Origin of the sequence: Vibrio sinensis, from assembly GCF_003605645.1 — a bacterium.
In the GTDB taxonomy this organism is placed as follows: Bacteria; Pseudomonadota; Gammaproteobacteria; order Enterobacterales; family Vibrionaceae; genus Vibrio; species Vibrio sinensis.
The window spans coordinates 57,672-115,342 of sequence record NZ_QVMU01000013.1; the positions used below are offsets into that span (position 1 = coordinate 57,672).

General features: G+C 42.0%; 54 protein-coding genes, 1 tRNA gene and 1 pseudogene (2 of these 56 cut by a window edge). 28 read left to right on the forward strand and 28 right to left on the reverse strand.

The annotated features are described in order from the left end of the window. Window positions 1-787: the 5' portion of a LacI family DNA-binding transcriptional regulator gene (locus DZ860_RS14105; RefSeq protein WP_120032343.1), read on the reverse strand. It extends 215 nt beyond the left edge of the window; the window shows 787 of its 1,002 coding nt (coding positions 1-787); its start codon is at window positions 785-787; the stop codon falls past the left edge of the window. A 253-nt stretch (window positions 788-1,040) separates the two neighbouring features. On the opposite strand from DZ860_RS14105, the gene cscK reads away from it, so the two are divergent. Further along, complete coding sequence (gene cscK, locus DZ860_RS14110; protein WP_120032345.1) at window positions 1,041-1,958, forward strand: fructokinase; 918 nt, start codon at window positions 1,041-1,043, stop codon at window positions 1,956-1,958. A gap of 61 nt (window positions 1,959-2,019) precedes the next feature. Here the strand turns inward: cscK and DZ860_RS14115 are convergent, their stop codons facing one another. From DZ860_RS14115 to cspE, 3 genes are all read right to left on the reverse strand, one after another. After that, on the reverse strand, window positions 2,020-3,567 hold the full coding sequence (locus tag DZ860_RS14115) for a sensor domain-containing diguanylate cyclase (RefSeq protein ID WP_120032347.1): 1,548 nt from the start codon (window positions 3,565-3,567) through the stop codon (window positions 2,020-2,022). Next, window positions 3,564-4,400 carry a leucine-rich repeat domain-containing protein gene (locus tag DZ860_RS14120; protein WP_120032349.1) on the reverse strand — a complete coding sequence of 279 codons (837 nt, stop codon included), beginning with the start codon at window positions 4,398-4,400 and terminating at the stop codon, window positions 3,564-3,566. Before DZ860_RS14120 ends, DZ860_RS14115 begins: the two co-directional genes overlap by 4 nt. A gap of 498 nt (window positions 4,401-4,898) precedes the next feature. Next, window positions 4,899-5,108: a transcription antiterminator/RNA stability regulator CspE gene (gene cspE / locus DZ860_RS14125; RefSeq protein WP_120032350.1), complete on the reverse strand. Its 210-nt coding sequence runs from the start codon at window positions 5,106-5,108 to the stop codon at window positions 4,899-4,901. A gap of 624 nt (window positions 5,109-5,732) precedes the next feature. Here cspE and DZ860_RS14130 point away from each other — a divergent pair. The 7 genes from DZ860_RS14130 (at window position 5,733) to DZ860_RS14160 (ending at window position 11,934) form a co-directional block, all read left to right on the forward strand. Next, entirely contained in the window at window positions 5,733-6,809 is a 1,077-nt protein-coding gene (locus tag DZ860_RS14130) for an ABC transporter substrate-binding protein (RefSeq protein ID WP_120032352.1), read from the forward strand. 51 nt (window positions 6,810-6,860) lie between these two features. Then, entirely contained in the window at window positions 6,861-7,685 is an 825-nt protein-coding gene (locus DZ860_RS14135) for an alkaline phosphatase family protein (RefSeq protein ID WP_120032354.1), read from the forward strand. Continuing rightward, on the forward strand, window positions 7,682-8,593 hold the full coding sequence (locus DZ860_RS14140) for an ABC transporter permease (RefSeq protein ID WP_120032356.1): 912 nt from the start codon (window positions 7,682-7,684) through the stop codon (window positions 8,591-8,593). The genes DZ860_RS14135 and DZ860_RS14140 overlap by 4 nt, the downstream gene beginning before the upstream one ends. Then, entirely contained in the window at window positions 8,580-9,365 is a 786-nt protein-coding gene (locus DZ860_RS14145; protein WP_120032358.1) for an ABC transporter permease, read from the forward strand. Before DZ860_RS14140 ends, DZ860_RS14145 begins: the two co-directional genes overlap by 14 nt. After that, the gene (locus DZ860_RS14150) at window positions 9,365-10,384 is read left to right on the forward strand and encodes an ABC transporter ATP-binding protein (protein ID WP_120032360.1); all 1,020 of its coding nucleotides are present in this window, start codon (window positions 9,365-9,367) and stop codon (window positions 10,382-10,384) included. Before DZ860_RS14145 ends, DZ860_RS14150 begins: the two co-directional genes overlap by 1 nt. Before the next feature lies 1 nt (window position 10,385). Then, window positions 10,386-11,045: an HAD family hydrolase gene (locus DZ860_RS14155; RefSeq protein ID WP_120032362.1), complete on the forward strand. Its 660-nt coding sequence runs from the start codon at window positions 10,386-10,388 to the stop codon at window positions 11,043-11,045. A gap of 241 nt (window positions 11,046-11,286) precedes the next feature. After that, the gene (locus DZ860_RS14160) at window positions 11,287-11,934 is read left to right on the forward strand and encodes a cytochrome b/b6 domain-containing protein (protein WP_341537394.1); all 648 of its coding nucleotides are present in this window, start codon (window positions 11,287-11,289) and stop codon (window positions 11,932-11,934) included. Window positions 11,935-12,072: 138 nt separating this feature from the next. Here the strand turns inward: DZ860_RS14160 and DZ860_RS14165 are convergent, their stop codons facing one another. After that, complete coding sequence (locus DZ860_RS14165; RefSeq protein WP_165862903.1) at window positions 12,073-12,357, reverse strand: cation diffusion facilitator family transporter; 285 nt, start codon at window positions 12,355-12,357, stop codon at window positions 12,073-12,075. 675 nt (window positions 12,358-13,032) lie between these two features. On the opposite strand from DZ860_RS14165, the gene DZ860_RS14170 reads away from it, so the two are divergent. The 9 genes from DZ860_RS14170 to DZ860_RS14210 all read left to right on the forward strand — a co-directional run bounded on the left by DZ860_RS14170 (window position 13,033) and on the right by DZ860_RS14210 (window position 24,550). Continuing rightward, window positions 13,033-13,683, forward strand: a complete 651-nt coding sequence (locus DZ860_RS14170; protein WP_120032366.1) for a hypothetical protein — start codon at window positions 13,033-13,035, stop codon at window positions 13,681-13,683. 12 nt (window positions 13,684-13,695) lie between these two features. Further along, complete coding sequence (locus tag DZ860_RS14175) at window positions 13,696-16,572, forward strand: FtsK/SpoIIIE domain-containing protein (protein ID WP_120032368.1); 2,877 nt, start codon at window positions 13,696-13,698, stop codon at window positions 16,570-16,572. 3 nt (window positions 16,573-16,575) lie between these two features. Next, window positions 16,576-16,845 carry a hypothetical protein gene (locus tag DZ860_RS14180; RefSeq protein WP_120032370.1) on the forward strand — a complete coding sequence of 90 codons (270 nt, stop codon included), beginning with the start codon at window positions 16,576-16,578 and terminating at the stop codon, window positions 16,843-16,845. Beyond that, window positions 16,838-17,116, forward strand: a complete 279-nt coding sequence (locus DZ860_RS14185) for a hypothetical protein (RefSeq protein ID WP_120032372.1) — start codon at window positions 16,838-16,840, stop codon at window positions 17,114-17,116. Before DZ860_RS14180 ends, DZ860_RS14185 begins: the two co-directional genes overlap by 8 nt. Beyond that, complete coding sequence (locus DZ860_RS14190) at window positions 17,098-18,123, forward strand: hypothetical protein (protein WP_120032374.1); 1,026 nt, start codon at window positions 17,098-17,100, stop codon at window positions 18,121-18,123. The genes DZ860_RS14185 and DZ860_RS14190 overlap by 19 nt, the downstream gene beginning before the upstream one ends. Window positions 18,124-18,141: 18 nt before the next feature. After that, on the forward strand, window positions 18,142-18,588 hold the full coding sequence (locus DZ860_RS14195) for a hypothetical protein (RefSeq protein ID WP_120032375.1): 447 nt from the start codon (window positions 18,142-18,144) through the stop codon (window positions 18,586-18,588). Window positions 18,589-18,597: 9 nt separating this feature from the next. Continuing rightward, a complete protein-coding gene (locus tag DZ860_RS14200; protein ID WP_120032377.1) occupies window positions 18,598-20,046 on the forward strand; it encodes a glycerophosphodiester phosphodiesterase in 1,449 nt (482 codons plus the stop codon). Between the two features lie 8 nt (window positions 20,047-20,054). Next, window positions 20,055-22,454, forward strand: coding sequence for a peptidase associated/transthyretin-like domain-containing protein (locus tag DZ860_RS14205; RefSeq protein ID WP_120032379.1), 2,400 nt, complete (start codon window positions 20,055-20,057; stop codon window positions 22,452-22,454). Window positions 22,455-22,768: 314 nt separating this feature from the next. Next, window positions 22,769-24,550: a helix-turn-helix domain-containing protein gene (locus DZ860_RS14210; protein WP_120032381.1), complete on the forward strand. Its 1,782-nt coding sequence runs from the start codon at window positions 22,769-22,771 to the stop codon at window positions 24,548-24,550. On the opposite strand, the gene DZ860_RS14215 is transcribed toward DZ860_RS14210, so the two are convergent. The 4 genes from DZ860_RS14215 to DZ860_RS14230 form a co-directional block, all read right to left on the reverse strand. Next, window positions 24,501-25,550 carry a M42 family metallopeptidase gene (locus DZ860_RS14215; protein WP_120032382.1) on the reverse strand — a complete coding sequence of 350 codons (1,050 nt, stop codon included), beginning with the start codon at window positions 25,548-25,550 and terminating at the stop codon, window positions 24,501-24,503. The genes DZ860_RS14210 and DZ860_RS14215 overlap by 50 nt on opposite strands. Window positions 25,551-25,579: 29 nt before the next feature. Then, complete coding sequence (locus DZ860_RS14220) at window positions 25,580-26,644, reverse strand: M24 family metallopeptidase (RefSeq protein WP_120032384.1); 1,065 nt, start codon at window positions 26,642-26,644, stop codon at window positions 25,580-25,582. Between the two features lie 164 nt (window positions 26,645-26,808). Further along, the gene (locus tag DZ860_RS14225; protein ID WP_120032386.1) at window positions 26,809-28,152 is read right to left on the reverse strand and encodes a PTS sugar transporter subunit IIC; all 1,344 of its coding nucleotides are present in this window, start codon (window positions 28,150-28,152) and stop codon (window positions 26,809-26,811) included. Between the two features lie 102 nt (window positions 28,153-28,254). Further along, window positions 28,255-28,593 carry a PTS sugar transporter subunit IIB gene (locus DZ860_RS14230; protein WP_120032387.1) on the reverse strand — a complete coding sequence of 113 codons (339 nt, stop codon included), beginning with the start codon at window positions 28,591-28,593 and terminating at the stop codon, window positions 28,255-28,257. A gap of 176 nt (window positions 28,594-28,769) precedes the next feature. Between DZ860_RS14230 and DZ860_RS14235 the strand changes: the two genes are divergently transcribed. Continuing rightward, window positions 28,770-29,126, forward strand: coding sequence for a PTS lactose/cellobiose transporter subunit IIA (locus DZ860_RS14235; RefSeq protein ID WP_120032389.1), 357 nt, complete (start codon window positions 28,770-28,772; stop codon window positions 29,124-29,126). 94 nt (window positions 29,127-29,220) lie between these two features. Then, window positions 29,221-30,405, forward strand: a complete 1,185-nt coding sequence (locus tag DZ860_RS14240; protein WP_120032391.1) for a MalY/PatB family protein — start codon at window positions 29,221-29,223, stop codon at window positions 30,403-30,405. Between the two features lie 112 nt (window positions 30,406-30,517). Here the strand turns inward: DZ860_RS14240 and ppsR are convergent, their stop codons facing one another. Next, window positions 30,518-31,351, reverse strand: coding sequence for a posphoenolpyruvate synthetase regulatory kinase/phosphorylase PpsR (ppsR, locus tag DZ860_RS14245; protein WP_120032393.1), 834 nt, complete (start codon window positions 31,349-31,351; stop codon window positions 30,518-30,520). Between the two features lie 166 nt (window positions 31,352-31,517). Here ppsR and ppsA point away from each other — a divergent pair, with 166 nt between their 5' ends. Beyond that, window positions 31,518-33,893 carry a phosphoenolpyruvate synthase gene (ppsA, locus tag DZ860_RS14250; RefSeq protein WP_120032395.1) on the forward strand — a complete coding sequence of 792 codons (2,376 nt, stop codon included), beginning with the start codon at window positions 31,518-31,520 and terminating at the stop codon, window positions 33,891-33,893. A gap of 72 nt (window positions 33,894-33,965) precedes the next feature. Here the strand turns inward: ppsA and DZ860_RS14255 are convergent, their stop codons facing one another. The 9 genes from DZ860_RS14255 to srlA (DZ860_RS14295) all read right to left on the reverse strand — a co-directional run bounded on the left by DZ860_RS14255 (window position 33,966) and on the right by srlA (DZ860_RS14295) (window position 40,358). Then, entirely contained in the window at window positions 33,966-34,325 is a 360-nt protein-coding gene (locus tag DZ860_RS14255) for a PTS glucitol/sorbitol transporter subunit IIA (RefSeq protein ID WP_207890637.1), read from the reverse strand. 7 nt (window positions 34,326-34,332) lie between these two features. Continuing rightward, entirely contained in the window at window positions 34,333-35,343 is a 1,011-nt protein-coding gene (srlE, locus tag DZ860_RS14260; RefSeq protein WP_120032397.1) for a PTS glucitol/sorbitol transporter subunit IIB, read from the reverse strand. Then, the gene (gene srlA / locus DZ860_RS14265) at window positions 35,340-35,906 is read right to left on the reverse strand and encodes a PTS glucitol/sorbitol transporter subunit IIC (protein ID WP_120032399.1); all 567 of its coding nucleotides are present in this window, start codon (window positions 35,904-35,906) and stop codon (window positions 35,340-35,342) included. Before srlA (DZ860_RS14265) ends, srlE (DZ860_RS14260) begins: the two co-directional genes overlap by 4 nt. Window positions 35,907-36,039: 133 nt before the next feature. Further along, window positions 36,040-36,819, reverse strand: a complete 780-nt coding sequence (gene srlR / locus DZ860_RS14270; protein WP_120032401.1) for a glucitol operon DNA-binding transcriptional repressor SrlR — start codon at window positions 36,817-36,819, stop codon at window positions 36,040-36,042. 73 nt (window positions 36,820-36,892) lie between these two features. Beyond that, complete coding sequence (locus tag DZ860_RS14275; RefSeq protein ID WP_120032403.1) at window positions 36,893-37,252, reverse strand: transcriptional regulator GutM; 360 nt, start codon at window positions 37,250-37,252, stop codon at window positions 36,893-36,895. A gap of 329 nt (window positions 37,253-37,581) precedes the next feature. Continuing rightward, on the reverse strand, window positions 37,582-38,358 hold the full coding sequence (gene srlD / locus DZ860_RS14280; protein WP_120032405.1) for a sorbitol-6-phosphate dehydrogenase: 777 nt from the start codon (window positions 38,356-38,358) through the stop codon (window positions 37,582-37,584). A gap of 51 nt (window positions 38,359-38,409) precedes the next feature. Then, entirely contained in the window at window positions 38,410-38,766 is a 357-nt protein-coding gene (locus DZ860_RS14285) for a PTS glucitol/sorbitol transporter subunit IIA (protein ID WP_120032407.1), read from the reverse strand. A 10-nt stretch (window positions 38,767-38,776) separates the two neighbouring features. Beyond that, window positions 38,777-39,796 carry a PTS glucitol/sorbitol transporter subunit IIB gene (gene srlE, locus DZ860_RS14290; protein WP_120032409.1) on the reverse strand — a complete coding sequence of 340 codons (1,020 nt, stop codon included), beginning with the start codon at window positions 39,794-39,796 and terminating at the stop codon, window positions 38,777-38,779. 13 nt (window positions 39,797-39,809) lie between these two features. After that, complete coding sequence (gene srlA / locus DZ860_RS14295; protein WP_120032411.1) at window positions 39,810-40,358, reverse strand: PTS glucitol/sorbitol transporter subunit IIC; 549 nt, start codon at window positions 40,356-40,358, stop codon at window positions 39,810-39,812. Window positions 40,359-40,664: 306 nt separating this feature from the next. Between srlA (DZ860_RS14295) and DZ860_RS14300 the strand changes: the two genes are divergently transcribed. Further along, entirely contained in the window at window positions 40,665-41,645 is a 981-nt protein-coding gene (locus tag DZ860_RS14300; RefSeq protein WP_120032413.1) for a KpsF/GutQ family sugar-phosphate isomerase, read from the forward strand. A 238-nt stretch (window positions 41,646-41,883) separates the two neighbouring features. Continuing rightward, complete coding sequence (locus DZ860_RS14305) at window positions 41,884-42,546, forward strand: transaldolase family protein (RefSeq protein ID WP_120032415.1); 663 nt, start codon at window positions 41,884-41,886, stop codon at window positions 42,544-42,546. Window positions 42,547-42,919: 373 nt separating this feature from the next. Here the strand turns inward: DZ860_RS14305 and DZ860_RS14310 are convergent, their stop codons facing one another. Beyond that, window positions 42,920-43,393, reverse strand: coding sequence for an Lrp/AsnC family transcriptional regulator (locus DZ860_RS14310; protein ID WP_120032417.1), 474 nt, complete (start codon window positions 43,391-43,393; stop codon window positions 42,920-42,922). A gap of 295 nt (window positions 43,394-43,688) precedes the next feature. Here DZ860_RS14310 and DZ860_RS14315 point away from each other — a divergent pair, with 295 nt between their 5' ends. Continuing rightward, a complete protein-coding gene (locus tag DZ860_RS14315; RefSeq protein WP_120032419.1) occupies window positions 43,689-44,984 on the forward strand; it encodes an L-cysteine desulfidase family protein in 1,296 nt (431 codons plus the stop codon). 1,046 nt (window positions 44,985-46,030) lie between these two features. After that, entirely contained in the window at window positions 46,031-47,290 is a 1,260-nt protein-coding gene (locus DZ860_RS14320) for an SLC5/6 family protein (protein ID WP_439333138.1), read from the forward strand. 112 nt (window positions 47,291-47,402) lie between these two features. Here the strand turns inward: DZ860_RS14320 and DZ860_RS14325 are convergent, their stop codons facing one another. The 3 genes from DZ860_RS14325 to DZ860_RS14335 form a co-directional block, all read right to left on the reverse strand. Beyond that, complete coding sequence (locus tag DZ860_RS14325) at window positions 47,403-48,284, reverse strand: radical SAM protein (RefSeq protein ID WP_120032423.1); 882 nt, start codon at window positions 48,282-48,284, stop codon at window positions 47,403-47,405. A gap of 104 nt (window positions 48,285-48,388) precedes the next feature. Beyond that, entirely contained in the window at window positions 48,389-49,201 is an 813-nt protein-coding gene (locus tag DZ860_RS14330; protein WP_120032425.1) for an enoyl-CoA hydratase/isomerase family protein, read from the reverse strand. A gap of 560 nt (window positions 49,202-49,761) precedes the next feature. After that, window positions 49,762-49,838, reverse strand: a tRNA-Arg gene (locus tag DZ860_RS14335). Window positions 49,839-50,040: 202 nt separating this feature from the next. Between DZ860_RS14335 and folD the strand changes: the two genes are divergently transcribed. After that, window positions 50,041-50,901 carry a bifunctional methylenetetrahydrofolate dehydrogenase/methenyltetrahydrofolate cyclohydrolase FolD gene (gene folD / locus DZ860_RS14340; RefSeq protein ID WP_120032427.1) on the forward strand — a complete coding sequence of 287 codons (861 nt, stop codon included), beginning with the start codon at window positions 50,041-50,043 and terminating at the stop codon, window positions 50,899-50,901. A 361-nt stretch (window positions 50,902-51,262) separates the two neighbouring features. Here folD and DZ860_RS14345 read toward each other — a convergent pair whose 3' ends face one another. The 4 genes from DZ860_RS14345 to DZ860_RS14360 form a co-directional block, all read right to left on the reverse strand. Then, entirely contained in the window at window positions 51,263-52,462 is a 1,200-nt protein-coding gene (locus DZ860_RS14345) for a NupC/NupG family nucleoside CNT transporter (protein WP_120032429.1), read from the reverse strand. A 226-nt stretch (window positions 52,463-52,688) separates the two neighbouring features. Then, a complete protein-coding gene (locus DZ860_RS14350) occupies window positions 52,689-53,630 on the reverse strand; it encodes a LysR family transcriptional regulator (protein ID WP_120032431.1) in 942 nt (313 codons plus the stop codon). Between the two features lie 110 nt (window positions 53,631-53,740). Further along, the gene (locus DZ860_RS14355) at window positions 53,741-54,715 is read right to left on the reverse strand and encodes a lytic murein transglycosylase (protein WP_120032433.1); all 975 of its coding nucleotides are present in this window, start codon (window positions 54,713-54,715) and stop codon (window positions 53,741-53,743) included. A gap of 44 nt (window positions 54,716-54,759) precedes the next feature. Then, entirely contained in the window at window positions 54,760-55,041 is a 282-nt protein-coding gene (locus DZ860_RS14360; protein ID WP_120032435.1) for a YcgL domain-containing protein, read from the reverse strand. 239 nt (window positions 55,042-55,280) lie between these two features. On the opposite strand from DZ860_RS14360, the gene minC reads away from it, so the two are divergent. The 3 genes from minC to minE are packed head-to-tail and all read left to right on the forward strand — an operon-like array spanning window position 55,281 to window position 57,045. Then, complete coding sequence (gene minC, locus DZ860_RS14365; RefSeq protein ID WP_120032437.1) at window positions 55,281-55,943, forward strand: septum site-determining protein MinC; 663 nt, start codon at window positions 55,281-55,283, stop codon at window positions 55,941-55,943. 19 nt (window positions 55,944-55,962) lie between these two features. Beyond that, on the forward strand, window positions 55,963-56,775 hold the full coding sequence (minD, locus tag DZ860_RS14370; RefSeq protein WP_120032439.1) for a septum site-determining protein MinD: 813 nt from the start codon (window positions 55,963-55,965) through the stop codon (window positions 56,773-56,775). 6 nt (window positions 56,776-56,781) lie between these two features. Further along, window positions 56,782-57,045, forward strand: a complete 264-nt coding sequence (minE, locus tag DZ860_RS14375) for a cell division topological specificity factor MinE (protein WP_120032441.1) — start codon at window positions 56,782-56,784, stop codon at window positions 57,043-57,045. Window positions 57,046-57,358: 313 nt separating this feature from the next. On the opposite strand, the pseudogene DZ860_RS14380 reads toward minE, so the two are convergent. Further along, window positions 57,359-57,671: pseudogene (locus tag DZ860_RS14380) on the reverse strand (iron-containing alcohol dehydrogenase); its annotated part runs 202 nt beyond the window's last position; the annotation flags it as partial.

Here is a 57,671-nt window from a genome sequence, read left to right on the forward strand (position 1 = left end):
TTAAATACTTCAGTACTCCCTCAAAAATAGAGTAAGACGCAGTAAAAAGCGCAGCGGGCATGCCCCCTTTTCTGTTAACAATATCGGCCATCATTTGGTACCCTGATTCTGGTTGAAAATCTTGATGCAAGACCCATTCATCATCATATTCAATACCCACCTCAGCTAATCCATCTCTGTACCCAGCCAAACGATCCTGGCTTGGTGATAAATGCAGTTGACCACCAAGATAAACACATTCATCACAGCCTTTGGCTAAATTAGCAATAAGTTGACGAGTGGCGTCTCTTGCATCAGTCTTTATCGAGGTAAATTCATCTTGATTAATTACCCGGTCAAAAAACACGATCGGTACTTGTTTTTTCACTTCGCTATAAAAATGGGCATCCAACATCGAGGTTGCCGAAATGATCAAATCAACTTGGCGATCAAGCAAACTCTTAACCACACGCTTTTCTTGCTCACAATCATCTTCAGAACTCACTATCAATAACTGATACCCTAGTTCACGACTTTGTCGTTCTAACTTTTTAGCGATCATGGCGAAGCCCATATTCGCGAGATCCGGAATAACAAGACCCAAAGTGAAAGTTTGGTTAGATTTCAATGCGCGAGCGTATGTACTTGGAGCATAGCCATACTGTTTAACAACTTCCTCTACCTTCATAACTGTTTCAGGGGCGATTCGATGTTTTGTTGCATGCCCATTTAAAACAAAACTCACGGTCGACTTCGATACACCAGCTAACTCTGCGATATCAGCAAGTTTCATTTTTTTTTGATTCATTTTGCTACCGCCGCTCCAAAAGAATACGTATCTATAATATTGATGACGCGATTTTACTGAAGCTGTGGCTATTCACCAAACAACTCTTGTGTTGACTTGTTTTCTTATCGAAGAAACCAACGAGTTGGTGAAAATGATCACAAAAATCATAGTTAAAAAAATTTACCGTTGCACAAATAGAACATTTTAATGATGATATCAAAAATATTGCTAAACCGTTTTAGCAAAGAGAATTTTAAAAAGAGTAAACAGCATGAGCAAAATTTGGTTAACTGGCGATGCCGTCGTCGATCTCATTCCAGACACCGAAACGACCTATTTAAAATGCCCAGGCGGCGCCCCTGCCAACGTTGCCGTTGCTATTTCACGTCTTGGTGGAAATGCAGCTTTCTTTGGTCGCGTCGGCCAAGATCCTCTTGGACGTTTTATGAAAGCGACTTTAACTCAAGAGAACGTCGATACTGAATTAATGATCCTCGATGATGAGCAGCGAACTTCTACGGTCATTGTCGATCTCGATGATTCTGGCGAACGCAGTTTTACTTTTATGGTTAAGCCAAGTGCGGACCAATTCCTAAAGCCTAGTGATATCCCTGCATTCTCAGCGTCTGAATGGTTACATGTCTGTTCAATTGCACTCGCAAACGAACCAAGTCGTAGCACCACACTAAAAGCGATGCGTGACATCAAAGCAGCTGGCGGATTCGTTAGCTTTGACCCTAACCTAAGAGAAGAAGTCTGGACGAATCCAGACGAGCTAAAGCCTGTTGTTCATCAAGCAATTCAGTTGGCTGATGTCGTGAAGTTTTCTGACGATGAGTTGCTATACCTAACAGAAGCAAACTGCTTAGAATCAGGGCTTAAAGCCATTCAAGAATATAACAACACCTTAGTTTTAGTCACCCAAGGTGCCAAAGGTGCACTCGTTATATTCAACCATTCTAGTTCATTGATTTCTGGTCAAGCTGTACAACCTATCGATACGACCGGAGCAGGAGATGCTTTCGTCGGTGGCCTATTAGCAAAACTAGTTCAGCATGAGATTTGGCAAAATGAAGATGTCATTCATTCAGCAGTAAAGTGGGCAAATGGCTGTGGGGCTCTGGCAACCACGAAAAAAGGCGCTATGACAGCTTTACCAACTCGAAAGGAGTTGCTGGCATACGTTTGATGATATGACAAACAAAGACAAATAATGATAGAGGTGCCTTTATTTATAAGGCACCTCTATTCTAAATAACGCCAGTTGCGTTGATATGCTTAGCTTCCATTGATGGGTCGTAAATCGTATATCGATCTTTTCCCTCGAGCTTACTACGATAAACCGCGATATCTGCACAATGGATCAACGTCGCTAATGGTGTCTTCGATTCAGTAGAAACAGCTACACCAATCGATGCAGAAAAAACAACACGTTTATTGTTTTTCTCAATGGTTTTTCGCAACAGCTTTAACAAGCGTTTGAGTTTACTTTCTAACTCTTCAAGCAAGTTAAAATCATGGGTATAAACCACAAATTCATCTCCGCCAAAACGACCAATATGATCATCCTCATGCTGGAATGTTTCTTTCAAGATGTTTGCAAACAGCACAATCACTTCATCTCCAGCAATATGGCCAAAGGTATCGTTAACTGTCTTCAAGTTATCAAGATCGACAAAAATACATGCTGCCATTTGAGTTTGGTTTAACTGTGCTTTTTCAGCAAAACGCATAAAATACAAACGATTAAGAGCCCCACTTCTTGGGCAATATACCCCATCAATGCTGGCTTGCAACATTGCATCAAACTGCTCATTAATCAGTGATGACTCAAGCACCAACACATTTTTACTACGCTCCAAAAAGTGATCCACGGGCCCAGTAACCGTCACAATTGATTTTTTAACTCTTCGATAAATGATCAATGATAAGACAAGGATCACCAGCAAATTCAGCACCGCGAAATAGATATTCTGTCCGATGACACTATTAAAATTAGCTTTGGAGACTAATGTCCAATGTGTGCCCTCAACTTTCTCCAATTGTAGGTAGTTGAAGCCATTAGTGAAAGAGAACGTATAATACCCATTAATGATATTGGTTGAATTGATGGTAATTTCATCTCGGTTAAAGATGAATTCATCTTCACTTAGATCAAAAACATTACTTCCAATATAAGTATCACTCACAGGGTGTCCTATAATATTGAAGTCATCATCCACCAACACACTGTATACTGACTCTGTTGCCGCTGAATTTAATACCTGTTGTATCTCACTAAATGCTATTGATGCATGGATGACTCCCGTTAGGTGACCAGAAGTATTAAATAACGGTTGGCACATCACATAGATTTTTTCCTCAAACATCGCGTTGTTGAGGACATTACTGATGACAAATTTTTTCGTTGTTATGGCTTCTTTGAAGTAATCACGATGACCAATGCTAAATGTAGTCGAATCAAACGTCGACGATGAGTAACCAAACTCATCGCTAATCCCCATGAGTGCAAAGCGAAATGATTCTTGGTAAGGCCAAAGTCGATTACTTCGTTCAACCAATGAGACTTGATTATCAAACACTTGACTGTCTTGACTCATCGCATAAAGCAAATTTTTGTAATCACTGATGATCGTGTTTAAGTGCAACGACACCATTTCAACTTGGTTATTCGCAATTTTTTTTGTGACTTTAATTCTTTCAGCAAGCCAGTAACCAAAATTCATCAATAATATAAATAAGATAAAAGGAACCGTATATCTTAGGGTAGTTTTTCTAACGTGATCTGCGATGGTCATAGTAGCCTCGGCACTTCGGTCGAGTAACCAAACTGATAGCTCTTGATGAGGGATACAATCTCTGTTAGTTCATCGCTATATTGATGATAGACAACCATATCATCGACACATTGATTGGTAAGAACTCGCGTCAAATTAGGGTTATAAGCAATATCTAAATATTCAAGATTAGGGAGCCCATTTAGCGTTATTTCAGCTAAGTGTTGATTGTACGACAGGTAAAGTTTTTTGAGTCTCTCTAAACCTGAGATATTCCACGATACTCGCTTATTTTGAATTAAGTTCAAACCCTCAGTCACAGTAAGATTCGATACGTTTACGTTTCCATCGAGGGGGTTGTTGTACAAACTGATGTATTTTGCTTGGATGCCACGAAGATCGATTTCATGAATGTCATTCTGCTCTAGCTCGAGAATCTCTAACGTTAAGGAACTCAATTGCTTAAATAGATATGATAAATCTATCGGATTGAGCATATTATTAATTTGAAGTTTGGTTAACTTAGGGTAGTTTGAGATATTCAGTCTATCGACTTGGGTATTGGAAAGGTTCAACCACGAGACTTTCGATAACACTCCCATCGTCGTGAGATTCTCATCTGTTGTCGCCGTATTACTTAGATCCAGTTGAACTAAATGTTCGAATTGCTTGAACAGTAAATAATCATCTTGGTCTAACTGCACAAATGAACAATCGACTAACGTACCTGATGCACTCTTCTTAATTTTGCAGCCTATCGCTTCCATTTGTGAAAATGGGTATTGAATAGGTTGTGCCCTGGCAATGCCAGATAGCAATAAGCCAATCAAAGAAATGAACAATGAGTGATGCATAGCGTTAATTCATACGACCTTTATTTATCAAGTATTGCTCCATTTATTTATGTAAATAAAACAAAGCCAAGATACCGTAATGTGATATCTCGCACATTATACGCAGAATGAGACATAATTCTTATTGATTCAGTCCAAAATTCATAACTAGCAACAATGATTATTTTTATCGAGACGACAAGCAACATCTGTTTTTACTTATATCAATGCTTTAAACATTAGTTTCAGGACAAATGCACAAGCGATAAACTAATGAGTATAGTTAATATCGATTGGGATTTAGATTGGTAATATAAAGCGGAAAACTAGATTAACGCGAAGAAAATCGATAACGCTATTTGCGATATGCTTTTTAATACTTAGTAGAGATTACAGTGAGGATTCACTAAAACTAAAAACGTGTTGCGATAGAAGAGAGGGGGAAAGGTAAAGCAAAATGACGAAACAGAACGAAAAACTGGCGTAAACAACACAAGGTTGCTTACGCCAATCTTAAAATTATAGCACTACTACGTTAGCAGCTTGTAGGCCTTTTTGGCCTTGCTCTACTTCAAAAGACACTTTTTGGCCTTCAGCAAGAGTTTTGAAACCTTCAGTAGCGATAGCACGGAAGTGAACGAATACGTCAGCGCCGCCGTTGTCTTGAGTTAGAAAACCGAAACCTTTCTCTTCGTTAAACCACTTAACGATACCAGTTGTTTTAGACATTTTATGTCCCTTATATTTAAAATTTAATTAAAGTTATCGCAATGCGATGTGCTGGTTGTTTGAATTACTGCTGTTAAACATAAGGGAAACACTGAGGATTACAACTTTACGAAGGTCTTCTGAGGGTGTTACTTTACTTAATATTTCATTCATAACTCTAAGCAGCCGAGCGAGTTAAATACTACAGCATTCCTCGCAGCTGTAAAGGGAAATCTTCTTTCTTTTGTGATTTTTTTCTATCCTGATGACTCCATTACGCAAAGATCAATAGGTTCCAAGAATACGTTACTCTAACTTTACGAAACAATGCGCTCTCACACCTGCTATTAACTACCTCCAACTTGCTATTGGAACGCTGTATACATCAATTGTCAGGCTCATTTTTCTTAAAAGCAAAACCCCAAAAGTGCCTCCCAAACTGATAAAAAACCAGCATGTGTTTCTTGCGATTCCTTGTGACCCCTCCATCAATTGCCGCTCTATTGTTTTTCGTTGCAGTAAAGTACTGACATACAACTGCCATAAAAACGAATCAGAACTGTCAAATAACTTACTCCAAACCGTCACATTGTCCCCCTAGCATACACATCGAACTTACTGATCGAGTCCCAAAGGATAAAGACAATGGAAACTTTACTTAGTCGCTCTACCGCTGCATCCGTTCTGCTGTTGACCACGACATTATCGGTACCCGCTTATTCAGCATCGACACAAGACACCAACCTACAAGCATTAGTGAAAGCCGCACAACAAGAAGGAGCCGTTTACAGTGTTGGCATGCCAGACAGTTGGGCCAATTGGAAAGGAACCTGGGCCGACCTCAATACCCATTACGGCTTGAAACATCAAGATACAGACATGAGCTCAGCGCAAGAGATCGCCAAATTTGAAGCAGAAAAGAAAAATGCAACTGCGGATATTGGTGATATTGGCTTTGCATTTGCTCGTGTTGCGGTAAATAAAGGGGTTACCCAACCATACAAACCGACCACCTGGAATGACATTCCTAATTGGGCAAAAGATAAAGATGGTCACTGGGCTTTAGCTTATACCGGAACTATTTCGTTTATCGCTAATAATACATTGGTCGATAACCCACCGAAAAACTGGAGCGACCTATTAACCGGGGATTACAAGGTAACCGTTGGTGATGTCGGTGTTGCTGCTCAAGCCAACAATGCCATTCTCGCCGCGGCCTTTGCCAATGGTGGCGACGAATCCAACTTGAAGCCCGCGATCAAATTCTTTGCCGAGATCGCCAAACAGGGCCGTTTGTCATTTACCGATCCAAACATGGCTACGCTTGAAAAAGGCGAAGTTGAAGTGGCCATTATGTGGGATTTCAACGCGCTAAATTACCGCGACAAAATTGACCGTGAACGCTTTACCGTTACGATTCCCCAAGATGGTTCGGTCATTTCAGGCTATACCACCATCATCAATAAATACGCTAAAAACCCTAACGCAGCCAAACTTACTCGCGAATATATCTTCAGCGATCAAGGGCAAATCAACCTCGCTGACGGTTACGCACGCCCTATTCGTACCAGCATAACCTTGCCAAAAGCAATTCAAGATAAGCTGCTGGCCAATGACCAATACGGCAATGTTCACCCAGTTAGTGATTTCTCTGCATGGGAAAAATCGTCGCGCAAACTACCGCGTCAATGGCAAGAGAGTGTGTTGATTCACCAACAATAGCCCGTAATCAATATCTAAAACTCCTATTTTAGAACTCATAGAGAAAATGTAATGAGCAACAAGGTTATCCTTATTGTTCTAGATGGCCTCAACTACCCGGTAGCCCGTGATTGCATGGGCTACCTCAATGGTCTACTAGAACAACAACGTGCGACACTTTATTCCATCCAGTGTGAATTACCGTCGATGTCACGACCTTTATACGAATGCATTCTGACGGGCGTGCGCCCAATCGACAGCGGTATCGTCAATAATGACATTGTCCGTTTATCGCATCTGCAATCGATTTTTAGTCTTGCTACCGCGCAAGGTAAAGTCACCGCGGCGGCGGCCTACCATTGGGTCAGTGAACTTTATAACCAAGCGCCTTATCAAGCCGTACGCGACCGCTTTACCAACAACAAAGCACTCAATATTCAACATGGCTGCTTCTATCATTGGGATCATTACCCTGATGAAGCACTCTTTTTGGATGCCGAGCATTTACGCCTGACCCATCAGCCGGACTTTTTGTTGGTTCACCCAATGAACATTGACGATTTAGGCCACAAATATGGCGTGGATTCGCGTCAGTATCGCAACAGTGCTCGTCACGCAGACATCATTTTGTCTCACTACATCGATGGCTGGTTAGCTGCCAATTACCAAGTGATCGTCACCAGTGATCATGGCATGAACAACGATTTATCCCATGGTGGCATTTTACCTGAAGAGCGCGAAGTACCGATGTTTGTCATCGGCAACCAGTTTTCGCATCAGGGCGCTGATACTCAAAAAACAATCGAAGTGAAACAAACCGAGATTTGTGGCTTGATTTGCCAACTGCTTAATCTCGAACACGACAAACCCTACACTCCGGAGTTACTGGCGTTATGAGTACCACTGTCATTTCACAATCAAGTACCGCCTATCAATCTAGGACACATTCAGCACTCAATCGATTGAAAGGCTTAAAACCCGTTCTGTGGCTCGTCCCCTTTGCTTTGTTTTTCTACCTGTTTCAGCTCGCGCCAATGGCGTGGGTTTTCATCAATAGCTTTATTTATGAAGAGGCGTTTTCGTTAGAGAACTACATCGAAGTGCTTGATTCTGCCTTTATGCTGCAAGCGTTTGGCAACAGTCTTTGGCTCGCCGTATGGTCGAGCCTATTCGGTTTAATGATCGCGACTTTACTGGTTGCGTCACTGCGCCGTGTCGATAGCAAAATTCGCGATGGGGTGATCGCCTTTACCAATATGAGCAGTAACTTTTCCGGTGTTCCTTTGGCATTCGCTTTTATCATTATTTTAGGCACCAATGGGGCGATTACTTTACTGCTAAAACAGCATGGCTTATTAGGGGATTTCGACCTTTATGGTCAATGGGGATTGCTGATCATTTACGTCTATTTCCAAATCCCACTGGCGGTTTTATTGCTCTACCCTGCTTTTGATGCATTGAGCGATGACTGGCAAGCGGCAGCCTCACTATTGGGGGCTAAAACGTGGCAATACTGGAGCAAAATCGCCTTACCCGTGCTTTCACCAGCGCTGCTTGGCACCTTCATTATTTTGATCGCCAATGCGATTGGTGCCTACGCCAGTGTCTATGCACTCACCTCTGGCAACTACAACGTGATTACGATTCGCATTGCCAGTCTTGTCTCGGGTGATCTCTTCCTTGAGCCTAACTTAGCCGCTGCTATTTCTGTGGTGCTGATGGCTATGCTGGCCTTTATTACCGTCATCAACCAATGGCTCATCTCAAAGAGTTACGCAGGAAAGAAGTCTCATGCAAAACGTTAACCTTCGTTTTCATCAAACCGTGGTGTATTCCATCGTTGGCATCATGTTGGTGCCCATTCTTGCAACCCTCATTTATTCGCTTTCTTCGAGTTGGGGCGCCACCATTTTGCCTGATGGTTTTAGTTTAGATTGGTATATTAAGCTACTTACCGACCCGCGTTTTTTACACGCTTTTGGCCGTTCATTGTTCATCTGCATTGCATCACTCGCCTTGAGTGTGGTGCTGGTGTTGCCGGCGATTTTTGTGGTGTTTTATTACTTTCCAAAACTCGACAAGGTAATGAACATCCTTATCTTGCTGCCGTTTGCTGTGCCGCCAGTGGTCTCATCGGTTGGTCTATTGCAGCTTTATGCCGACAGTGAAATCACTTTAATTGGTACGCCTTGGATCTTGATCGGCACTTATTTCACCATTGCCTTACCTTTTATGTACCGCGCTCTAGCCAACAGTTTTGAAGCGATCAATTTGCATGATTTGATGGATGCCGCTCACCTGCTTGGCGCAAGCACCAGTAAAGCTTTCTTGTTGATTATTCTGCCTAACTTAAAGAAAGGCTTGATGGCGTCACTGTTTCTCTCTTTCTCATTCCTATTAGGCGAATTCGTGTTTGCCAATATTCTGGTGGGTACACGTTATGAAACACTACAAATCTACCTATTTAACATGCGTCAAACTAGTGGTCACTTTACCTCTGCACTGGTCATGACCTACTTCCTGTTTATATTTTTACTAACTTGGCTAGCAAGCCGTTTCAGCCAAGGAGCCAAATAATGAGCTACGTAACCACAAACAACCTAACCAAACGCTTTGGTGACAATACCGTATTCGAAAACATTCAATTCACTATCGAACAAGGCGAATTCATTACCTTACTCGGCCCCAGTGGCTGTGGTAAATCCACCCTACTACGCAGCCTTGCTGGGCTCAATCCTGTCGATGGCGGTGAAATATGGGTCAACGGTGAAGAGATCACCCATCAAACACCACAACAACGTGGTATTGGCATGGTATTTCAATCTTATGCTCTGTTTCCCAACATGACCGTCGAGGGCAACATCGCCTTCGGCCTCAAAATGAAGAAGCTATCCAATGATGAGATCCTGTATGAAGTGGCTAAAGTGATTGAACTTGTTGATCTAAAAGGCAAAGAGAAGCAATACCCTCATCAACTTTCAGGCGGTCAAAGACAGCGAGTCGCTCTTGCGCGCGCACTTGTGGTAAAACCACGCATCTTGTTATTAGACGAACCTCTATCTGCACTGGATGCAAAAATTCGTAAACACTTAAGACAACAAATCCGCGACATCCAAAAAGAGATGAATTTAACCACTATTTTTGTCACCCACGACCAAGAAGAAGCGATGATCATGTCCGATCGTATCTTTCTAATGAATAAAGGACAGATAGTGCAAGCTGGCACACCAGAAGAAATTTACACCCAGCCTGCCGATGAGTTCGTCGCTGGCTTTATGGGTCATTACAATCTAGTTGAAGCACAAAAAGCCAAACGGCTATTTAATATCGACACTGAATGGAAAGTGGCCATTCGCCCAGAGTCTATTTACGTCAAAGAACAGGGACGTAAATACGGGCAGCATATTTCAGCTCCCCAAACTGGTACCATCAAAAACCACCAACTACTCGGTAACGTGATTCGCTACCAAGTGAATGTCGATGAATGTGAGCTAACCGTTGATTTATTGAACCGTTCATCGGAGCGACTGCTCGCCAACGGTAGCCAGCTTGAGCTACTGTTTAACCTCAACGAAATTCAACCAGTGAGAGCATAAAATGCCAAAATCACTCTATGTATTTGATATGGATGACACACTCATTAATGGTGATTGTGCTGTGATCTGGAATGAGTTTTTAGTATCGAAAGGTATTGCGAATCAAGCCAACTTCCTTGAGGAGGACCGACGCTTAATGTCGCTTTATGCGCAGGGCAAAATGAACATGGAAGACTACTTACAATTTGCCATGACCCCACTGCGTAATATCCCAGTCGAACAAGTAAAAGCCTGGGTTGATGAGTGCGTTGAGCATTGCATTCTTCCAAGACTATTCCCGCAAGCAAAACAACGCATAGAAGAACTTACTCGCGATGGTTGTGACATGTTAGTCATTTCAGCAACCGTCACCTTTTTAGTGGCCACTGTCGCTAAACGCATTGGTATTACGAATGCGTTAGGCATTGACCTTAAACAAAAAAATGGCATTTATACTAGTGAGATTCTCGGAGTACCTAGCTATCGAGAGGGTAAAGTCACACGCCTTGAGGCATGGCGCAGAACACAAGCCCAAGCCTATGCGCCAATTCACTTCTATAGTGATTCCATTAACGATCTATCATTATGCCAATACGCTGATTTCACTTATTTGGTTAACCCCTGCCCTCGCTTACGCGAACACGCAGACCAACCTAACTGGATAATACTCAACTGGGGATAAATCACCACCCCAACATGAATAACCTAAGCTCAGTAAATACTAGTAAATATGATAGGGATGGTAACATCCCTATTTCATGCCAACACCAATGATGAACTCTTCACTTTCTGCCTCGCTTTCTCTCTAAAAATGGATCATTAGGTTTTGCTTCGTTTCAGTGTTGTCTCACAGTGATGAGCGTATGCTCAGCTCCAGAGAATATACAAAGCAAGCACTATACTCTCTTTAAATGTATTCCTGAATGGCTTCAAAAGCCTACATCGTGAAGTCATTTCGATATATCACAGAAACCAGCATAGAAGATCACATTATGACATTGTCGCGAGTAAAAGAAGGCGTGGATGAATTATTTGCAAATCTGCCAAAATCAGAAAAAGTACTGCATGCATTGATCCTTGTTTGGGTCCTTGCACAGATCATTTCATCTAATTTCATGCATGTTCACGCTGATACTCTATGGGGAAACATCAACCTCATGGCTAAGTTTCATGTTTACAGTGGGCTATTTTTAGTACCAATCACCTTGGTGTTCTTATACCGAGTTATTGCCCGTCGTAAAATCACCGACTTGTACCCATGGCTTTCTGGTAATTTTGAACTGATAAAAAAAGACATGGCGACCATACGAACTTTTCGCCTACCTGAATCTCAACCAAGTGGCTTAGCGGCAACCGTTGAAGGATTAGGCTTACTCGCTTTATTACTTGCTTTGTTCACGGGCTCAATATGGTACCTCTTTGCTAGTAACTCAGGTACGAGCCCGCTACTACTCGATATCCATAAAACCAGTGTTGGGCTTATTGAGGCTTACTTCTATGCGCATGGATTTATGGGTGTTTTGCATTTCGTTCAATGGTGGCGCATCAGATATAACGCGGATAATCGTTAAACGTTAGTTATTACTTAGTTATTACGTCGATATAACTCCGACATCTAACCCATAAAATGGAAACGCCCCTATATTCACTGAGTTATATAGGGGCGCTTTCCTATCGATATCAATTGACTAGAGATAAAACCCCTCTAATCACTCATGGTTGTGAGCTGTTTTATGGTGTTCCCGTGAATGCTCTTTATGATCATGTTGTTTGGTTTTATGGTGATGATGTTCATCATGCTCATGACGATCACTATGGGTTTGCTGAGGATGCTTATGCCCCTCTGGGTTGCCACCATGTTGAGTATGTGGGTGACTTTTTTCATGGTCGCGGACTGCGTGATGATCTTTGTTATGCTTGTGTTCTACTTCACTACCGTAGCGACGTTCCATTTTTTCGTGATTAAACTCTGCGCCATGTTGGTTACCATGCATAGCTTCATTTTGGTTTTCTTGATTACTTTGGCTCATACTCGTTTATCCTTAGCTGAAAAGAGTAGTGAACAAAATTGGGTATTCCCTATTATTAGTCATACCAAATTTCGCTCCTCTGGAATACAAAATTACTCCTGCCATCAAGCTTCGCCAATGTCTATTTTGCCAACTATAAATCCCAATCTTGAGCCTTGAATTGTCAGTTTCATCAGAGTACTTACCAAGCCATTTGAACTAGCTTCCTATCAATGTTTTTGTATCAAAACACAACACAAATCACAGCTCATCATAACTAAACTTTAGTGCTAACTTTCTAATTAAAATATCTAATGCACGCCACTCAAAAAAACTTCAAATATGGAAATAATGCAAGATTAAAAGTAGAAAATAGCAAAGCACATTCCATAAATTATTAATCCCAAGTAAACATGAGAGTTCACCATCCTATTAATGTGCTCTAGATCACAAAGAAGCTAGCCAGTATCGCGTTTTGTAAAGTCATTCAATTGTGCCAATTTCACCATCGTGATATCGTCCTTTCGCATTATAAACAAGTAGATACAAACAGTACGCACTAGGCTAAAACTATCAAGTAATTGAGTTTAAAGCACAGCGAATACTGCATAAACGTACCCATTTTTTATCTAAATAATTGAACCTATAGTTAGGAAGACAATGCAAGATCAAGGCTTAGCTCATTTCGAAAGTGTCGAAGACTTTAAACGTGCATTCTTACCCACTCATCAAGCGTGCGTAGAAGCAGGAAAAAATCTCGCTACGAGTGAAGAAAAAATCAAAACAAACGCAGCCATCGTAGAAAAACTTTATGAAGAGTTGGATGGATGTTTGGACGACATTAATGACTATTTTCGTATCCATCGAAACACATTAGATGCGTCCTTAGAGAAATTAACATCCAGTGAAGGGCCGTCAAACACACTAGATAAAGAGCGCAAAGCGTCCAAAGCATTCAGCCAAGTACTGCAGGAAGGGAAACTGTTAATCACACTATCCAATCAAGTGCCTCTCGACGAACACATCGATGTTCAACTCGATAAAAACTTCCGACAGCTATGTACTGATGTACATGAAACTCTCGATATTTTAAGCAATATTCGCCAAGCCGAAGATGAGTATTTCGCTCGTTGCAAAGTCTTAGGTGATGAAAAGCGTGCAGAAGAAAAACGTAAAATTGAAGCGCAACTCCGACTCGATGCTGAAGCTCAAGTGGTAGCAGATCGTCGTCAAAGTCTAAAGAAAAAATTGCTTTGTACTGGCGTTTTTATCTTTGCTGTAGCAGGTTTTATTATGAGTCAAATGGCTTAAGGTTTGATAACAATGAATGATTTAGATGCTGTATTACAACAAGCCGACTCTGCGCGTAAAGAACTGATTGGTCAGTTAAGACAAAAAGCGGATAAGCAAAAGAAACACCTCAATAATACGCTAGATGACTTAAACTCCAACGCATTAGCAAATACGATTGAAAAAAGTACTCAAGCTTGCGATCAAGAAAGTGAACAGGCAAGACAAGCGATTACGGCTGTCCGTGATATGCTAAATCGCCTCCCAAAGCCACTGCAACCTTGGCTGGAAGAGATCGACTGGACAACTTATACATTTGACCAAAACTACCTACCTCGTAACCTCGTTGTGGGTATGGAGTCGATTGAGTATGACTTGGGGAACCTGGGTAAGCATACAATAAACTTACCAAAAGAAGTGCCATTTTATAGTTCGGATTCTTGCTATTTCTTTAAACAAAGCGAGCATTCGATTGAAATGGCGAATACGCTTGTTTTCCGTTTAGCGACAATGCTACCGTATTCTTCGCAGTTTACCTTAATTGACCCATTGAAAATGGGGCAAAGTTTTCCTTACACCAAACGTCTTCCATTTAAACGCATGGTGGACAATGACGTCTCGCGTGTATTAGAAGAAATCCTATCTGACATCGTTCGAATTCAAAACAGCTACCTAGATAACAATATCGAACGTTTAGTTGACGTTGATGAAGAAATTCTTGGTAATGCCAAATTTGAACTGATTATCGCGAAAGACTTCCCACAAGCCTATGATCGCCGTTCAATTGAACTACTAGCGAAAATTGCCAGCACAGGGCCAAAAGCAGGCAAAATGGTAATTCTTGATCTCGATGAGAAAGCCGAACTACCGAATGGCCTCAACCTAAAATCACTTTTCCCTGAGCTGTTATATGTCTATGACCAGAGCAATCAAATAACTTGGGGGCTTGGCAAACCCTATCGTGATTCAATTGATACCCCTGAAACCATGAATGCGATTCTTGACGGTCTAAGCAGAGCTAAGCCAAAAGAGACCAAACTCGGTTTCTCTGATGTGATTGTGACCAACCCTGAACAATGGTGGCAAGAAAGCTCTACTGAGCTTATTTCCGCACCGATTGGTGGTTCAGGTAGCCGTAAAAATGACATTGAGCTATGGTTTGGTGAACGCAACAAGCAACCATCTTCACACGGTATGCTTGCTGCAATGACAGGTGCTGGTAAATCAAACCTTTATCACGCCTTTATCTTATCAATGGCAAGCCGCTACAGCCCTGATGACCTTCAATTCTATCTAATTGATGGTAAACAAGGTGTCGAATTCCAAAGTTATCCGAAACTACCACACGCACGTGTTGTTTCTCTTAACACCAGTCCACAACTGGCGCGAAGCGTTTTGCAAGAATTACTTGATGAAATGAACCGTCGTAATGATATGTTCAAAGAACTCGGGTTCTCTGATTTCATCAACTATCGTAGAGCGGGATCGCCTAACGGTAACTTGCCACGCTTGATGCTAATCATCGATGAGTATCAGACATTATTCGAAGATGATAAGACTGGCCTTGGATCTCAGTTGATGATCAATATCGCCTCACAAAGCCGAAGCGCGGGTATTCACATGTTTGTCGGCTCACAAAAGTTTGTCGTGCCGGGTATGTCTCAACCTCAAGCAACGTTCAGCAACATCAACTTACGCGTAGCGATGAAGATGAGTGGTGAAGAAATCACTTCGTTGCAAGAATTTGGTTCAAAAGGTAAGCAGTTGATCCGTGGCTGTACTGAAACAGGCCAAGTGGTTATTAGCCACAATGGTGGTGTAGATGAAGTGCCGTGTGATACGGGGCGAGTGGCTTATATTGATGAAGCGCATCGACATGAGCTATTACAACAATTTGTCGATAAGTGGCAGCAACAAGGTGGTGAAAATCATACCGTACTACTGGATGGTTCTGAGCAACCAGAGCTAACTGAAAACACTCAAATCAATGGGCTATTCCTTTCTCATGCTCAACGACCAACTGAAGATGAGTGGATCCGATATGCCAACAAGCCGCAGCACGCTGGTGGCTTAAACGACAACGAATGGTACCCAATTGAGCACCCATCAGTGTTCTGGTTAGGTAAGGAAATGAACATTCATGGTCAAGCAAAGGTCATCTTGCGCCGTCGTTCTCACGAGCACGTTTTGATTGTCGGTGATAGCAACGAGGCTCGTTTGGGCATGTTAGGTTACTTCTTAGCACAAATGCCAATCAACGCTGATGCAGGACAATATCAAGCTCATATTATCGAGGGCGGAATCAAGGGTTCTCCGTGGTATGGCGTTATGGCGAGTGTCAATGATATTGCACTACAAGGCAGCGCGACCGTTTCTGACAAATTCAAAGATTTCGAGCCGCAACTTGAAAGCATCATGGCTGAGCTAGAAAAGCGCCGTGGTATGGATGAAGAAGAGATGCTGTCAGAACCATCTATCTACATTGTGATTAATGATGCTCAACGTATTAAAGAAATCGCAAAACAAGATAATACCTATGGCATGAAAGTTCATGGGGCCGATAGCGGCGCGCACATGGCTGCACTATTAGAGTATGGCTCTGAATACGGTATCCACCTCATTCTGAGTTTTGATAACGTGCGCTCTTTGACCAAAGCATTTGACCGCAATGAGCTGGAAAACTTCCGCCATAAAATTGCGCTACAAATGTCAGAAGAAGATAGTTTCCGCCTGCTTAAAACTCGTGATGCTGCGAAACTTCAAGCTGATGGCAAAAAGCCAATTTACGCGTTGCATATCGATCAAATGCAAAACCGTCCAACCAAATTCAAACCATACTGCTATACCCAAGCATCGCAGTTACAACAAAGTTTGGAACATTTAGTACAGCAATATGCTAAATGGAGTTAATGGATGTCACTAGACCGTGTTGAAGAACAGATTCCGCTATTGATTAATGAAATTGAAGCACTCAGTAGCCAAATCGCGAAACATATTGGTCTTCTTAGCACTCAGGCAGAGCGTTCTCTGCCTGAATGCTCTGAACAATTACAGCTCAAACTGAGTAATGAATTGTCAGAGATCGAAGATTTAGCCTCGCTTATTGCCAATAGCCGCTGCAATAATTTATCTGACCAATTAATTCAAAAATTGGCGATGTTAAGGAGTTATTTGCATGAATAACTTACGCAGAAAAGAAGCCGTTCAAGAAATGGTCATTGCTGCAAATCAAACTCACATGCAAATCGAGACATCTGTCGATACATTGCATGCTCGTTGGGCTGCTTTGCGTGAGCACTATCATGGAATTGGCGCTGAGGATACTGAATCAGAAATCAATATCCTTTTGGCACAAACAGACAACTTATTAAGAAAGTTATCTGACTGGCGTGATGTGTGTCAGTCCCAACTTAATCCATCTGAGGAGGAACCAGCATGCAACCAAGATGGTTAGTCTCTCAGTTAGAAGAACTGGATTACCAGAGTGATTATCAAGTTGAATTGATCAACTCTCTGCTGTACCAGTCTCAATCAATGAATAACCTGACTCAAGATTACATCGGCTTTGCAAAAGCCGATGTTTTCGCGGTTTATGAATTGCTTCAATCCCTTAAGCAACAATACCAAATGGCATTGGAACACGCTCAAGGCCAAAAGCGCCGAGTTGACGAGCAGCTTGATGTCGCGACGGTTTCTCATAAACAGAGTGAAGATAGCCTCAACGAGGCTCATCACTTAGCGACGTTTTGGACAAATCAGACCAACAAAGCCGGAGATTGGCTAAGTCGGGCTCAATCACATCTTGATGACTGCGAACGCGCAACTTCGCAAGCCCGTAGTGAATTAGGCAATGCTGAAAGAGAATTAAGCAGTGCGCGTAGTCAACTTTCGGCAGCTAGAGCAAAACCTAATGTTCGAGTTTATATCGGCGACGATAGTCAAGGTCGAGCGATGTATCGTTACGAACCACCTGATACCTCGTACGAAGAGGGTTTGGTGGCAAGAGCGACATCACGAGTGAACGCTTGCCAAAGCAATTTGAACTATGCCCTTAGTCAGGAGAAAGCTGCTCGTCAAGAACGCAATAAAGCACAACATCAATTTAGTGGTTCTCAGCGGGCGCTTAATGATGCCAATGAAGCAATTTCAATGGCAAATCAGGCACTTGAAGTAGCTAACGACAGCAAACGACAAGCAAACTATAGCCAAGAGTTTTCACAACGTTGCCACGTCATCTTGGAGCAAGTGAACAATGTCATAACGCATTTTGAGCAAACTTACGAACAGCAATCCATTGTCACCTCTAAATTGGATAGTGAAGCGAATCAAGCATTTTTGCACTTGCGAAACTTAGAGAGTCAGCAAGAAGCGATTCAAGGCGAAGCCTTTACCTTGAAATATACCTTGCAAGATAAAACGTCGCTTTTGATTGCCTTTGATCAGCCGTTAAGTAGCCGATAAAACACAACCGAGTTAACCATGCCCTCTTTTGAACCAACTTATTACAAAACCGTACTCTCAAGCTTAGAGGAAGAGCGGGAAAACGCGACTTACTCAAAGAGCCACTTTGAAGAGCACTGGGAAAGCCTGCGCGTACAATGGAATGACGCCGCAGGACGCAATGTCGACAATCGAAATATGACGCCACTGATTGATGTTTACGCCCAACTGCTAACTCAAAGCCAGCAGCATCTTGAAGTAAAAAAAACGTGTTCTAGTTTGTTTGAATCGCTCCAACAGTTGCTCATTGACGCAGCTCATCATCATGAGAGTTTCACCCAACTAATGGGTGATTTAGCCATTCAAAGTGAAGAACGTGACCGTACGCTACGCAGTAGTGAAACGCTCTCAAAGCAAGTAGAAGAGCAACAAGAAGAGATCGCAGTACAAAAGCAATCTGCGAATAGTCACGTTAAACCTATCTAGAGAAAAACCATGAAATTGAGTCAATGGCTATTGTGCGCAACAGCCCTTTTAGCATTAGCTGGCTGTTCGAGCTCAGACAGGGCTAACCATTTTAAAGATGAAGTACCCGGCTTGGACTTTCTGCCTCTTGGGGCGGAAGGTCGTGTCTTTAAACTGTCTAATTACACACCACAAGAAGTGCAAGATATTCAATACGCACTCAATAGTCGTGGCTTGTATTGGACAGCAGCGCAAACACCGGCATATTTAAAACCAAGTCAATGCCCTATTGATATTTATGCTCATCGTGGCCACTACAACTACCCTGAAAACTCAGCATCTGGTGTGTTCATGGCAGCGTTGGGTGGCTTTGATGGTGCAGAAATCGATGTCATGCTAACTCGCGACGGCTATTGGGTGGCTCACCATGATAGTTACACCGGGCGCGCAACAGGTCGACATGATGGTGAGCGTTTTAGAATGTCACGCATTGATGGCGACGAATGGAACACCTTAGTCGTGCGCGACAAAGAGGGACATCTTACCAATGAACGAGCACCTTACGTCATTGACATGTTCAAACAGTGGTCAAACAGTTTCTATCCTGGCCAACAGTTAAACATCGAAATAAAAGAAGACGCTGATATTGTTGAACTATCGCAACTGCTTCGCATGGCGCGTTCGACTTTGCCAAATGGCAGTTATTTCTTTAGTTCGATGGAGTTTGACGTACTAAAAAAACTGCGTGAACTCGACAAGCATGTTTATCTTGGTTATGTGTGGGAACCGCATCCAACCTCTATCGCACTGGCAAAGCAAACTGCGCGTAAAGCAGCTCGATCAGACGTGCTCTATCAGAAATATCAGCGCCAAGTAAACTGGGTATCTGACTACGAAGCACGTAAGCGTTCCCGTGGTAAATCACAAAAGCATTCAGCTAACACAGTGCGTCAAGCACTAGGCTCAAATAGCGGATTGCATGTGGACATCCGTAGCTTTGTTGGAGCACCAACTATCTACTCACGCTCTAAGCAAGCGGGATTACAACGTGTTGCGACCTACAGCATCAATGGGACTGATTACCATCAGTCACAGCTTGTTGCCTTGAAAAAAGCGCGTCGTTCGTTGCCTGATGAAACCATCATGGATACCTCGAAATTCGAAGCTTGCCACCGCCTATACCCACAGTTGACGAAAAAGACACATAGCTATCAGCCCGTTACTGACTATGGCCGAGCCATTATGCGTCTGCCTGATGATGCGGATTTCAACCGCCTTGATGAACAAGTGATGTACCTTGCAGATAACCACTATCTATCGGCAACGGGTCGCGTGCTGACGCTGAATAAAACCAGCATCAAAGCGCCGAAAAGACGCACAACAAAAACCACAGCGACGAGCACACAAACCATCTTTATTCCAAAAGATGAAACGCTCTCTCTTGATTCAACACCGATTAACATAGAAATCCCCAACTAAGAAATCGTATGGACACTACTAATAATAAGCCAGTCAAACCGGCGCAAAAAAATCGCAAACCTAAGTGGTTGGCGATTACCTTATTTATTCTATCTCTGCTCTACCTTATCCCAGAGGTCGTCTTTAACGCCAAGCTCGTTGAAGTCGCAGGCGGCGGTCATATCAATGATGACACCCTTCATCTTGTCGAGCTTTTTGGCCGAACAATTTCGGGGATTGGTGTGACATTATTGCTTGCCGATTGGTTACTTAAAGGACGACTAGTCAGCTCTGTACCTCGCGCCATCTTAAGCCTTGCTTTGCTGACGGCTCTGGTATGGCCAACCGTTTTTTTCGGTCAGAAATTACTGATCGATAAATGGTTAATTGAACCCTCAAGTGCTCAACAACGCCAAGATGCCTTTTTTGCTTCCATTTTGCGTTCAAGCTTGGCGGCAAACGCGGTGCAAATCAAAGGATTGCCTTATCAAGTTGAACACGCGACCTCTCCAACAGAGATGACCTTTTTGGCCATGATGGGTGGCTTGGTATACGCTAACGATGATTTCATTCATCATGTTGATGACAAGAAGCGTGAGATTTTAAATCGCTATATTCAAAATAAAGCCAACTCGCAATTTGACCAACATTTTGCTGATTACAAGAATATGCGCCAAGAGGTCATTGAAGCATATCAAGAATATCAAACGGGTGTGAAACGCTACAACAACTCCATGAACGGTGCTTCATCTCGAGCAAATCGCGCTTGGGAAGAGGTAGAAACGCAAGTCTCAGAGGGCTGGAGCAGTTATCGCGGCGCAGAAAAATCCTACTTAGCTAGAGCCGAAGCTCGCGCGCAAAATATTGGACCGAAGATCTATTCGCACTTTGAAGATCGTAACGACTGTATCGACCGCTACGGTGGTAAAAACCGAAACCAAGATCGTCTAAATCGTTGTATTACTAGCGAAGAAAAACAATACGCGAAAACACTTAGTAACGCTGGATTGCCATTTGTAGAGATGGATTACTGGCTTAAACGTGAACAAGGCCGAACCAAAGGCACCACCACATTAGAAGATGCGGCTTGGAGTCTTGGCCTTTCTGCCGTGGTTGCCGGTCTTGAAATTATCTCTGGTGACAGTGGTAAAGAAGTAGTCAATGAAGTGTTCACCAACGAGGTCGCACATTACACACCTCGAATTACGGCGCTTTGGCAAGATAAGTTCAAACGTGAAACGGGCTACCCTATGGGTATTCGCTCGATAAAAGAATTCCGCTTACATGAGGTAACTGCACGAAAAGTACGTCAACGTGTGGCAAATGACGGCATCAAACTGAGTACCAGTTGGCGCGTTTCACAGGTAACTGTGTTCAAAAATACCGTTAAAGCACGAGTACGTTCAGAAACTAAACGTCAATGGAATGAAGAGATGGCCAAAAAAGGTGTCAACATGATGCCAAACCTTTCTTGGAAATCATTCCAAATCCACCCTCATATTCAAGCAACCATTCTTGAATCTATGGGTGAGCGAAACTACGTTAAACCAATGATGGCGGATTGGAATAATAAGCAGTTCCATGAGAACGTTGTGAAAGTGAACATCAAACGAGAAACGAAATACTGGTTGAGTTATATCGAATCCGCTCGCTCTCAATTCGAAGATGGCGCTCCACTGGCTGAAAATGGTAAATCAGCGTTGCGCTCAATCATTGTGCCACCGATTTCAATGTCGCTTTCTTTAATGCTGGTATTACTCACCGCAGTAAAAGTACCGTTCAAGTTTTATTCTCTGATTGACTACGATAAAGACTTCTCTGAACACCAAAAACCTTGGGAGAAATTCGTCGGCCCAGCTTTATCTATCGCTTTGATGTTGGCTGTTTTCGCAATTCCACTATTGGTGGGCAGTTCGAAATTCACCGATGAAAAATCTACAACGTCCTACTTCCTCGATTCATTTGAAGAAACGGTCTCTCCTGTTGGTTCACTTGCGCTGAAATGGGTACTGCATACTCAACCGTTAGTGCAACCAGTCGGAGCGAAATTCGATGAAAACATGAAGATCACTGAGATATTCAAAAACACTCTCGAGGCTCCGATTGCAACCATGGATATTATTATCATGGCGAAGATTAATCCGCTTAAAAGTCTTGCATCGCAAGAAATGAAAGAGAGTTTTGAGGAGCAAAAACAAGCGATAACACAAACAGGTCAGCTTGTTGATTTACCATTTACGGTTCACACCAATAGCAACAACGCTCGAATACGTGTCCTAAATATCAAGCCGAGATATGAGGCCGGTATTAAACTCCCAGCAGGTAACTACCATGTTGAAGTGAGTGCTCCGGGCTATACAACAAAACGCATTTGGGTTGCTCATAATAATAAGAGCTCTACCCATCAAATAAACATGAACAAAGTGTAGTTTTTGATATAGCGCTTATCTCTAATAAAGCCAGATAGATCTCAGATTTATCTGGCTTTTTAATTATATCAACCCACATAAGTCATTAATAATTCTTGCTGATTAAATCAACTGATAACGTCGTTATACGTTTTCGTTAGGAGTCAGTACTATTTGAATAACGGGATATCTTCAACTCATGATTCGTTCTCTGTGATTTTCGTTCGCAAACTCTGATCACTGACTTATCCAAATTGGTATTAGTCGGATGGCTCTCATCATTTTTGCTGATGTATTGATAAACTCGACGAAATTTTTTAGTTATCTCTACCATCATGAGCCTGAACAAACAGCATTTTGATATCGTGACTGCACTCACCATGCAACGCAGCAGTATCAACGCGCTCGCCTCGGTGTTTAATATGACATCGCGTAATCTTCGATACGCCATCGAGAACATCAATTATTATTTGGACAAGCTGGAGATGACGCCGATTGCCTTAAACCAAGGTGAATTGCATTATCCCTACGATCCCAGTCTATTTTTCAGTGATACACTGGCAAGCAATTTTGTCTTCTCGAAGCATGAACGTGAAGAATATTTGGCGACCATTGCCTTGTTCTCGCCTGAAACACCGTTAAGTGATATCCAAAACTACCTACGCGTTAGCCGACCAACACTGAACAAAGATCTACGTAACACGAATATTACGTTCAATGGATTAACGCTGGAACTGGAAGTCATTGACCAGCACCTTTTCGTTTCAGGGAAAGAAAAACAGATCCGCTATTTGCAAATGTGTTACGCATCTAAATATCTATTCTGTAAGAACAATGAATTGCATTATTTAAAGAAACGATACTTCTATGAACGTGATATCGTCGCGATCATTCGTCGTTATATTGAGCGCTATCAACCCCTAGAAGCTTTCCCTGCAGTATACAGAATTGAACAAAATGCGGCTTGTTCACTGAGCCACGAATTCAAAAACCTGTTCACTATTTATTTAATGATCACCTTAACGCGCATCCAGCAAGGTGTGCTCATCAATCGTAAGAACAATGGTTCATTTCTTCAATCAACCAAGGCGTTTGGCTATATTCAAGCAGCATTAAATTGGCAACATGAGAGTTATCGTTTTGAGGCTCTGCACCTTGCAGAATACTTCCTCGGTGGGATCAGTACTGACGGTTTTTACGAAAAACGTCTTCAAGCCGAAAGCTTCATTTTTCAGTTACTCACGACCATCAGCCAACATTGTGGTAAAGATAATCAGCCTGATACGCTGCTACTCAACGATACATCATTACTCAATGATATGGTCACCTACCTAACAACAGCTGTCTATCGAGCTAAAAACAATCTCAATACCCAATTGGGAGAGCAAAGTCCCTATTCCAGACAATTATTTGAACAAGTCAAAGCGGTTGCAGAGCAAAATAGTCACCATTTGGTTGAGCCGTTACGTGATGAAGAAGTGGGATACTTAACGCGCTTAATCAATCGTGCGATTGAAGCACGAAGCCACAATCCAGTCTCTCTTGAAAAGCTAATCACCATCGCCAAAAGCTGCTGTCGAGATCTCAACACTGACGAGTTTGTTCGTAAAATAACCAGCCAAATGGGTAATAAGGTGATCGATGATCGCACGCTCCCTGCTTTGGATGATTTGCTCGTCACGCTACGAGACACTAGCCATATGCCAGAGAGTGAGGAATTAGCGCCTGTACTGAATTGGTTAAGTGAGGAAATGGAACGCATGGGATTAGTGAATAAGGAGTACGCCAGTGGCGTACTCACTCTTTTTTATGCACACAGCCATGCCTATTTTGCCCAGCATGGACTGCTCATTTGTCATGGCAAAAGCACCACCCATTCGCACCGTATCGCGATTGCTCACTTACCTCTCGCAAAACCGGTAAAAGATGTCTTTAAACGAACCATTAGACAAATCATGATGATCAGCCATGTTGATAATGTTCAGCACTTACGTGCGGTGCATCAACTTCATCAAAGGCTGACCGAACAAGATCCATTTGCTATATCAACAGATGCTGATACACCAATCAATAATAGGGGTACAAGTGCGCTTTCTGCATTTCATCCAGTTGAGTAACGACCTGTTGTAATAGAGTCAAACAACCGAAAGCATCATTTTGATTCACCTGTGTATACGGTGAATGGCAGTTACGAACCGGCAATATGATCGCCAGCCCTGCAATACCACCGCCAACCAAGGTTGCAGGGCCGTTATCTGTGCCCCCACCCGCTAGAAAATCCCGTTGAACCTGAATGCCGTGCTCTTTCGCAACATCGCTAACTAAATTGAGCAGAGGATAATGGCCTAGAGCGATTTTATCCGCAACAACGAGACATGGGCCATGGCCATACAGTCGCTGCGTTCCAGAACCGCTAGTCGCATGTTTCGCGGTGGCAACATCCAGCACCAACACAATATCTGGTCGTAACTGTTCTATTGCCGTTTTCCCGCCTTTGGTGCCCACTTCTTCCTGCACTGTTGCCACAAAATATAAATCACATGGTAATGGCTGTCCTGCCATAGACTTCATTAACTCTAAACCCAGCCAACAACCTATGCGGTCATCCATCGCCTTGGCAACTAAATTCCCGCTATTATTGAGATCAAAATGGCGAGTTGCGAAAACAGCACTGTCGCCGATTTCGATGCCCATCTCAGCGACTTCTTCTTGGCTGTTTGCTCCGACATCAAGCCATAGGTCATCAATAGTCAAACCAGATAAAGGTTGATTACTCCACATTAAACCAGTGTACTTTTGACCGAAACGAGTTTTGATTTCAAGCTCACTATTCGCAGCAACAACCGGATCGATTCCTCCTAGCTTAAATACCTTAAGTAAACCGTCAGGGCGGATTTCTCGAATCAAAAATCCAACCTCGTCCATATGAGCAACGACCGCCACTTTAGGCCCGTGGGCATTACGATTAAGCCGAGCTATCACACTCCCCAAGCCATCAAAAGTAATCTCATCGGCCACGGAAGAAAGGGTATCGCAAACGATCTTTCTTACTTCATCTTCTCGTCCTGAGGGACCATGTGCATCATTAAGTTGAGCCAACAAACTGAAGTCTTTCATTATTATTACTCCCGGCCTCTTAGCGCCGTTTATGCGATATCCGCTATATTTCGTAGGCCTCTCGGCAGTTGTGTCAGGCTTTCACAGCCAAACTCGGTGATAACAAGAGTATCTTCAACACGAGCACCACCAACACCATTCAAATAAACGCCAGGTTCAACGGTTAACACCATCCCCACGTCGAGTGTTGCTAGGCTATTCGTGGTCAACAATGGATATTCATGTCCTTGTAAACCAACGCCGTGTCCAAGGCCATGACAAAATTCCTCTTCATACCCTTTCAGAGCAAGATACTCTCGCACCGTTTTATCAACACAGCTGGCAGCAATACCGGGACGCAATGTCTTTACGCCAATTTGCTGCGCCATATAAACTGCGTCAAACATTTGCTGCAACTCACGAGATATCGATCCAGTGCAGAATGTACGAGTCACATCAGAATGATAGCCTTGATAAACCACACCAAAATCAATGGTCAACAATTCATCTTTCCCAATGATTCGTTGCGACGGACGACCATGAGGTAAAGCACCACGCTCACCAGATACCACGATCAAAAAGTCGATACTGTCCGCACCTAATACTCGAGCATGAAACTCCAAGTGTGCCGCTAACTCCTGCTCACTCATCCCAAAGCGAAAATTAGCCAAACCGAGTTCAATGGCCGCTTCGGTAATTGCACACGCTTTGCGTATTAACTCAACTTCTTGCTCAGATTTACAGCGTCTTATTGGCGCAACCACATCGTAAGTGGGTACTAACACTTGAGATAAACCTTGTCGTAATGATTCAACATCGAGGTAACTCATCGCATGAGCTTCAAAACCTAAACGTCGAACTCCATGCTCTTTGAGTCTTTGTTGAAGAGCACCTAACCAGCCAATTGCATCCGTACATACTCGATGACAATTCGGGCTTTGTTGTTCAACTTGTTGCCAGTATTTACCTGCAATCAATAATTCTGGCCCCATCGGCGTCAGCAATAAATGCCCACCACTTCCGGTAAAACCGCTCAAATAGCGTTTGTGGTGATTGTCACTCACTAACAAAGCATCAAACTGTGCTTGATAAGGTTCAAGGCTAAAGGTACGCATTGTCTACCTCCTATGAAGCTATTCACCTGAAATTAAAGTCATTGACCTAAAACTATTGGCTAAAACTATCGACCTAGAACTTTCACCCAAAAGGCATTTCGCAGAACCATGTTTTCGTGTAAAGGCTTTCTCTAACGAGAAAGCCTTTGATCATTTCAGCAAGGTTAGAAATCGAGTCCTAGCTCATCGAGCAATTCATCATCTTTCTTACTGAATACGGATTTCTTCTCTTGTTCCGCTTTCAATTGTTCCTCTCGAATCATTTCTTGTTTATCCATGATTCTAAAGAACGGATAGTAAACACAGAAGGATGCCATTATTTGTACGATCTGAACAAACGGTGTTTTCCAATCAAATGCGGTTAAGTAGCCCTCAAAGAACAACGGTAGATACGGTGGATCAAAGAACGGTTTTGCCAAGAATCCATACTTCATTAATACCAGCGGGAAGATACCAATGATTGACCCACCTAAAACAAACGGAATGAACAAGATTGGGTTTAAGATAATTGGCGCACCAAACAACACCGGCTCGTTGATACCAAATAGACTTGGCACCAAAGAAACTTGCCCCACCTTCCGATAACGCTGCGTTTTAGCTATCATCATCGCGATAACTAAGCCGAGCGTCACCCCAGAGCCGGTAAAGTTAACGAAAGCTGAGAACGTGCCGCCAGTAACAAAGTGTGGCAATTCTTCTGCCAGCGTTTTAGCCGCGATATTCTCTGAAAGATACTGCACAAAAATTGGAGATAGGATTGGGCTAAGTACGGCTGAATGGATACCAAAGAACCAGAACAGCAAACGCAGCATGATGACAAACCACACCACCCATAAGTTATCCAAACTACCCACGACCGGAGCCAATACTTCCATCATAATTTCAGGAAGCAACAAGCCACCGGTAAGATCAGCAATGAAGTAACGAGCAGAAATAAATAGTACAGCAATAAACGCAGTTGGGGTGATCAACTCAAAGGAGCTAGATACAAAATCTGGTACCCCATCTGGCATTCTTATGACCAGTTTCTTCTCGGTAAAGAATCGGTATATCTCCACGCTGGCGATGGCCACAAAGATCGCAGTAAACAGACCTTTTGAGTCAAAGAAGCGAACATCGAGGGAACCATCTGGGTTGACCGATGTGGTCAGAATCAGATAGGAGAAGAGAGACAACGCGATTGCGCCCACCGTATATATTTTATATCCCTCACTTAAAAAGTAAGCGACGGCAATAACGGTATATATCGCAATAAAGCCAAGTGAAAATTTGATTAACAGGTCAATAAGATAAGTATTATTGATAAACCATTCTTGTACGGCTACTGAATCTGAAAATACGTTTTTAAGTGCTTTTAATGGATAAGCCATCGAACCTAGCAATAATATTGGCGTAAGAACAACCATGCCTTTTTTTACTGCACTAAGATGGACTTGCTTATCTATTTTTTCTGCTATTGGTAGCAATATGCTACTGAGCAACTTTTCAAAAGAAGCAAATAGGCTCATATAAGTAACCTTTATACATTATAATAATTAACACCTGTAACAAGTACAGGTGGTAGGGAGAAAGGTGATGCTATTCTTTTAGGAACACGTTTCGAGAAAAGATCAGTCTGTTAGGCTCATTTGGTGCTTTCTATGCGCCAAAAGTGCCTGTTTCAAGACTGTGGCACCATCCATAGCACCATAGATTTCTGCAGATAATAAAACGGATGGTTTGTTATTTTCTAAGGCTGATGCTTCAATACTTTTATATTTATGGCTCAACTGTGGGCCAACAAGAATAACTTCGAAATTGTTAATTTTTTCTGCTAATCGATCGACAGAAATAGCTTCAAGAGTAAAGTCTTCAATATTTAGCTTTTGACTACCATTAATGGTTTTCTTCATTTCTTCCATCATCATTGTGGTTGAAAAGCCACCAGCACAAACTAATAATATTTTCATCATCCATTCCTTTCAATTCGTATATAAATTCGTATTTGAGTACGGCTTTATTAATAAACATCTGCTTACTTACGTCAACGAAACTTGATTTCACTGAATTCGTGAAATCAAGTTTCGTCGCTTTTTATCCGGCTTCTGATAGGGTGAATACATCGAATGAAATCCAAGGAATACCCATGAGCGCCACCCAAGAAATGAATGAAGAATTCGAAAGAGTCATAATTTCTATCGTCAGTTATTCTGGCGAAGCTAAAGGCTATGCCTATGAAGCATTAACGCTCTCTGAACAAGGTGAGTTTGAAGAAGCGGAAGCGATGATGGAGCAATGCAACGTCAGTGTTCGTAAGGCACATGCTGTACAAACTGAACTGATCCGTCAGGAAATCAGTGGTGAAAAAATTGTGGTGAGTATGATCATGGTACACGCACAAGATCACCTAATGACGACACTATCTGAACGCGAACTTATCCGGAAAATGATTGAACAAAACCGTCGTTTACACCGTTTAGAACAAGCATTACTGAACCAATAAGCCTCTCCCCCCGAGGTTAATTGCTCCTGCAGTTATGCTGTCGCGGTGGTGAACATCACCGCGACTTTTCCCTTTCTAAATCTGGAACTGTGCAATGAGTTTTGATTTTTCAGCCCCTACTGATCGCCTCAATACCTACTCGACACAATGGGACTATGTCGGTGACCGATTCGGGTGCTCCAACCTACTACCTTTCACTATTTCCGATATGGATTTTGCCGCTGCACCCTGCATAACCAATGCATTACAGCAACGATTAGATCACGGCGTTTTTGGTTATAGTCGTTGGAATCACGCGGATTTTAAACAGTCTATTTGTCATTGGTTTTTAAGCCAATATCAGACGAATCTTGATGAAAATAGTCTTGTCTATGGCCCATCCGTCATGTACATCATTGCTCGCTTAATTGAACTTTGGTCACAACCGGGAGATAGCGTGCTCTATTTTGATCCGGCTTATGATGCTTTCAAGCCGATCATAGAAACCGCAGAACGCAAAGCAATACCTAACCCACTAACCGCAACTGAAAGCGGAAAAGAAAAGCACTACAACATTGATTGGTCATTGCTCAATGAGCAAGCTTCTGATCCTCGCTGTCGGATTTTGCTCTTGTGTAACCCGCACAACCCGACGGGAAAAGTTTGGAGCCAAGCTGAGCTCACACAAATTGCTGACATTGCGCATCGTCATCAAATCAGTGTGATTAGTGACGATATCCATATGGATATTTGCTTTACCCCATACACGCCTTGGGTCAACGTTGCACAAAGTAATCAATGGGCATTAGTCAGTTCTGCTTCTAAGTCTTTTAACATTCCAGCCCTAAGTGGAGCGTATGCGGCAATAGGGTGTGAGCAAACTAAACAAGCATATCTAAATAAACTAAAGCTCACCGACGGCCTATCTTCTCCCTCTATTTTCGGAGTTCTCGCAACCATGAGCGCCTATCGAGAAGGTGCGCCTTGGCTTGAATCACTAAAAGAGTATCTGTATCAAAATCTTTTGTTTGTTGCCGAACAACTTAATCACGCGTTTCCAGAACTCAGTGTGTGCCCACCACAAGGGACCTATTTAGCATGGATAGATCTATCGCCACTCAACATTGATATGGACGCACTACAACACGCATTGATTCACGACCAAAAAATCGCCATCATGCGGGGTGACTGTTACGGATCACTAGGTCGTAACCACCTGCGTTTAAATGTAGGGTGCCAGAGAAGTAAAGTGGAGCAAGGGGTCAAAGGCTTAATTAAGGCAATTCATTCGCTGCAATAATACCCAGCCCACCTTATAGACAAAAAATCCAACCCCAAATTGCCTAATGACTTAAACGTGATTGGGCTTTTTCTATCCAGCCTATTAGTCATATCAAGCAGATAAGTCAGCTCTATAGCAGACGTCTTCTCAGCCCAGATTTCTCCAATATCCGAGTGGTAATCTCTTCAACTGATAGTGTCGAAGTATTGATAAATGGAATCGCTTCACGTCGAAACAGCGATTCCACACTCGACAATTCCGCAAGGCATTGCTCCGTACTCGCATACTCGCTACCAGCCAATCGATTCTCTCGAATTTGCGTTAGCCGTTCAGGATCAATCGTTAACCCAAACAATTTATGCCGATGAATTTCAAATTCAGGCAGTAAACGCAAGCGCTTAATATCTTCTTCAATAAATGGGTAATTGACTACTCGTAGCCCAAATTGCATTGCCATGTACAAGCTCGTTGGCGTTTTTCCACTACGCGAAACACCAAGTAAAATAATATCTGCTTTTTCCAACCCTTTAAGGGTTATGCCATCGTCATGAGCCAACGTATATTCTATTGCAGCAATACGATCAAAATATCGCTCCGAATCTTTCCCTACACTGCGCGAACGCTGTAACTGCGGCATTGGTGTCATTTGTGTATCGTTTTGTACTTTTTGCACTAAATTATCAATGACGTCATAACAATGTGCCGGTGAATCTAGCAGCATAGCTTTAAGTTGGGGTAATACTATTGAAAAGAATACCAGCGGCTTTTCGCCAGTTCTTAAATAAGACCCCTCAATCTCTTTTAACAATTTCTCTAACTTTTCTTCACTCTCGACAAACGGAAAAGTTTTTTCATTTGCATTGAATGGGAATTGACCCAGAACAACGTGCCCTAACGTCTCACATGTTATGGCCGTTCCATCAGAAACATAGAATACATCACGACTTTGACTATTGCTTTGCATGTTTTATTTAAACTTTAAAAATTATTTGATTAGGATAGACCCATAATACAAATAAATACCCCGAGCAAACTATTACGCATACCACAGCTTTGAATATTTGTTAAAATTTTTTCAGCTTCAACGTAAACGTTTGCCCCTACACAAAAGCTGCATTCTGGAGAAAGACATGCAAAACAATACTCTTTGGTTCAATGGCCTATCCATGGAAGATGTTGATAAGGTTGGAGGCAAAAACGCATCACTGGGAGAAATGGTGTCTAACCTTTCTAAAGCCGGTGTATCTGTACCAAACGGCTTCGCCACTACATCTTATGCCTTTAACCAATTTCTTGACCACGATGGTCTAGATGAGCGTATTCATCTACTACTTGATGAGCTTGATGTCAGTGACGTTGATGCTCTGCGTAAAACTGGTGCCCTAATCCGCCAGTGGGTTTTAGATGCACCTTTCCCAGCCGATCTTGAAAAAGATATTCGAGAAAACTATCAAGAACTCACCGCGGATAAGCCTGAACTCTCGGTTGCTGTTCGCTCTTCTGCCACCGCAGAAGATTTGCCGGATGCCTCTTTTGCCGGCCAGCAAGAAACTTTCCTAAATGTGAAAGGTATTGACGCCGTACTGGAAGCAACCAAGCACGTGTACGCATCCTTGTTTAATGACCGAGCAATCTCCTACCGAGTGCACCAAGGTTTTGACCATCGTGGTATTTCCTTGTCCGCTGGGATCCAGTGTATGGTGCGCTCAGACAAAGCCTCTTCAGGCGTTATGTTTACGTTAGATACTGAATCAGGATTTGATCAAGTGGTGTTCATCACTTCTTCTTGGGGCTTGGGAGAAATGGTGGTACAAGGCGCGGTAAACCCTGATGAGTTCTATGTTCATAAACCAATGTTCGAGGCGGGCCAGCACCCAATCGTTAAGAAAACATTCGGTTCAAAACAGATCAAAATGATTTATTCGCCAAACCCTGAGATTGGCAAGCAAGTTGAGATCGTCGATACCGATGCGCAAGAGCGTAACCAGTTCTCGCTAAACGATGAAGAGATCAAAGAGCTGGCAAAACAAGCCATGATCATCGAAAAACACTACCAACGTCCGATGGATATTGAGTGGGCAAAAGATGGTATAGACGGACAGATCTATATTGTTCAAGCACGTCCAGAAACGGTTTGTTCACAGGGCAATAAAAACGTCATTGAACGTTATGAATTAAGTAACAAAGCTGACATTCTTGTTGAAGGTCGTGCTATTGGTCAGCGCATCGGAAGTGGCCCTGTTCGCCTAGTTGACTCACTGGACCAAATGTCTTTGGTACAAGACGGTGACGTTCTCGTGACTGATATGACGGATCCTGATTGGGAACCTGTTATGAAAAAAGCAGCAGCGATCATCACAAACCGTGGTGGCCGTACCTGTCACGCAGCCATCATTGCTCGTGAACTCGGTATTCCAGCCATTGTTGGCTGTGGAAACGCAACTGAACTGCTAACCGATGGCGCAACAGTGACCGCCTCATGTGCCGAGGGGGAAACCGGTTATGTCTACCAAGGTGAGTTAGAGTTTGAAGTCAAACGTTCTTCCGTGGATGAACTTCCACTATTGCCAACCAAAGTGATGATGAACGTTGGCAACCCAGATCGCGCATTTGATTTTGCCCAAATTCCGAACGAAGGCGTAGGCTTGGCGCGTTTAGAGTTCATCATCAACAAGATGATTGGTATTCACCCGAAAGCCCTATTGAATTTCGATGCTCAAAGCGATGAACTCAAAGCCGAGATTACTCAGCGCATCCGTGGCTATAAAGATCCCGTTGATTTCTACGTCAGTAAACTCACTGAGGGTATCGCCACTATCGCTGCTGCTTTCTGGCCTAAACGTGTCATCGTTCGTATGTCTGACTTTAAGTCGAATGAATACAGCAACTTGATTGGCGGCAAAGACTACGAACCACATGAAGAGAACCCAATGCTTGGATTCCGTGGTGCATCTCGCTACATCTCTCCAGATTTCGAAGAGTGTTTTGAACTGGAAACACGCGCGATCAAACGCGTCCGCAATGAAATGGGTTTGAAGAACGTTGAAATCATGATCCCATTTGTCCGCACTACCGATGAAGCTGCTTCAGTTATCGATCTATTAGCGAAGTTTGATTTACGCCGTGGCGATCAAGGCCTAAAAGTCATCATGATGTGTGAACTACCATCTAACGCGATTTTAGCCGAAGAGTTCCTTAAGCACTTTGATGGCTTCTCTATCGGTTCCAATGATATGACTCAGCTTACCCTCGGTTTAGACCGGGACTCTGGTGATATTGCTTACCTATTTGATGAACGTAATCCAGCCGTAAAAGCGATGTTGAAAATGGCTATAGATGCGGCAACTAAAGCCGGTAAATACGTGGGGATCTGTGGCCAAGGTCCATCGGATCATGACGATCTCGCGCAATGGCTGATGGAGCAAGGTATCAACTCAGTCTCACTAAACCCTGATACTGTCATCGATACTTGGCTTAAACTGAGCAAGGTCAGCAACACACAGTAAAAAAATACTCTGTAGATAATAAATAACATTGCTTACAATGAACTAGCCCCTGCATAACAGGGGCTTTTAAAATTACCCAAACACTATCTCATCGCCAATATTTAATGTATCTGGACAAGTTCCGATAACATGAACGGTACCAGGTTGTTCTGGCTCTAGAAGACCATCAAACTTAATCGTGATGTGTCCAAGGTTCGCCAAGTTTTGGCTCACAGCGCAACCTACAGCGGTGACGACAAAGTCTTTTTCAGCAATCAGTAAAGTACTCTGCGTACTGATAATGCCGACATCTTTTCCTTGATCGTGGATAAAACAATAGTCACCAACATCTTCAGGTACACTCTGATTAAATAAAATAATCATGTTATCTTCTAGCGATTCCATCGCTAGACATCCGATATCCGTTATCGTGGCTTTAAATTGCAAAGACATAAATAACCTAGTGGTAAATAAACATAGAAACGAACCAAGCAAGTAAAACGGTTGGCGCACCTGTGATAAAACGAGAATAAAGTACAGATGGTACCCCCACCTCTATCGTCTCTTTCTTCGCATCAGCTAAACCTAACCCGACAGGAATAAAATCACATGCCGCTTGGGAGTTGATTGCAAATAGTGCCGGTAGTGCAAAATGCGGTGGAATCGCTCCTGTTCCAATTTGCACACCCACTAAAACACCAATAACTTGTGCAATGACTGCACCAGGGCCTAGAAACGGTGAGAATAATGGAAACGAGCAAATCAATGCGAGCATCACCAACCCTATTGGATTTGACGATAACGGCGTTAGCAAATTGGCAATAAGGTCGCCAAGCCCCGAAGCAAGAATAACGCCAATTAACATCGAGACAAACGCCATGAAAGGCAGGATCGTTTTTAGTACAGAATCAATGGTATCTCGACCTACCTGATAAAAAGTAGCCATAATATTACCCATCGACATACCGACTTTGGCAATAATACCACCACTCTGTTCACTCAATTTTTTATTTGTATCATAAGAAACTGAGCTGTTTTCATTTATATGTCGAACACTGCTTTCTTGTTGGTTTACGTTAGTTTGGCTGATGGCTTGTTCACTACTTGCATCAGCGAGACTAATGCAAGTTTCATCGATGGATGAAGCATAAATTCCCTCATGAATAAACTGAGCCAGTGGCCCTGATTTACCCGTCGCATGAATGTTAAGCGTATAAAGGTTTTTTTTCGGATATAAACCACAACGTAATGTTCCGCCGCAGTCGATTACGACTAAACCAACGTCTTCATCAGCAACCACACTCTTAAATCCATCCACCGCTTCCCAGCCAGTCAACTTGCAAATATGGTCCACAATTGTAGGTCGACTTCCACCCGTAATGAACAGTACTTTTTTTTCAGGGACAACTGGAATTTGTAGAGGTCCACCCCAACCATGATTCCCAGCAATGACATTCAATACACTACTCATTGTTTATGCCCTTCCACTGTAAAATCCACAGTATCTGACAAGGTCTTTCCTTGCTGTTTACATACCATTGCAGTCGTAAAGTCAGTGACCCAACCTCTAAAGAAGTTTGAAACGAGCCCAACGAGTAAGTATCCCATTGCCAAAGGAGCTAAAGGCAGACCAAGTTGTGTAATGCCATTTGCAATTCCGAGATAAATAAACAATTCACCAGGATTAACATGGGGAAACATGCCATTCATAGTGTGACAACTATAGGAGGCAGAGGCGTAATATGAGGGTTTATAGCGTTCAGGAAGAAACTTCCCAAGGCTCAATGTCATTGGGTTGCAAAAAACAAAAGTTCCCAAGAAAGGGAGAACGAGATATCGAGAAACCGGATTGCTGGAACACTTAGCCGCCAATTTTTCAATCCGATGCTGACCGATAAAGCGAATGATTGAGTTCATCGCAATCAACAAGCATATGAGTAGCGGTAAAATGCCCGTCACCATGCCGACTAGAACTTCACCACCTTTTTCAAAAAGTCCAAAAAACCATTCAGCACCTAAAGTGAAATACTCCATAAAGCCCACATAAATACAGATACAACATACGGGCTATTCTGATACATAATGATTAATGAAACACTAGCAGTGTTTTAATTTGTGATTGCAATCATCAAAGAAGCTTTCAAAGTGAAAGCTATTAACTTTTCATTTACACCAAGTAAACCGTAATACCAATATTCGTTAGGCCTTTTACGAATTCTTCTGATAAATCTGAATCTGTAATAACGACATCAACCAAGTCAAGTGGAACAACAATATTGGGACTTTTACGGCCAAATTTGGATGAATCGAGCACGACGATAATTTGGTTAGCCGACTTACACATTGCCTGACTGACTTGATAGGCTTCATTATAAGTCGTACACCCTTGCTCTAAGTCAAACCCATCGGCACCAATAAAAAGCTTATCAAACGTAAAATGACTAAAAGCACTTTCGGCTAAGCTTCCATGAAAAGAAGCAGAACGCTTTCTAAATGTACCACCAGGCATAATAACCGTATGTTCTGAATTCAATTCGTTCATGGCTTGAACAATATGCATACTATTTGTCATTAAAGTCAATGACATAAGATTATCAAATTCAGGAACCATCTGTAATGTTGTACTACCACAATCTAGAATTATAGAGTCCCCATCACCAACAAGTTCTGCCGCTTTTTTTGCAATTCGGATTTTTTTATCCAAATTTAAGGTTTTCTTTTCGTCCATACCAATATCTTCAGATACAACACTAGAAGCTGCATTATTGGAAATAGCTTCTGCACTGCCATATCGTCTCGCAACGATTCCTTTTTCTTCCAAAGCTCTTAAATCACTTCGGATCGTAGCCCCTGAAGTATGAAAAATAGAAGCAAGATCGTTTACTGCTGTTTTGCCGTGCTGCTTAAGGTAAGAAACCAACTGACTCTGTCTGCTATCAATACTCATTATTCAATCTACCGATTATTTTTTGATTTATTCTACACTAGATCCCTATCATATTGAAGGCAATTTGAAAGTGTTATTGTTCAGTTTGAAAGGCAACTTCCAATGCTTCAACCATTCCTTTATTCAATCCACTTAATGTCTTATTGTTAAATGGATATGAGTGACCTATCAGTTCTGGAACCGTCTTAGGTCGAGCAAAGACAGTGACACCATTAAGCACTTTTGCATCAATAATAATCCCATCATCTGCTTCAACTAACACAAGAATTGTTCTTGCTTTCCAACGACTTTTCGTACGGCCAATTTTCACTTTTCCTTTATGAGACATAGAATGGATCATTCTATTAAAAGCGCGGATTTGGAAAAAACTCATACCGATTTGGGCAACCCAAGCAACAATAGCAACAGTTATTAATAAAGAAACAGAATCCATAATCCACCTCTAGGTAGTAGCCCTAGTGCATTAGTTAATGAGAAAATAACAACTCTGATGATGATGAATGTTTCATATCATCTTATTGTGATATGAACATTTTACTGACTATTGATACTTTAGTCTTTTGTTTTTGAGTTAGGTGTTACGCGCATATAATTAAGGAATAAGTGAGTTCCCCAAGCCATGATGAGCACTAAAACGATTGCAATTAAAATATCCATAAAATGCCTTACTATGCCTCAGGAATTTGAGTGTGAAAGGGAAAAACAAATATAAGAGGCTTCTGCCCCTTATATTTTCACTTCATCTGGTTAACTAAATAACCGCTAGAACATCACTTGGCCGCCAGTGATATTAATAGATTGTCCAGTGCAATATTTCGCACCATCACTCACATAGAACTTAAGGACATTTAAAACGTCATCGTAGCCACAGCCCGCTTTAAGAGGCACTTTATCAATGTAGTGTTGTAGAACTTCTGACTCTTCAAGACCCAGTTTTTTCGCATATTGAGGAATCAAGCTTTGGAACATTGGTGATTCAAGTAAGTTACCAAGCATTAAGCTGTTTACTGTGATCTTGTCATCAGCTAGATCTAGTGCGATAGACTGAGTTAAGCCAATACCACCGAACTTAGCTGAGCTATAACCTGCGTTGTGCTTACTACCAACTTTACCTGACTTACTGTTGATCTGAATAATACGACCTCCATTACCTTGCGCTACCATGTAGCGTGCAGCTTCGCGAGCACATAAGAAATAGCCGTTAAGGTTTACATTCACATTAAAATTAAAATCTTGAAGTGTAAAATCAGTAATTTTCGTCGCTTTTGCTACACCAGCGCTGTAGACCAAGATATCAATACTACCAAGTGTCTCTTGGATAGTTTTAAACGCTTGAGCAACACTCTGTTCATCAGTGGCATCAACTTGAACACCCACTGACATTCCAGCGCCCTGCAATGTACAGATATCGTCCGCTACTTTTGATGCATTTTGACCATTTAGATCAGCAACACCCACTTTGTATCCTTCAGCTGCTAGCCCTTTACAAAGATACTCACCTAGTGTTTGACCACCACCAATAACGACAGCTGTTTTCATAACGAATCTCCGAAAAATTAGGCAGTGCAAAAGACCACTGCCTTAAAAAAATCAATTAAAACTAATAGTTGAGCCAACATTCAAAGTACTTGGTTGAGCGCCACTTAAGTGAAGACTACCGACGAAGTCAGCTTGATCTGCTGAATCAAAACGCAACGTGATATGACCTAAGTTGCCTAAATTTTGATTCACTGCGTCACCAACTGCGGTTATGGGATAACTCTTGTTATCGATAACCACTTCACCACCGACAGAAATCTCACCTCTTAATTCATCATGGGTATGCACAAAACAGTATTCTGCGGCATCAGCGGGAACAGACTTGTTGAATAAAATCAGCATATCGTCTTCAAGTGCATCTACAGCACATTCACCAACTTGAATTATTTCAATGCTATACAAGCTCATTTTCTTACCCTTAATTGTAAATAAACATAGAGACAAACCAGGCTAGTAATACAGTTGGAGCACCAGTAAGGAATCGGCCATATAGAACCGATGGAACTCCCACTCGTACTGTTTCTGGTTTTGCTTCAGCTAATCCCAAGCCTACTGGGATGAAATCACATGCAGCTTGAGCATTAATTGCAAACAAAGCTGGTAATGCAAGGTGCGGAGGGATGTTACCCAGACCAATTTGCGTACCGATTAAGACACCAATAACTTGCGCAATAACCGCTCCAGGGCCCAAAAATGGTGACAAGAAAGGGAATGAACAAATCAACGCAAGGACAATCAGTCCAATCGGATTTGTTGCTAATGGCACAAGAACATGCGCGATTGTGTCACCGATACCACTCGCTAAAATCACACCAATAAGCATGGAAACAAAAGCCATGAATGGGATAATGGTAGAAATAACGGTGTCAATGGTGTCACGGCCGGCTTGGAAAAATACCGCCATGACATTACCCATACCCATACCGATACGAGCTAATAATCCATCCGATTGTTCTGTCAGTTTTTTATTGGTATCAAAACCACCACCACCCATGACTGCATTTCCATTGGCATCAATAGAAATTTCATCAGCCATTGTCGGTTCTGCGACAGTTTTAGAGCTCAGCTCTGCTTCACTCGCTAAACTGATACAGTCAACATCAACGCTAGAAACATAGTTGCTTTCATTAATGTATTTAGCCATGACGCCTGATTTGCCCGTTGGCATAACATTCAGTGTCGGGATATTATTTTTAGGGTACAAACCACAGCGCATAGAGCCACCGCAATCAATAACCGCTACCGCCATCTCTTCGTATTCACAACCATCTGCAAATCCATCAACGGCTTCTAAACCTGTTAGTTCAACTAAACGGTCAACTATAGCTGGTCGTGTCCCACCAACCATGTACATGATCTTTTTGCCTTTTGGAAAGTCGACTAGAAGCTCTTTACCCCAACCGCCTTTACCTGCTTTTATTTTTAATGTTGTCGTCATGATCTCTTCCCCATTAACCGAAACGTACTTCGCGGTCTAATTGAATGCCCTGCTGTTTCTCAACCATCATGGTTGTAAAGTCAGTAACCCAACCTCTAAAGAAGTTTGAAACCATACCAACAACTAAATAAGCAACTGCAAGAGGTGCAAGTGGTAAACCTAGAGTCGTAATTCCGCTCGCTATACCAAGATAAACGAAAAGTTCACCTGGGTTTACATGAGGAAATAGACCGTTCATAGAGTGGCAAGAGTAAGAGCCAGCAGCGTAGTAACTTGGCTTGTAACGCTCTGGTAAAAACTTACCTAGAGATAGAGTCATCGGGTTACAAAAAATGAAAGTACCGACAACAGGAAGAATCAAGTAGCGCGAAATTGGGTTGTTTGCACATCGGCTAGCTAGCTTTTCAACTCTATGTTCACCAACAAATGCGATAAGCGCATTCATTGCACAAAGCAGTGCAATCAATAGTGGAAGAATGCCGGTCATCATACCAAGCAGAACTTCTCCACCCTTTTGGAATAGCCCTATAAACCATTCAGCCCCTAAAATTATTGTATCCATTTGCTTCACCTTTACGTTATTTGGTGGTCGCATTATGCATAGGAACTTTCATTTTAAAAGTGATATACCTCACACAATGAAAGTGAAGTAAAAATCAAATGAAAGCACAATGAAACAAACAAAAGCAAATGACACATGCAAACGCATTAATAATCAACAACTTACAGTAACAACATTCACCTTAATATAATTCAAATAAAAATTTTAATTGAACAGAAAAACAATCAAAGGTAAATTGAAAGAAATAAAAGCCAGTTTTCATTTCAATTGAAACGAGTTGAATTCATTAGGATAGGTTTTAGCTAAATGATGGATGTAAAGACAAATGAAACCCTACGCGCTACCGCTCTCGGCATAATTCAAGAAGAGTTGCATCAAGCCAGCAAGCTCATTGATGTTGTGGATGACAACTTTGTCAGCATTTGTCGAGCAATATGCGAATGCAAAGGTAAAGTGATCATTTCTGGGATAGGTAAATCCGGGCACATCGGCAAAAAAATTGCGGCCACGTTTGCCTCAACAGGCACACCGTCATTTTTTGTCCATTTAGCTGAGGCATTACATGGTGACTTGGGAATGGTTGAGTCTTCAGATATGGTTATTTTTATTTCAAATTCGGGAGAAGCCCATGAATTCAAGGTCATGTCCCCGCTATTGACTCAAAAATCAGTAACTTCTATCGCAATAACTCAAAATCTCAATAGTTTTTTGGCCAATCAGTGCTCTTATCGTTTATCTACCGCGGTTGATAAAGAAGCCTGTCCATTAGGATTAGCCCCAAGTTCAAGTACCGTGAATACGTTGATCTTAGGTGATGCGATTGCTTTAACCGTGATGACGATGAAAGGTTTTAACCATCATGATTTTGCGCTATCTCATCCCGCAGGAGCCTTGGGGAATTCTCTCTTACTTACGTTAGATCGATTACTTGGTGACAAGCAAAAACAAGCCTTTTGTCGTGCCGATACAAAAATCGTCGATGCCATAGAATTAATGTGTCAAACCGGACTTGGGCTGATAGCGATAGTTTCAGATCACAAAGTTATTGGTGTTTTTACTGATGGCGATTTACGTAGAGCCATCCACCAACATCATGACTTAATGTCACCCATTAGTGATGTAATGACTCCTTGTTTCAAACATTCTTTCTCTGATCAGTTGTGCAGTAAAACGCTGAGGTTTATGACGACACATTCAATATCTGCAATCCCTGTGGTTGATAGAGAAAGTGAGACATTTTTAGGTGTGATAAACATAAATACCATTCACCAAGCTGGTGTTTGTTAGATACGAATCTTATTACGTGCTAATACAGGTACCCCCTAGCTCCTTAATACCTGTATTAGCCTTTTATGCCATGCAATACCCAAAACATTTGAAAATGCCATTCGGCGACAAGTAACAATATCTGTCAAGCATGGCCATCAAGCATAGGTGAACGATGTGATTGGACCGCCCAAACTTCACAAAAACCAAAGCAATTTCAAGTATGCCGGGTATCCCCCTCAAGGAAAAGGGATTAGATATGACCATTTATCTCGATACCAGTGATATCGAACAAATTAAAATACTCTCTGATTTATTACCTATTTCTGGCGTAACCACGAACCCAACAATCGTGGCTAGATCGGGAGAAAAGTTGAATACCCTTTTACCCAAGATCCGTGATGCTCTAGGGAATAATGGATTGATCTTTGGACAGGTAATTAGTAACGATGCCGGCAGCATGATAGAAGAAGCGATAAAGCTTAATCAAATTGTCGACAATTTTGTTGTGAAAATTCCGGTGACTCTGCAAGGCATAAAAGCCATCAAGTCATTAAAAAATGAGGGGATCAAAACATTAGGCACCGCAATATATACACCACAGCAAGGCATTGTTGCTGCATTGGCCGGTGTATCTTTTGTCGCTCCTTACATTAATAGAATTGATACGCTCACTGGTAACGGAATTGAAACCGTAAGCACTATTTCACACTTACTAGCGCATCATGCACAATCATGCCAAGTACTCGGTGCCAGCTTTAAAAATACCAAACAAGTCATAGATTGTTTAAGCATGAGCAATACTAGTGTCACTATTCCTGTGGAAATAGCTTACCAAATGATGACAAACCCTTGTGTTGACGAGGCCATTAATCAGTTTCAGTGTGATTGGATTACTGCCTTTAACTCACTAGAACACTAGAATTGGACTTTAGTGATACATGAACATTTCATTTAAGAACATCTTAAACAACGTATCTATAGATTCAGATGCCATTTACCTACTGCACGAATTAATGTATCAACCGAGTGGGAACATGAGATTAACTGAGATGAGAAAAATACACTCTTCTTGGCTAAATTCTGAACCTAGAATAGTCTTAATGCATTGTATGCAAAATGCTTTTGTCAGCTTAGAACATGAGCACATTCAACTCACAGAATTAGGTTTGAGCCACTATTTAGCAAACTCAAACGATAGATATTACCTTTGATGGGTAAATGACATTAGAAAAACTGAAACTCATTGCGATTTCAGTTCTTCTAATCTCACCTCATCACCAATCAAACTCCCTTCATTTAAGCGGCAGTACGGTGCTGAATTTCAACGACTCCATTGCGAACGTCGACGTCACGTTGGTGAGTCCTTCAACTTGGTTAACCAATCGCTTGTAAAAACCATCAAAGGCGTTCATGTCTTCTACTTGCACTCTCATCATGTAGTCGTATTCGCCAGCCATACGATAGAAATCCATCACTTCTGGCATATCAAATACCGCAAGGACAAACTTTTCATACCAAGCATTCGAGTGGTCACAGGTTTTCACTTGAACAAAAGCCGTAAAGTTAACACCAATTTTAGCCGCATCTAAAAGAGCAACACGCTTGGTTATAACGCCCTCATCCTCCAAGCGTTTCAATCGCTTCCAACAAGGAGTAGTCGTCAAGTTAACGGTTTTAGCCAGATCATTTAAAGACAGTGTCGCGTCTTGCTGCAGCGCAGCTAATAAAAGACGATCGACTTTATCTAGTTTTACTTTCTCTCCCACAAGATCCTCACACAACTTAATAAGCACACTGCTTAGGAAAATTTGCTACTCATACATACAACAGTAGAATTAAATTTGTGATAGAGATCACTTAACGAATCCATCTCATGCCATATGCATCGGTATTATCAGGTATTCATTATCGTTATTTTACTTAACGATAAATAGTAAAACTTTCTCTTTTTACTCTAAATTGAAGAATAATTGGCAAAAAACTTCTTCAAGTAATGATTTACAATAGAAAAAAATCGAGGTCACCCTAGACCCAAAACTATAAATTTAAGCGAGCTTATCCATGAAACAACACCTATGGTCATTATTTATTGATGTAATCAAGCGCGAGGTAGTTCCTGCCCTTGGTTGTACTGAACCTGTTTCCGTTGCTCTAGCAACCGCGATCGCTATCGATAAATTAGGCGTAAAAACTGACGCCAGTTCAGTAAATATCGAAGCCAGTGTTTCTCCAAATCTAATGAAAAATGGTATGGGTGTTGGTATTCCGGGAACTGGCACGGTAGGTCTACCAATGGCAGCAACTATTGGTGCAGTCGCTGGTGACCACACTGCAAATCTAGAAGTGCTAAAGAATGTCACAACTGATGATGTTGCTGTAGCCAAACAGATGCTAGACAACAACCAAGTTTCAGTCGGTGTTGCTGACGTTTCAAACGTCTTGTACGCAAAAGTAACCGTATTTTACCAACAGCGAAGCGTTGCTGTGACGATTGCAGATGGCCACACCAATGTTGTCGCTATCGAAGAAGACGGCATCACGGTATTTCAAGCTGACAAGCAAGTTAAAAAAGAAGCAAATAGCAGCAATCCTTTCGAGCAAGCTACAGCGCAAGATGTATATGACTTTGCAATGAATGCCGACCTTGAAGATATTCGCTTCATTGAGCAATCTAAAATATTGAATACAGAACTATCTGAAGAGGGGCTTACTGGTAACTACGGTTTAAAAATCGGCGCAACTTTCCGTAAAAATCAAGAGTGCGGCTTATTGTCAGGTGGCCTATTAACAGAAGTGTTGATGCGTACTGCAGCGGCTTCTGACGCTCGTATGGATGGTGCAATGAAACCAGCAATGAGCAACTCAGGTTCAGGTAACCAAGGCATTGCTGCTACAATGCCTGTAGTCGCAACTGCTGAATTTTTGAAAGCCAATGAAGAGCAAACTATTCGCGCTCTAATGCTTTCTCATTTAATGGCTGTTTACATCAAGAGCTACCAGAACAAACTCTCTGCTTTATGTGGTGCAACTACCGCTTCTATGGGCTCTGCTGCTGGTATCACTTATCTACTCGGCGGTAATTTTGAACAAATCAGCGCATCAATCTGCAGCATGATTGGCGATATCGCGGGTATCATTTGTGACGGTGCTAAAACCTCTTGCGCAATGAAAGTATCCTCTTCTGCTGGTACCGCTGTTAAATCAGCGTTGATGGCAATAGATGGCATACGTGTTACTGGAAATGAGGGTATCGTTGCTAACGATGTAGATCAATCGATTATAAACCTATCTGCGTTAGCAAATGGGTCAATGACACAAACTGATATCCAGATCCTAGATATCATGGTAAATAAATAATGTGACAACTCTGTTTTTATAACAGAGTTTAATATCCGTTACATTATGACTTTTTAAAAAAACATCTAAGCCAAGCTATGCAATAACAAATAGCTTGGCTTTATTAAAATCAAAATCACGCCCTTGCTTACATCGATATAAATTATATTCCATTCTCCTCCAAGCTAATTTTTATAAGCTCCTACATTACTAAAGTCTAATCTAAAGCTGATATTTTAATCTTAACGTAGTATTACTCTACTGGCTGTGAATTCACACCACTAACAATATAAAAATCGCTTCTCAAGCTTATACGTATAAAATTTAAACACCCTCTACCAAGGTTATCTCGACCAAAGCCACCTTCACATGTTTTATTATTGGAAAACAGCTAGATAACCTAGTTAGATATCGGTTATAAAAGCTACTCATGCTATATTCCAAATAGGTTACACCGCTTACGAACTTAACTATCACCTCCTTTAACAACCTAAACCCTCCCAGTAGTTATCATACTTTCAGCTAATAACTCCCATAGAAAGCTAACGGCAAATGAAATATATGTAATTATTTTTCGCATAATTTTAACCAATAAATAACTCTTTTTTTCATAACTATATTAGTGCGAAGAAAAACAATCTCCCAAGCTTTGTATTCACCTTATTAATTAATGAAAGTGTGAACAATCTCTCGTGCGAAAAAAAACACATTTAAAAATAAAAAATGGTATAAAGTGAAGCCGATCAAGCTTTTAAGCGGCAAAAACAAAACGATACTTGATCTAAGTCAGGACGGGGAATTAACTATATCAAACATAAATATTTATAGCATTTTTTTCTACTTTAAGCCTTTTTAGCGACATTAATAGCAAACTATTTCTATAAATCCTGGCGTATGCTCCATCTTAAATCAAGCCAAACACCTTAAAATGTTTGCAGATAATAATAAATAAACCTCTGACTTTTTAACGGCAATCGCCATTATAAATGGAAATAATTATGAGTGAAATAATTCAAGACATCCCTACTTGTACTGAGGATACGCGACCTATTCATGAGCGCGCTAATATGAGCAAAAGCGAATGGAAACAAGCGATCAAATTTGACAGTGTCGATCTAGGTTGGATTGTAATGAGTATCGGTATGGCAATTGGTGCCGGTATCGTATTCCTTCCAGTACAAGTTGGCGTAATGGGTCTGTGGGTATTCCTTCTCTCTTCGATCATCGGCTATCCGGCGATGTTCCTTTTTCAAAAACTTTTTATCAACACTCTAGCTGAATCGAAGAAATGTACTGACTACCCGGGTGTTATCGAAGGTTATTTAGGTAAAAACTGGGGGGTTGGATTAGGTGTCCTTTATTTCCTAATGCTGGTTATTTGGGTATTGGTTTACTCTCTAGCTGTAACAAATGATAGTTCATCATACCTACACTCTTTTGGCGTCACTGAAGGGCACCTTAATGAGAACGTTTTCTACGGTCTAGGACTTATCTGTGTGCTTGCTTTCATCGGTTCTAAAGGTGAAAAGCTATTGTTCAAACTGTCTGGTTTTATGGCTGTCACAGTTCTGGCTCTTGTTGCAGTAATGGCTGTTCTACTAATCGCACGTTGGGATATGGCAAACATTCCTGCTATTGGTGATTTCGGTCCAATGCTGAAAAACGCAATTATCACTCTACCGTTTACTCTAACGTCTATCCTATTCATTCAGTCGTTGAGCCCAATGGTGATCTCTTACCGCTCTCATGAACGCTCTATCGAAGTTGCGCGCTACAAAGCTGAACGCGCTATGAAAATCGCTTTCGCTATTTTGTTCGTTGTCGTGTTCTTCTTTGCTGTATCGTTCACATTTGCTATCAGTCAAGAACAAGCAACTGAAGCAATGAACAAAAACATTTCAGCATTAGCAATTATCGCGCATTACTTCCCTGGTAGCTGGGCAACTGTTGCTGGTATTGTTATCAATATCTTTGCTGTTGTGACTTCATTCTTCGGTGTGTTCTTAGCGTTCCAAGAAGCATGTCGTGGTCTAGCAATGAACATCCTGCTTCGTTCTCGTAAAGAGTCTGACATCAACAAGAACCTAGTTAATAAACTGGTTACAGTGTTTATCATCCTGCTAGCATGGTCTGCGATTGCGCTAAATGCACCAATCCTTTCATTTACATCAATCTGTAGTCCAATCTTCGGTATGGTTGGCTGTTTGATTCCAGCATACTTGGTATACAAAGTTCCTCACCTAAACAAATACAAAGGTGCTGCGACTAACTTGATTATCGTAACTGGTATCCTACTTTGTATTTCACCACTGTTGGCTTTCATGTAATTACTTTCACGTAATGGGACGCTAACAAATGAAATAATAAAAAAACGGCTCTTTTGAGCCGTTTTTTCCTATAAAGACTGACCAAATTTTTAAACATAAAAATCCGATCTATCTAAAACTTCCCTAAATATGCTTTACCAATAAGGTTACTGTCTTTATTTTGCAAAAGATGATCAACATGGGCTAGGACATCGAGCTTAACTTGCTGTAATGTTCCTTTCATCGGTAGCAAATTAGAACCATGAGTACTGTCTATCAATAAACTGTCTCGCTGCAAATTTTCCAACAGCGTTTTAATCTCTTCCAGCACCTCATAAGGATTAAGAAGCTTGAACTCCCCTTTTACGACTTGCCTAAACAATGCCGTCCCATCAATCGGTACCGTTGTCAGTAGCCCCAACAAGTACGGATTCATCTGATTGATCAACCGAGCAGTTTGCTGCGCATGTTGTTGGGATTGATCACCACTACCTCCCAAACCTATCATCACCATCGCAACAAGTTTAATTCCTGATTCAACGATATTTTTACCCGCAGTCAGCATTTCATTGGCTGTCACCCCTTTGCGTACCGCTTTTAATACCTCATCGGAACCCGATTCGACACCAAGGTAGGTCATGGTTAACCCAGCTTCTCTTAGTTGTTTAAACTCATCAATGGACTTATCTAACGTACTCTGCGGACCTGCGTAGGTGCTCACATGTGTCAGACGGGGAAACGCAGCATAAAGTTCAGCTAAAATTTCTAGCAACATCGCTGTGGGTAGTGAAATCGCATCACCATCACTTAAGAACACCTTCTCGACACTATCGCCCAATGCAGCTTTCGCCATACGAATGTCTTCTTTTAGCTCTTCGAGCGGGCGTACTCGATAGCGAACATTTTTATACATTGAGCAATAGGTACATTTGTTATAAGAGCAACCAATGGTACATTGCAAAATATAAGCATCGGCCTCTGGTGGCGGACGGTAAATATCACCTTCATATCGCATAAAAAAACCTTATCGAGGACGGATCCATACCATTAAAAAAGCCGCCATAACGACGGCTATTAGCTATGCGCATAGAGCCTCAGGCTCTATTACTAAGTCTGTAATTATTTAGACAACTCTGCTGCTGTATCGCCAAAAATTCCCGGCATATCTTTCGCTTCGCGCTCGGTTTGTCCACCGTGTTTTAAAAACGCCTCGATAATCGCTGCCGTTTTGTTTTCTTTAGCGCGCTCTAGGAAGTAACGAAGTTCCAATTCAGCACCCGCCTCTTCATCTTTAATCGATGTGGAAATGATCTCTTTGTACATCACGATATCTCGCACTTCTAAGCTGCTAATTACGCCTAGTGTCGCATTCAAAAATGTGTCCATTTCTGCTTTTGGTACGAATTTGGTAATGATGTTTAAGCTCTCCGCCTCTTGTGCGGTGAAATCGTTACCTAACAACAGTGCTTGCAACGCTTTGTTTTTGCCCATTCTTCTTGCGTATTGCACCGCACCTTGACCACCCGTTGGGATGTTTACGTGAATTTCTGGCTGAGCAAATGCCGCATTTTCTGTCCCATATGCAAGATCACAGGCCATAACAAACTCATCACCGCCCCCACGAGCGACGCCATCAACCACAGCAACAGAGACTTGTTTCATTGCTTTGATATTCGCGATCATGTGGTTGAACTCAATCGATGCTGCTTGACCTCCCTGCGTTCCATTGATCACATTTAGATCGAGGTGCGCTAAAAAGAAAGATTCATGAAGTGATTTAAACACCACTACCTTGGTATCACGGTCGTCCTTAAGAGAAAGCACAAACTCGTTAATTTCATTAATTAAATCAATTGTTAGTACATTTACTGGTGGATTGTTGATAGCAACTGTTGCAATACCATTTTGGTTAGTGATTGATATTTTTTTCATTGTGAACTTCCTCTTTGATTAAGCCGTGGCTATATCAGTGTCGTTACTCAATAAGAGCGATTTATCTGAAAGGGCCACATCTCTGTAAGTGCAGCTACTATAAATCTTATATTAGGGATGAAAAACACCACTATTTTCACAATATTGATGCCAAAAAAGCACCAATCAACTTGTTATTGAGCCGAAGTTTTAGGGTTTTCTAATCGTTTATGGCTATAACTTGATGTAATAGAAAGAGGACGACTCGGTTAACTCAAAGCAAATGAGCCAATTAGAAAAAGAGATCGAGGTTTGCTTACTTAGCGGGAATGACTCGTTCATTATCTTTCACTTCCGCTGGCAATAAGATACTCATGTAAGTCACACAGTTACGTTTCCAAGCTGCAGAAAAACAACCTGAGATTGAACGAGAGCTCGAATTAGAAGGTAAGGAAGTCGATATAATACAAGAAAGATTTGGTATCAGTTTTTGCACGGAGAGATAATAAAGAGTGGTACGGCGTCACCAGATCGCAAAAGCCCCGACAACTCGTTGAGTTATCGGGGCTTTCTAGAATAAATGGCACGCCCTGCAGGATTCGAACCTGCGACCACATCCTTAGAAGGGACGTGCTCTATCCAGCTGAGCTAAGGGCGCGCTACAGGAAAGGATTATACGAGTTAGTTTTTCGAAATCAATCGCTTTTATCTACAATCGCATCTAAGTGCTTAAAAAAAACTCAAGACACTGTTATGTGTATAAAAACAACCCAAGGCAAACGTTTGCTTATAGATGTTTGTCAAATAATTTGCGACAATGCTCAGCAAATTATTCACCACTATATTTCTGAAGGAAAGTCATGACTGCTCAAAATATTGATGGAACTCTCATATCGCAAACCGTACGTTCTGAAGTTGCCGCTCGCGTGAAAGCACGCACAGAGGCAGGATTGCGTGCCCCTGGTCTTGCGGTAATTCTTGTTGGTGAAGATCCGGCTTCTCAAGTTTATGTCGGCAGTAAACGCCGAGCGTGTGAAGAGGTTGGATTTATATCTAAATCGTTCGATCTTCCTGCTACATCATCAGAACAAGAATTATTGGCGTTGATTGACGAACTCAATAATGATCCACAAATTGATGGAATTCTCGTCCAATTGCCTTTGCCTGCAGGTATAGATTCCACACACGTGCTAGAACGTATCCATCCAGAAAAAGATGTTGATGGCTTCCATCCATATAATGTGGGTCGTTTAGCTCAGCGTATGCCAAAATTACGCTCATGCACACCGAAAGGGATTATTACCCTACTTGACCGCTACAATATTGATCTACGTGGCAAGCACGCGGTTGTTGTCGGAGCTTCAAACATTGTTGGTCGTCCAATGACACTTGAGCTATTGCTTGCAGGCTGTACGACCACCACTTGCCATCGGTTCACTAAAGATCTTGAAGGCCACGTTCGCCAAGCTGATCTTGTTGTTGTCGCTGTCGGCAAACCAAACTTCATTCCTGGTGACTGGATTAAGAAAGGTGCGGTCGTGGTCGATGTTGGCATTAACCGCCTAGCATCAGGGAAACTGATTGGTGATGTGGAATATAGTAAAGCAAAAGAAAATGCTAGCTTTATTACTCCAGTTCCAGGCGGTGTTGGCCCTATGACAGTTGCCAGTCTGATTGAAAACACCATGCTAGCGTGTGAACAATTCCACACAGATAAATAATAAAATTAAGATATTGAAAAGGCTCCGCAAGGAGCCTTCTTTGTATGGTGCTGGAAGTTGTGTGGTTTCTTTTACCAACACCCCCTCTAACTCCCCCTTGAAAAGGGAGAGAGCTAGTTCGAGCTCGCTATAACTTCAATATCCCAATGATAAGGTAAGAAGCACAGCGAGTGAGTACTATTGGAGAGTCGTAATCCTTTCTTACCCAATACCCCCTCTAACTTCCCCCTTGAAAAGAGGGAGGACTGGTTCGAGTTCGCTACAACTTCAATATCCCAATGATAAGGTGAGAAGCACAGCGAGTGAGTACTAGTCCCCTCCCCTTATCAAGGGGAGGGTTAGGGAGGGGTTAATTGCACTCTTATAAGCTCAGTATCACACCAGCGATCGATGCGCTCATTAAGTTTGCCATCACACCAGCAGCAATAGCACGGAAGCCGTATTGAGAGATGAAAGTACGTTTTTCAGGAACAATACTTCCCAAACCACCAATCAACATCGCCATAGTTGAAATATTAGCGAAACCACATAGTGCAAATGTCACGATAGCTTGCGAATGCTCGCTGAGTAGCGGTTTCACTTCCATTAACTGAATGAATGCGACGAATTCGTTCACCACAATCTTATTACCAATCAGAGAACCAGCAACCGTCGCTTCGCTCCATGGCACGCCAAGTAGCCAAGCAACAGGAGCAAATAAGTAACCTAGAATCAACTCAAAGCTCAGATCAATACCAACTAAGCCGCCAGCCCAACCCAGTATGCCGTTTAGCAAAGCAATCACACTCACAAACGCAAGCAAAGTTGCACCTACCGCTACTGCAATACGTAGACCCGCCATTGCTCCGTCAGCCATCGCTTCTACAACGTTAGTCGCTCTTGGCATTTCAACGTTTTCTAGTTCAACTTCAGGTGCCACTGTTTCGCTTTCTGGCATCATGATTTTTGCCATCAACAGACCCGCTGGTGCCGACATAAATGCAGCTGCAATCAGATAATTCAAATCCACACCCAGTGATGCGTAGCCGACCAAGGTACCACCGGCAACCGATGCCAAACCACACGTCATTACAGTAAAGAACTGAGAATCCGTCATGTGTTTTAGATAAGGTTTCACCACCAATGGCGCTTCAATCATTCCAACAAAGATGTTTGCTGTCGCAGATAGCGATTCTGCGCGGCCAATACCCAGTAGTTTTTGTAAACCGCCACCAATCACATTGATCACTTTTGGCATCAGACCAATATGGTACAAACCAGAAATCAACGCAGAGAAGAAAACGATGATACCTAGTACGTTAATAGCAAAGGTAAATCCACCTGTCGCTAAACCACCAAATAGAAATGCGATACCCGCTTGGCCGTAATTGATCAGATTCGATACCGCACCGGTTACGCTATTTAGCGCATCTTTACCTGCTGGTACATAAAGCACCAATAATGCAAAGATCACTTGGAGTGCAAAAGCCAAAGATACGGTTTTAAAATTAATATTTTTTCTGTTGGTTGAAAACAACCATGCCGTGAAAAAGATCGCGACAATACCAAGAATTGAGTGCATAAAAAGAATCCGACAAAAGGGGGAACGTGAAAGGTGCCGGATGATAACCACAAAAAAACGAGACGCAAGTCACACTTGTTAAAACTCTGGATAGAATGCTGCACACAAAACAACCAGCGGCGTAACAAATTGTTTTATATGAAGATAAACGATTGCCTATCTATATTATTTCCAAATAGAAAATATGTTTCTGGGTTGAGAAATAATTCGGTCTCCTTTATTTGGCTCAGGGACGAGAAATATAAGGAGCAAGCTTTTTCTCCCATTGGCATGGGGAACCCACTTTTTGTTTGATGAAATCAATTACAGCTGCGGTTTTTTTGGGTAAATATCGACGACTAGGATAGACGGCATAAAATGGCATGTTTTGACTCGCGCGCCAATCAGGCAATAACTGAATAAGCTGCCCATTTTTAAACTCATCTTGTATGAGGTAAGTCGCAAGATAAGCCACGCCCCACCCCGCAACAGCAGCGTCTCGCACCGCTTCGGCAAGATCCACCGAGTAATTACCTGATACCTTTACAGAAAGTTGCTGATTTGGCTTAGCAAAACTCCAACTGGTATAGTCTCGCTCCCAACTGCGATAGATTAGGCAATTATGATCGACAAGATCATTAGGGTGATGGGGAGTTTGATGATGCATTAAATACTCGGGAGACGCCGCCACAACAAACTGGCTATCTGCGACTCTCTGGGCGATGTAGCCCTCCGGCAGTTGTTCATTATTAGTAATCCAAAGATCTAAGCCCTCTTCGAGCATATCGACTTTGTAATCAAATAAATGCACTTCAACTTGCAAGTTAGGGTAGAGATCGCGCAACTCCTGCATAGCAGGAATAATATGCAATGTTCCAAACGATTGAGACAAACCGAGTTTAACTAAACCGGCAACTTCGTCTCGCTGGCATTCTATATCTCGCTGCGCCTCATCGATAATATGCACGATTTTTTGGCAATGATGATAAAAATGTTCACCCGCTTCCGTTACAGTAAAGGTGCGTGTTGTTCGCTGCACTAATTTCACATCCAGCGACGCTTCAAGTTGAGCAAGTTGTTTACTCACATGCGAAACAGAAACTCCCAAACTTTTTGCCGCCGCGGTAAAGTTCTGATGTTTCAATAACGCCGCAAAAACGACCATTTGTGCAGCACGTTCAGATAACATGTTTATTCCTTATATACCCAAATAACTTCTAAGAGCTTGGATATAGCATTAAATAAAAAAGGCTCCTAAGAGCCCTTTCATCTGCCTACCAAAGATCAATTAACAACACATCAATCGAGCAATATGCGATCAGCAAGGTGACTTACTGCCAACGCGAAATAGTATGAGCGATTCCATTTCATTAGCACGTTGTAGTTATTGTAAACCAGATAAACACGGCCATTGGCATCGTCAGGAGCGATTAACCACGCTTTAATATCTTTATCCAGTTTAGGTAATGGGCGGCCATCATAACGTGTTACCCCCATTGCTCCCCATTCTTGCAAGTATTTACCTTTTTCTGCATCACGTCCTTGTATGCTGGTATCAAATCCATTTGGCAGTTTTACCTGACGCCCCCAAGTATGATGTTCATCCCACCCAGATTGGCTCAAGTAATTTGCCGTCGAAGCGAAAACATCTGCTTCTGTCGTCCAGATATCTTTTTTGCCATCGCCGTTTCCGTCAGCAGCAAAAGAAAGAAATGAGCTTGGCATAAACTGACACTGCCCCATGGCACCTGCCCAAGATCCTTTCATATCTGCAGGGCTAATATGCCCTTGCTGAAGAATCTCCAATGCCGCCATGGCTTCTTTGCGGAAAAAGGCTTCACGTCTACCGTCATAGGCCATAGTTGAGAGCGCATCAATCACACTATAGTTACCTGTAAACTTACCAAAGTTACTCTCTACTCCCCATAGCGCGACAATAAAACGAGGATTCACCCCATATTGCTCACCGATCTGTTGCAGTTGATCGTAATGCTGCTTGTAAAGCGATTTCGCCTGTTCCACTTTCCAATCGGGAACAGCCCGAGGGATATATTCATCCAACGTGAGTTTTTTCTCAGGTTGGTTCCGGTCAGCTTTAACTGCACGCGGTTTGTAAGTTACATCTTTAAAAGCTTCAGTAATAATTGACTCGGATATTCCATTACCACGAGCTTCAACTTTCAACTTTTCAACGTACTCATCAAAGCTGGCTGAGCTTGCCCAACAAGATCCAGAAAGTGTTAAACCTAATACAACTGACAATATTTTTTTCACTCGTCTCTCCCTTGAGTTCAAGTGCTCGCTCTTTTAAGTGTAAGTTACTCTGACTTTTGGCGAGCTTTTTGTTCTTTATATTCTTCTAATAAGTTTTTCGGTGGTGGCGGTAACTGTAAAAAGTACCCTTCACTATTCATTGATTGTCGTACTTTTTCGATATCAACTTGTGCCAACTTACGCCCATCTAATTTGATGACCATCACCATAGTTGGTTTACCAAACATCTGCATCAAAGTGTCAGGAACTTGTGAGAAATCGTCCTTTTTCGGAATATACAGATAAGCACCGTCTTTTTTAGAACTTTTGTAAATTGCACAAAGCATTGTAAGCCTTAATTCCATCTTTAATTTAATAAACACCAATGTTGCTTCTCTTTTGAGATGCAAAACACTTATATCTAAGAGACCTCTAGACACCAAATACTGCGCACCTTAAGGTTACTTAGGTATAATTATTCGCAAGATAACTTGCTGTGCTTTAGCGGGGAATATAACATGACAACCCTAGTCTCAGGCAACGTCCTTTCTACGACGGTGCTAAAATAACGAGGTCCAAAGTAAAGATGTCACATACCCCCGACTTGAAAGGTAGTAGTTTTACTTTGTCAGTTTTGCACCTTTCTGACAACGATGTGGATAAAACAATCCATTTTCTAAAAGAAAAGGTCGAGCAGGCTCCAACTTTCTTTGCTTCAGCACCTATTGTTATCAATATAGCCAAAGTTGATGGCGACTTGGATTTCCCAAGACTTAAACTTGGTTTGACTCAAGCAGGTATGATTCCAGTTGGGATAATGGGATGCAAAGATAAAAGAGTACAAAACCTCGCTTCAGACGCTAATTTCGCCATCATGACAGCGAGTAAATCACCGACTCAAGCGCCAGCGAAGATGGTACCGACGAAAATCATTCGTACACCAGTTCGTTCAGGCCAGCAAATCTATGCTAAAGATTGCGATTTAGTCGTGCTTAATCATGTCAGTGAAGGCGCAGAAGTCATTGCTGATGGTTCCATTCATATTCATGGAACACTGCGAGGTCGCGCGATTGCCGGGGCAAGCGGTAATAAAGAAGCAGTAATTATTTGTAATAAGCTCAATGCAGAGCTGATGTCCATTGCTGGACATTACTGGTTAACCGAGCAGTTTGCTGAAGAGTTTTGGCAACAAAAAGTGATGTTTAGTTTGCATAATGACTCGCTCAGATTCGAGTCACTCACGATTTAAAATAATTAAGGAACACATAATGGCACGCGTTATTGTTGTCACGTCAGGTAAGGGTGGTGTTGGTAAGACAACATCAAGTGCAGCGATTGCATCAGGACTGGCTCTTAAAGGGAAAAAAACCGCAGTCATCGACTTCGATATCGGTTTACGTAACCTCGATTTAATCATGGGCTGTGAGCGTCGTGTTGTTTACGATTTTGTAAATGTTATCAATGGGGAATCTACCCTTAATCAGGCTCTTATCAAAGATAAGCGTACTGACAACCTTTTCATTCTCCCAGCTTCACAAACACGTGATAAAGATGCATTGACGAAAGATGGCGTTAAGCGTGTTCTTGATGAATTGGATGAGATGGGTTTTGACTTTGTCATCTGTGATTCACCAGCAGGTATCGAGCAAGGCGCGCTAATGGCGCTATACTTTGCTGATGAAGCGATTGTTACTACAAACCCTGAAGTTTCTTCTGTACGTGACTCAGATAGAATCTTAGGTATTCTTGATTCTAAATCACTTCGTTCTGAACAAGGGCTTGAGCCAGTAAAACAGCACCTATTACTTACTCGTTACAACCCAGCACGAGTAAACCAAGGCGAGATGCTCAGTGTCGAAGATGTGGAAGAGATTCTACACATTTCATTACTTGGTGTGATTCCAGAGAGCCAAGCGGTGCTAAACGCTTCAAATAAAGGTGTTCCAGTTATTTTTGATGAACAATCAGACGCTGGTATGGCTTATGACGATGCTGTCGAGCGATTACTAGGCCAACAAATTGACTTCCGCTTCCTAACTGAGCAGAAGAAAGGGATTTTCAAACGACTATTTGGAGGCTAAAAAGACATGTCTTTACTCGAATTTTTCCGTCCGCAGAAAAAAAATTCTGCTAACTTAGCCAAAGAACGTTTACAAATTATCGTTGCAGAGCGTCGTAGTCATGACGATCCTGCACCGTCATATTTACCTCAGCTTAAAGAAGATATTCTAAAAGTGATCAGTAAGTATGTTTCCATTGATCCATCAATGGTTGATTTAACGTTTGAGCACAAAGACGATGATATTTCAGTGCTTGAGCTTAATGTAAAATTACCAGACGACGAGAAATAACCCACTCTCGTCACTTATAGCTGCATTTGAATAAAGGCTGATGTTGATACATCGGCCTTTTTATTACCTGTCATACTTATCCTCCCTCCCCTAAGATACTGCGCTCTCTCCGTAAACTCTCCAGCTCAGGGGATTCGTTGAGAAAATTAGTTCAAGGTATTGAAGCATTTCATCGGTCGTTCTCTATGTGAACATACTTCATGCCAGTACATTTCAGGACGGAACATGTAGATAAAAAAAGCCCCAGCCTTTCGACTGGGGCTTTAAACTTCCCGATATAAATTTCGTGCTAGCGAAAACTTATCTCAAAAAATTAAGCGTTCGCTTTTTCTTTCTTTGCTTTTGGTGCTGCTTTCGGTGCTTCTTGGTCTTCTTTTTTCTTGATGACTGTAGTGCCTTCGAAAGTTTCACCTTCAACGTATACAGAACCGTAGTAAGCCGCTGTTAGTACTTCTTTTAGTTCGCTGATTAATGGGTAACGAGGGTTCGCACCAGTACATTGGTCATCGAACGCTTCAACTGATAGCTCATCCAGTTTTGCAATGAAGTCAGCTTCGTTTACGCCAGCCGCTTGAATTGATAGTGGAATATCCAAATCAACTTTAAGCTCTTCCAACCAAGTTAGT

Excerpts from the sequence above, each read along its gene's own strand:
- cscK (WP_120032345.1), top strand. The coding sequence starts at position 1,041 with ATGAGCAAAATTTGGTTAACTGGCGATGCCGTCGTCGATCTCATTCCA.
- DZ860_RS14115 (WP_120032347.1), bottom strand. The coding sequence starts at position 3,567 with ATGACCATCGCAGATCACGTTAGAAAAACTACCCTAAGATATACGGTT.
- DZ860_RS14120 (WP_120032349.1), bottom strand. The coding sequence starts at position 4,400 with ATGCATCACTCATTGTTCATTTCTTTGATTGGCTTATTGCTATCTGGC.
- cspE (WP_120032350.1), bottom strand. The coding sequence starts at position 5,108 with ATGTCTAAAACAACTGGTATCGTTAAGTGGTTTAACGAAGAGAAAGGT.
- DZ860_RS14130 (WP_120032352.1), top strand. The coding sequence starts at position 5,733 with ATGGAAACTTTACTTAGTCGCTCTACCGCTGCATCCGTTCTGCTGTTG.
- DZ860_RS14135 (WP_120032354.1), top strand. The coding sequence starts at position 6,861 with ATGAGCAACAAGGTTATCCTTATTGTTCTAGATGGCCTCAACTACCCG.
- DZ860_RS14140 (WP_120032356.1), top strand. The coding sequence starts at position 7,682 with ATGAGTACCACTGTCATTTCACAATCAAGTACCGCCTATCAATCTAGG.
- DZ860_RS14145 (WP_120032358.1), top strand. The coding sequence starts at position 8,580 with ATGCAAAACGTTAACCTTCGTTTTCATCAAACCGTGGTGTATTCCATC.
- DZ860_RS14150 (WP_120032360.1), top strand. The coding sequence starts at position 9,365 with ATGAGCTACGTAACCACAAACAACCTAACCAAACGCTTTGGTGACAAT.
- DZ860_RS14155 (WP_120032362.1), top strand. The coding sequence starts at position 10,386 with ATGCCAAAATCACTCTATGTATTTGATATGGATGACACACTCATTAAT.
- DZ860_RS14160 (WP_341537394.1), top strand. The coding sequence starts at position 11,287 with ATGGCTTCAAAAGCCTACATCGTGAAGTCATTTCGATATATCACAGAA.
- DZ860_RS14165 (WP_165862903.1), bottom strand. The coding sequence starts at position 12,357 with ATGCATGGTAACCAACATGGCGCAGAGTTTAATCACGAAAAAATGGAA.
- DZ860_RS14170 (WP_120032366.1), top strand. The coding sequence starts at position 13,033 with ATGCAAGATCAAGGCTTAGCTCATTTCGAAAGTGTCGAAGACTTTAAA.
- DZ860_RS14175 (WP_120032368.1), top strand. The coding sequence starts at position 13,696 with ATGAATGATTTAGATGCTGTATTACAACAAGCCGACTCTGCGCGTAAA.
- DZ860_RS14180 (WP_120032370.1), top strand. The coding sequence starts at position 16,576 with ATGTCACTAGACCGTGTTGAAGAACAGATTCCGCTATTGATTAATGAA.
- DZ860_RS14185 (WP_120032372.1), top strand. The coding sequence starts at position 16,838 with ATGAATAACTTACGCAGAAAAGAAGCCGTTCAAGAAATGGTCATTGCT.
- DZ860_RS14190 (WP_120032374.1), top strand. The coding sequence starts at position 17,098 with ATGCAACCAAGATGGTTAGTCTCTCAGTTAGAAGAACTGGATTACCAG.
- DZ860_RS14195 (WP_120032375.1), top strand. The coding sequence starts at position 18,142 with ATGCCCTCTTTTGAACCAACTTATTACAAAACCGTACTCTCAAGCTTA.
- DZ860_RS14200 (WP_120032377.1), top strand. The coding sequence starts at position 18,598 with ATGAAATTGAGTCAATGGCTATTGTGCGCAACAGCCCTTTTAGCATTA.
- DZ860_RS14205 (WP_120032379.1), top strand. The coding sequence starts at position 20,055 with ATGGACACTACTAATAATAAGCCAGTCAAACCGGCGCAAAAAAATCGC.
- DZ860_RS14210 (WP_120032381.1), top strand. The coding sequence starts at position 22,769 with ATGAGCCTGAACAAACAGCATTTTGATATCGTGACTGCACTCACCATG.
- DZ860_RS14215 (WP_120032382.1), bottom strand. The coding sequence starts at position 25,550 with ATGAAAGACTTCAGTTTGTTGGCTCAACTTAATGATGCACATGGTCCC.
- DZ860_RS14220 (WP_120032384.1), bottom strand. The coding sequence starts at position 26,644 with ATGCGTACCTTTAGCCTTGAACCTTATCAAGCACAGTTTGATGCTTTG.
- DZ860_RS14225 (WP_120032386.1), bottom strand. The coding sequence starts at position 28,152 with ATGAGCCTATTTGCTTCTTTTGAAAAGTTGCTCAGTAGCATATTGCTA.
- DZ860_RS14230 (WP_120032387.1), bottom strand. The coding sequence starts at position 28,593 with ATGAAAATATTATTAGTTTGTGCTGGTGGCTTTTCAACCACAATGATG.
- DZ860_RS14235 (WP_120032389.1), top strand. The coding sequence starts at position 28,770 with ATGAGCGCCACCCAAGAAATGAATGAAGAATTCGAAAGAGTCATAATT.
- DZ860_RS14240 (WP_120032391.1), top strand. The coding sequence starts at position 29,221 with ATGAGTTTTGATTTTTCAGCCCCTACTGATCGCCTCAATACCTACTCG.
- ppsR (WP_120032393.1), bottom strand. The coding sequence starts at position 31,351 with ATGCAAAGCAATAGTCAAAGTCGTGATGTATTCTATGTTTCTGATGGA.
- ppsA (WP_120032395.1), top strand. The coding sequence starts at position 31,518 with ATGCAAAACAATACTCTTTGGTTCAATGGCCTATCCATGGAAGATGTT.
- DZ860_RS14255 (WP_207890637.1), bottom strand. The coding sequence starts at position 34,325 with ATGTCTTTGCAATTTAAAGCCACGATAACGGATATCGGATGTCTAGCG.
- srlE (WP_120032397.1), bottom strand. The coding sequence starts at position 35,343 with ATGAGTAGTGTATTGAATGTCATTGCTGGGAATCATGGTTGGGGTGGA.
- srlA (WP_120032399.1), bottom strand. The coding sequence starts at position 35,906 with ATGGAGTATTTCACTTTAGGTGCTGAATGGTTTTTTGGACTTTTTGAA.
- srlR (WP_120032401.1), bottom strand. The coding sequence starts at position 36,819 with ATGAGTATTGATAGCAGACAGAGTCAGTTGGTTTCTTACCTTAAGCAG.
- DZ860_RS14275 (WP_120032403.1), bottom strand. The coding sequence starts at position 37,252 with ATGGATTCTGTTTCTTTATTAATAACTGTTGCTATTGTTGCTTGGGTT.
- srlD (WP_120032405.1), bottom strand. The coding sequence starts at position 38,358 with ATGAAAACAGCTGTCGTTATTGGTGGTGGTCAAACACTAGGTGAGTAT.
- DZ860_RS14285 (WP_120032407.1), bottom strand. The coding sequence starts at position 38,766 with ATGAGCTTGTATAGCATTGAAATAATTCAAGTTGGTGAATGTGCTGTA.
- srlE (WP_120032409.1), bottom strand. The coding sequence starts at position 39,796 with ATGACGACAACATTAAAAATAAAAGCAGGTAAAGGCGGTTGGGGTAAA.
- srlA (WP_120032411.1), bottom strand. The coding sequence starts at position 40,358 with ATGGATACAATAATTTTAGGGGCTGAATGGTTTATAGGGCTATTCCAA.
- DZ860_RS14300 (WP_120032413.1), top strand. The coding sequence starts at position 40,665 with ATGATGGATGTAAAGACAAATGAAACCCTACGCGCTACCGCTCTCGGC.
- DZ860_RS14305 (WP_120032415.1), top strand. The coding sequence starts at position 41,884 with ATGACCATTTATCTCGATACCAGTGATATCGAACAAATTAAAATACTC.
- DZ860_RS14315 (WP_120032419.1), top strand. The coding sequence starts at position 43,689 with ATGAAACAACACCTATGGTCATTATTTATTGATGTAATCAAGCGCGAG.
- DZ860_RS14320 (WP_439333138.1), top strand. The coding sequence starts at position 46,031 with ATGAGCAAAAGCGAATGGAAACAAGCGATCAAATTTGACAGTGTCGAT.
- DZ860_RS14325 (WP_120032423.1), bottom strand. The coding sequence starts at position 48,284 with ATGCGATATGAAGGTGATATTTACCGTCCGCCACCAGAGGCCGATGCT.
- DZ860_RS14330 (WP_120032425.1), bottom strand. The coding sequence starts at position 49,201 with ATGAAAAAAATATCAATCACTAACCAAAATGGTATTGCAACAGTTGCT.
- folD (WP_120032427.1), top strand. The coding sequence starts at position 50,041 with ATGACTGCTCAAAATATTGATGGAACTCTCATATCGCAAACCGTACGT.
- DZ860_RS14345 (WP_120032429.1), bottom strand. The coding sequence starts at position 52,462 with ATGCACTCAATTCTTGGTATTGTCGCGATCTTTTTCACGGCATGGTTG.
- DZ860_RS14350 (WP_120032431.1), bottom strand. The coding sequence starts at position 53,630 with ATGTTATCTGAACGTGCTGCACAAATGGTCGTTTTTGCGGCGTTATTG.
- DZ860_RS14360 (WP_120032435.1), bottom strand. The coding sequence starts at position 55,041 with ATGCTTTGTGCAATTTACAAAAGTTCTAAAAAAGACGGTGCTTATCTG.
- minC (WP_120032437.1), top strand. The coding sequence starts at position 55,281 with ATGTCACATACCCCCGACTTGAAAGGTAGTAGTTTTACTTTGTCAGTT.
- minD (WP_120032439.1), top strand. The coding sequence starts at position 55,963 with ATGGCACGCGTTATTGTTGTCACGTCAGGTAAGGGTGGTGTTGGTAAG.
- minE (WP_120032441.1), top strand. The coding sequence starts at position 56,782 with ATGTCTTTACTCGAATTTTTCCGTCCGCAGAAAAAAAATTCTGCTAAC.